Source organism: Microcoleus sp. T3_A4 (assembly GCF_036700465.1).
In the GTDB taxonomy this organism is placed as follows: domain Bacteria; phylum Cyanobacteriota; class Cyanobacteriia; order Cyanobacteriales; family Microcoleaceae; genus Microcoleus.
On sequence record NZ_JAUBOY010000042.1, the window covers coordinates 1 to 57,671 of the forward strand.

Consider the following 57,671-nt stretch of genomic DNA (forward strand, 5'->3'; position numbering starts at 1 on the left):
CACGGCAATCGTTTGGGAGTTTTGTGTCTCCGAATCTATCTTCCTTTCCTTCTGCTTGAATATCTGCGGAATGTGGGTGTCAAAATTTTGGGAGTCCGTTACGGAACTCCCAAGCTTTGCAGTGTCACAAAAGTCTTAACTAGAAAATTACATCACGCCCCAAAAGTGAAGCAGACCTTGACCGGAAACCAATTCGATGATGACAGCGGCAGAGAAACCAATCATCGCCAAACGACCGTTCCAATTTTCGGCTCCTTCGCTGAAGCCCCAGTTCCAAGCGTTGCGTTTTTGTTCTTGCATAGTGCGAACTCCTTTCGTTAACTTGTGTAAGGCTTATGTAAATAAATATAACATTCCTTGATAAAAATGCAAGCTTGTGATTAGTGACATCGGTCACAACGGTCGATCGACCTTGATGATTTTGCCTAACGAGGAAAAATAGCCAACTCGGTATCAGGGTCGAACAAGTGAATTTTGTCATGGGCGATGGCCAACCAAAGCTCCTCGCCAACTCGGATCGATCGCTCAGGAGGAACCCGCACTTGCATCCGCACGGCCGGGGCATCCGTCAAACAAACCCCCAAATAAGTTTCATGTCCCAAAGCCTCTACAATTTCCACTTGTACTGAAATATTTTTCGTAGCCGGAGGGTTAATGCTCAGATGTTCCGGCCGAATGCCCAAAATTAGGCCTCGCCCGTCATATTGTTGTAGACTTTTAGCCCAAATATCGGGTAAAGTAAAGCGAAATTGCGGGTGAGAAATCAACAGCGGAGCACTAAATTCCACCGCCAAAAAATTCATCGGCGGAGAACCGATAAACTCAGCAACAAACAGATTAGCCGGCTTGTTGTAAAGCTCTAGAGGTCGAGCTACTTGCTGAATCTGGCCGACCTTCATAATAGCAATCCGATCGCCCATAGTCATCGCCTCAGTTTGGTCGTGAGTCACATAAATAGTTGTAGTTCCCAACTGTCGCTGCAACTGCACAATTTGCGATCGAGTTTCCGCCCTCAATTTCGCATCCAGATTCGATAACGGTTCGTCCATCAAAAACACTTCAGGATTCCTAGCCATCGCCCTACCCAAAGCTACGCGCTGCTTTTGCCCTCCCGAAAGTTGTTTTGGTAAGCGATTTAAAAGAGATTCTATTTGCAATAATTCAGCTACCTCTCGCACTCGTTTTCCTACAGCCTTTTCCCGTTCCGACAAATAGCGCAAACCCGGAGGCAACTTGCGAGTCGCTCCTCCTAAAAAGTCCTCAAACAAAAGATAAATAAGAGGATTTCTTAAATAATTAGAAGCTAAATAATTAATAACCTCTTCTAGCTTATTCCTAATTTTTTCTATCTTCTGGCTGCTTCCTTCTTCTCCTTGTATCTTCCCCCTTATCCCTTCTTCCTTCTTCCCTCTTCCTTCTTCCTTCTTCCTTCTTCCTTCTTCCTTCTTCCTTCTTTCGTCTTTCTCCCTTTCCGAGCGACGCAATCCAAAGGCGATATTATCGTAAACTGTTAGGTGAGGATAGAGAGCATAATTTTGAAATACCATAGCGATATCTCGGTCTTTAGGAGGCAAATCGTTAAGGAGCCGATCGCCAACCCAAATATTGCCGGCAGTCAAAACTTCCAAACCGGCGATCGAGCGCAGCAAAGTGCTTTTTCCGCAGCCAGAAGGCCCCACCAACACCATGAATTCCCCGTCTTCGACCGTCAGGTTAATGCGCCGCAAAACGCTGTTAGACGCAGGGCGATCGGCTATAGGCGAGACATTTTCTGCGAGGGTGTTTGCTTCTTTTTCCTGTTCTCCTTGGCGGAGCGGAAAACTTTTGTAGATATTTTCTAATACAACTTGCGCCATTAAACAATTTGAGATTTGAGATTTGAGATTTGAGATTTTAGATTGGGCATGGGGCTTGCTCAATGCCCGATGCCCAAGGCCCAATGCCCAATGACTATTGACTGCTGATAACTTTGATGATTCTTTCACCCGGATTGAGGTCAAAAACTCGATCGCCCGCAGCATCTTTCCCCCAAAAAGCTATACCATCAATAGTCGATCGCAACAGGCGGCCAGAATTAGTAAAAAGTTTGACATCCGTACCCGGAACAGCCTGCAGCAAGCCAACTAAAGCATCTTTAGGCTCTGAGAAGCGAAAAGCTTGAGTGCCAATTTCGCCCCGGTTAGTAAGTCTGACAGAACCTGCAGGCATTCGTTTTGCCCAACCCAACTCGGAAAATAGCACCAGACTGTCGTTCGGGTCGAGAGTGATGCAGCCCACCAACTGTTCCTGCTTCCGCAACCTGGTTACTTGAGATCCCTGGGCCGCGCGGCCCATTGGTGGCAGTTGTTCATCATCGATCTCAAACCGGAGGACTCGGCCTCCTGAAGTTGCGATCGCCACTTGCTCGCCGATTTTAGCCAGACTCGCACAGCGCAGCCGATCGTCCTCCTTGAGTTTAACAACAGTAACGCCGCGATTAGTCAAATCAGCAAATTCCTGCATCGCCAAGCGCTTAATTTTCCCTTGCTGAGTCAGAGTTACTAAATCCGCCGCCTCCGAATTTTCCGGCAAAATAAAGTGTGCAACTGTGATTTCCGACAAAGCGCGATCGGCACTGTCTTTAGTAGCACTCGGCGACAACAAACTAACGATCGGCGTTCCCCGGTCTTTGGCGCTACTACTAGGAATATCGGCCACTTTCAGCGGGTAAGCTTTGCCGTTAGGAGTTAAGACGACCAAAGTGCGATCGGTTTTCGTCAGATTTGCCGTCACAATAAAATCTTCATTTTTTTCTAAAGCTGAAACCGATTTTTCGCGACTTTTCGAGCGTGGCTTTTCCCCAGTCGGCAAGCGTCGCACGTACTGCTTGTGGGAAAATTCAACTATAGTTTCCTCTGGCTCTAGAACGGGCAATAAGTTCGGCTGAATCGTTGCCGGCGACAACTGCTTGACCCCAGAATTTTTCTTACCAGAAAATTGTGATTCGGCGTTTGCTGCGCGTGCAGTTCCATTGGCGAATTTAGTGCGGCGAGGGTCAGCATACTTGCGTTTGAGCGATCGAAATTCCTTCTTTAAAGCCTTCAAAAGTTCGCGTCTGTCGCTCAACAACCGCTGCAATTCTTGAATATTAGCCATCAACTCATCAAACTCAGACTGCAAATTTTGCCTTTCCAAACCAGTCAGCCTACGCATAGGCATCGCCAAAATCGCATCAGCTTGACTTTCGCTCAAATTGAGGCGAACTTGGAAAGTTTGCTTAGCAGTAGAGCCGTCAGGAGAATTTCTGAGAATGTCGATCGCGGTATCGAGATTTGTCAAAGCCAACATTAAGCCTTGGACAATATGACAGCGGCGTTCTGCAGCTTGCAACTCGTAATTGTAGCGACGGGTAAGAGTTACTTCCCGGAAATCCAGAAATTCCTGCAACAATTGTCTGAGCGTCAACTGTCGCGGTTGACCGTTGACAATTGCCAGCAAAATCGCCCCAAAATTTGTTTGCAGGTCAGTTTGTTGGTAAAGGCGAGCGAGAACCGCTTCAGGGGTAAATTCCCGCTTGAGTTCAATCACCACTCGAATGCCTTCGCGATCGCTCTCGTCACGCAAATCAGAAATACCGTCGAGGCGGCCAGCATTGACCAACTCCGCCACCTTTTCAATCCAAGCCGCCTTATTTACCTGAAACGGAAACTCCGTCACCACGATCGCCGTTTTAGTACGCACCTTGCGATTACCTGGCACTTCTTCCACCCCGGCCACACCCCTGACCGCAATGCTGCCTCGACCCTTAGTGTAGGCGTCAACAATGCCCTCTGTAGCGACGATTTCCCCTCCGGTTGGAAAATCCGGGCCTGGAATCAGTTCTATCAACTTCTCGTCGGATAGTTCCGGGTTTTCAATCAAAGCAATTAAACCGTCTACCACCTCCCCCAAATTGTGCGGCGGGATATTAGTTGCCATCCCCACAGCAATGCCTGTACAGCCGTTGAGTAACAGAAACGGCAACTGAGCAGGCAGCGCCGTCGGTTCCTGCTGGGAACTGTCAAAGTTAGCAGTAAAATCAACTGTTGCATCGCCGACTTGGGTTAGCATAGCTTCGTGGGCGATCGGTGCTAGCCTCGTTTCCGTATAGCGCATAGCAGCCGCCGGATCATTGTCCACCGAACCGAAATTGCCGTGACCCGCCAGTAAAGGATAGCGGCTCGAAAACTCCTGAACCATGCGTACCAGAGCGTCGTAAACCGATTGGTCGCCGTGGGGGTGATATTTTCCCAAAACATCTCCAACTACCCGGGCGCACTTACGGTAAGGTCGGTCTGGCGTCAGACCGAGTTCGTGCATCGCATATAAAATTCGACGGTGAACTGGTTTTAAACCGTCGCGGACATCAGGCAAAGCTCGCCCGACGATCACACTCATGGCATATTCGAGGTACGATTGCTGCATCTCGGCGTGCAGAGGCGTAGAAATTACTTGCCCGGAAAGTAGGTTGAGTTGTTTAGCCATGAGTCCTTGTGTCCGTTAATTCCTGAGTGAAAACAGCCTCTGTCAATAATGCCGAGGTTGCCTGTCTCGATTGAAAAGCGTTTGCCGCAGGCGAACCGAAAGTTCGACCCAACCGCCCTGTTGAAGAATAAAAATAAACTTAACTTGTGAAAGCAGAATCAGAGTCCCGAAGACGGGCAGCACTTGCCTCTTACTCTCCACTCTTACCCTAACCTCTATGTTGCCTTCATTTGCGCCTACCTGTCTATTTACCTTCTCACGGCAGAAGGTAAATAGACAGGAAAACACGGAATGCCAGAAACTCAGAACGTAGTGAGGCTGTAGCTCTTCCTAGGAAAGCGTCACGAGGGGCTGGAGTCCCCGTCAATCTATGATAGAATTTAATTGCAATTAGGAATAACCATCTACACGAAGAAATATTTTATTCAGGAGAAACCCCGGATTGAGCTCGTCTCGGTACAGCCGTAGCGTGGATCAAGCAGCAATGGTTGACGATCGAGCTTATCGTATTTTGGCAAGCGTGATGGACTCCGAAAGTATTAAAAAAGAAAAGTAAGTGGAATTGGAATATCTCTGGTACTGGTACTTGTTCTGATCGTGTAGAGGCGACTGGACTATGAGTGAACTCCCATTTTTGGGCTTATTCAACCATAGAGCGTGGTCGTGACTCGCTGAGAGTGTCAAAAATGCCATATTGATATAATTCATCAGTCAAAAGCTCTCCTGGCAATATCTCCTAGTCTGACATCCACTAGATGAACGGAAGCGTCGATATTTTAAGCCGTTTTGAGGGGTTAAAACTGAGAATTAAAAATCTCCAACAATCCCCGCTAGATTCGCTACTTTGAATGCGGTGGCGACGGGAGTATGTGAATAAACATGGCTTGATTCTAATCAGGAAGAAAGAAAATAATTATCACACATTCCCGAATCTAATACCAGTTCAAAAAATAGTGCAACTGTAGATCCGTGATCCAAACTGATATCCAGTCAATCAGTTCCCATCTAAAATCTAAAATCTAAAATCTAAAATCTAAAATCTAAAATCTAAAATCTAAAATCTAAAATCTAAAATCTAAAATGGTAGAAGCTGGAGGCTTGACCGAAAGAGAGGGTACTATAAGTCCAGGACGCACGGGTAGTCAGAAACCGGGTATTTTCATAGCAATAGTTCATTATAGCCCGCCGAAACGAGCAAGAACCAGGTTTCGAGGCGTCGTCCATGCGTCCTGGATTGTACTAGAAACCTGCTACCTGAGAATCTTGAGACTCTCACCAGTGCCAGGTCTAGTTATAAAAAACAACTAAACTGTCTGTGTGTAGTAGTCTAAATGATGGTACTGGATGCTTCTAGGCATCTGTAAACCCTCTCACAGCTAGTGGCTCAAGGATATACATACGGGTTTTGCAGGGTTCCCGGCTGATGGCGCTAAAAACTCTGCATTTTTGACGGGGAATGTAGTCCCCGTCTCGTGTTCCTCTTTGGACTAAAGTCACAAAGTTTCTATAATTCCCATATTTATTTATGAAAACCGTTCTGATTGTAGAGGACGATTTGGTTAATGCTCGGGTTTTTTCCAAAATTCTGACTAAGCGGGGGGGCTTAGCCGTGAAGCATACGGAAAATGTTGAAGAGGTGATGCAGATTGCTGCCAACGGCGAAGCTGATTTGATTTTAATGGATGTGTCTCTTTCGCGCAGCGTGTACCAGGGCAAATCTGTTGACGGGATTAAGATTACTCAACTGCTCAAAGCTGACCCGCAAACGGCCTCGCTGCCGATTATTTTGGTGACTGCTCACGCGATGGCTGGTGATAAAGAAACATTTCTGGATCAAAGCGGTGCCGACGGTTACATCTCTAAACCTGTGGTAGACCATCAAGAGTTTGTTAATCAAATCAAGGCTTTGCTGCCTGATTGAGTGAACCATCCATGAAGAAGGAATAAGAAGGAAGAAGGAAAAAGGAAGCAGGAAGAAAGAATTGTTTGTTTGAACCAACAAACAATTAAAACTCTAGAATTACAAAGTTTGCTTAAACTCTGAATCTTCCTTCTTCCTTCTTCCTTTCGATGTCCCGACTACACAATGCTATGCGTTCGCACTTGTAATTTGTGAGGAAAAATTTGAGATTTTTATGACGAGTGAAATCGAAGTGTGCGTTGCGGCGAGGAAGCAAGTTATCCTCAGCGAGCGCAACGCTGTTCACTCATTCATGCAATCTCAAAACTATGATTAGTCTTCGTCCTCATCGAAGTCAAAACCGATATCATCATCATCATCGTCCACATCAGGTCCCAAGGCATCATCCTCAGTCTCAGCGACAAACTCGTCCTCATCAACCTCAACTTCCTCAAAATCCTCATCAGGCTCAAGATCAGACGGGCGCCCGATCTCATAACCGCTCTCGATCGTATAAGCACGACGCGCAGTTCGGTCATCAAGTACCACATCCTCCTGTAAATCGTGGATGTCGTCATCAAACACAGCACCATCAAAACCAGCATCCTGAACCCCAGCATCTTCATAGGCATTGAACCCAGTACCCGCAGGAATCAGGCGGCCGATAATCACATTTTCCTTCAGCCCCCGGAGCCAGTCAGACTTACCTTCGATCGCAGCCTCAGTCAACACCCGCGTAGTCTCCTGGAACGAAGCAGCGGAAATAAAGCTATCAGTATTCAGCGAAGCCTTAGTAATCCCCAGCAACACCGGAGTATAATCCGCCGGCGCTCCACCAGTAATTGACATCGCCTCATTCACCTGCTCAACCTGCCGCAATTCTACCAACTCGCCGGGGAGCATAGTAGTATCGCCCCCATCTTCCATCCTGACTTTGTTGGTCATCTGGCGGACAATCACCTCGATGTGCTTGTCAGAAATATCCACGCCCTGAGACTGATAAACCGACTGCACCTCATTCACCAAAAACGTCTGCACCTGTTGGAAACTCTCCAAGGCAGCCTCAAAAGTAGACTGTCGCTCCTTGAGCACGTGGAAGAACACCTCCAGAATTTCGTGAGGGTTAGCAGGCCCGTCGGTCAAAGCTTCGGCGACGCCTACGCGCTGTCCGTCAGAAACGATCGGATTTTGACCGGGCAACAAAGGATACTCCTCAATGCGGCCATCATCCTCAATCACCGCAAGTTCCACAACATCGTCATCCGTAACCACACGAGCCGTCCCTGGCCGCTTGGCTAAAATACAAGCTTCCTTCGGCTTCCGCCCTTCAAGAAGTTCCTCAATCCGTGGCAAACCCTGAATGATATCCCCAGTCTTTGCCCGCTCAAACACCAGAATCACCAAATTGTCACCCCGCTGCACCAAGTCGCCGTCGTCTACGTGCAGCACCGCACCCGCCGAAACCCGGTAAGGGCGAGCCACCCTGAGCAAGAGTTTCGCCGGTTCTGTCTCCGACGCAGGTACAACCTTCACAACTTGCCCGGACTCTTCGAGAACAACCCCCGGAGCTATTTCGGTACCAGCCACCAGCAGTTGACCCGGACTCACATCCGGCGTACCCGCCACAGAGATCGAAATAGAATCCGCATCTCGCATCACCAACAGTCGGCGCACTGGTTCGCCATGCCCCTCACGGATGCCTCGAACGATACCCGCTTCTTTGCAGAGAATCTCGGTGCGGGCGACTACTGCCCCGGGCGCGATCGACTGCCCATCTTCGACCAACAGCCGCGTGTGAGTGCTGCCTTGAGTCGGATCGGCAGACACGTCCCGCCGAATCACTAGCGATTCCAAAATCACTAGCTGCAAGCGGAAAGTCTTGGAAACTCGATCGCCCCCATCAGCCACAGCCATCGCCAACTCTTGCGACGCACTAGCGTCTTCAGGCGAACCCCAAGCCGGGCCCGAACCGTCCGCCCCAAAAGCCATAGCATCATCCTCATCCGGCAGCAGCTCGATATCCGCCGCCAGTTGCGGAGCTCCCGAACCTATTTCTAAAATAAGCTGAGTCCGCAGCAGTTCCAATCCCTCGACAGATTTGACGCGCTCCCCATCCTTATAAGGAAGTCGCTGCACCGCTTTCAAAGAGATTGACTCATTGAGCGCCGTTTGAGAAGGCACAGGTGGCTTATCCGGCACTGGAAACTCCACCACAGGCCGCAGCAGCAAAGCCGGGCCTTCGGGAGTTTCGATATACTCCGCATAGCCCAACTCTTCGGCAACCAAGCCAGGGAAAATTTCTTGACCGGCGTTGACGATTTGACCTTCACCAAATGTTAGCGGCGGGCGGTCTACTACATGGAGTGTGCCCGGTTTGATCACAATTTCCCGGAGGATGTCATTTTTCTGAGTGATTTCCACTGCCCCGCTGGTTTGGCAGAAAATATCCTTAACGACTTCTGTACCGGCCTCAACGTACTGGCCGTCTTCCACCAGCAGCAATGAAATATCTTTATTTACCTCATGGCACTCTTCCGGTATCCAGAGCAGAGTGCCGCCTTTAACGACTTCGTAGCCAAGTTTAGCTTTGCCGCGCTTGTGGACTTCCACGCCCCCGTACTTGACAATGCCCCCTGTAGCTGTGCGGTAGCTGTCGTCGAGCAGTTCGGCGACGACTTCCCCGTTAATCACTTTGCTCCCAGGAGCCGTCTTCAGGGAAAACCGCTGCTTAGAAGCGGTTTCGATCGTGTAGTGGTCGCGGCCACCTGCGCTTTCAGCCCGCACTACTGCTTGGTCGAGCAGGACTTGGGCGGTGATAATTTCAATTTCTCTGGGGTCAGCGATGCGGACTACGCCACCGTGTTCGGAGACGAGTTTAGTTTCGGCAATCACGCTTTCGGCCGGAATGCGATCGCCATTTTTCACTGCCGGTTCCGCGCCTGGGGGCAAGTTGTAGACCTCTCCTGAGAGAATCCAAATCAGCCCGCCTTTGCTGGCTGTGCGGGTGGTGTTCCCTTGGCGGTCGGTTTTTTCTTCTGGCACCAAATCAGCAAATTTGGCTTCTCCGGCTAAGTCGGAAGCCACGTCTGTAGTCACTTTTTCCGTAGTTTTGCGGGCGGCGCGACCGAGGATCGGCACTTCTGCTAAAACTTGACCGGGAATGGCGCGCTGTCCGTCTTTGACCATCAGAGTAGAACCCTGGACGATCGCCAATTCGATTTTCAGTTTTTGATTTTTAGCGCCGGATTTCCCTTCTTCAAATCCGTCGCCCTCAAATACAAGTTTGCCGTTGTTTTCTGCCACCAGTGCTTCTTCGCCGTGTCTGGTGCGGAACGAGCGAGTACGCAAGTTCTTGAATTTCACTACACCGGGGAAGGGGGCGCGTTCTTGTTTGGCGACTTCTCCGGTGAATACGCCGCCCGTGTGGAAGGTACGCATGGTGAGCTGGGTTCCGGGTTCCCCGATCGACTGAGCTGCAATAATCCCGATCGCTTCTCCCATGTCCACCATTTTCAAGTGGGCGAGACTCCAGCCGTAGCAGTGCTGACAAACCGATCGGGTAGATTCACAAGTCAGGGGCGATCGTAAATACACCTCTGCCACCCCAGCGTTACCAATTTCCGTCGCCAACTCCTCGGTAATTGGCTGATTTCGCACGGCTTTTTCGCTGCCGTAAGACACGATTTCCCCGGTTTTGGGGTGGACCACATCTTTGGCGAACACCCGCCCTAGCAGCCTGTCCTTGAGGGGTATCAGCACGGTTGCTCCGTCCGTCATCGGCCGTACTCGAATTCCGCGCTGGGTGCCGCAGTCTACTTCCCGCACAATTACGTCTTGGGATACATCCACCAAACGACGGGTAAGATAGCCAGAGTCTGCTGTCCGCAAGGCTGTATCTACCAAGCCTTTGCGCGCACCGTAGGAAGAGATGATGTATTCGGTGACGGTGAGTCCTTCGCGGAAATTGGTTTTAATTGGCAAGTCGATGATTTCTCCTTGGGGGTCAGCCATCAGTCCGCGCATTCCGACTAGCTGCCGCACTTGAGAAATGTTTCCCCGCGCCCCGGAGAAGGCCATCATGTAGACGGAGTTTAGGGGGTCTGTGGCTCGGAAGTTTTTGACTACTTCGTCTTTGAGGTCTTCTGAGGTGCTGTTCCAGGTGTCGATTACTTTTTGGAAGCGTTCGACTTCGGTGATTTCACCTCTGGTGTATTTTTGTTCGGTGATGCGGATTTCTTCTTCGGCGGCATCGAGGAGCGATCGTTTTGACGGGGGCACTTGCAGGTCGTCTACGCTAATCGAAACTCCCGCTCGTGTCGCAAAGCGGAAACCCAAGTCTTTGAGTTTATCTGCCATTTGCGCTGTACGGGCCGTTCCGTAGTGCATGAAAGACCAAGAGATTAATTTTTTGAGCTGACCTTTGTCAACAACTCGATTGCGAAAAACAATTTCCTTATTTTCTGTCATTTTTCTGAGTAGTGGTAATTGGTAACTTTTACTGCCGTTCGACATCGGTTCTCCTGAGCGAAGCCCAAGGTTTCAGAACGTAGCCGAAGTATTGGTAATTGGTAAGTGGTAAGTGGTAATTGATAAGTACAGCGACGGGAAAAAACAACGAGCCTTTTGTAGGGGCTGGTTTAGCGTATAAGGAACCGGAGCTTCGGCTAGGAGATGAATCGACTCACCTGCCCTTCCCATAATAAAGTTTATTTGCACCTACTTACTTAATTGGTAATTGGTAACTTTTACTGCCCTTAGACTTTGCTCAGTCACCGCGTCGCTGAAAGTATTTGTAAGTAGTAATGGGTGAATTTTCCGGTTGCAATCACTATTATTTGTTAGCGATTATTTCTCAGTTATTACCCATTACCTCTTATCAATTACCTCTTACCCCTTACCCCTTTCTAATTGTTAATTACCGATTCGATGGTTTGGTGATAGATAATCCGGCCCGGGGTAGTGCGAATGAACTGATTGAGAACCTTGCCCTCTCCGTCTTCCCGAACCCGGCGGAACTTGTATTCTTTCGTCACTATACCGTCGGTAGAGCGTTCCACTTTCAGCGGTTCTCCCTCTGGTTCTGCGTTTTCTATAGCGCCTTGAAACCTCACCCACACATAAGAGTGCAAGTCAACGATTCCTTGTTCGTAAGCTACAACCGCGTCGGTAAGGTTGGAAAAATAGTGACCGGCTCCTTTTTGAGCGTCAGGATTTTCGGCTGTCAAGTAATAGCAACCGAGCACCATATCTTGAGAAGGAGTAACGATCGGTCTTCCGGTTGCCGGCGACATAATGTTGTTAGAAGCCAGCATCAGCAAGCGCGCTTCCGCCTGAGATTCCAGAGACAAAGGCACGTGCACTGCCATTTGGTCGCCGTCAAAGTCAGCGTTAAAAGCCGGACAGACTAGCGGGTGAAGCTGAATAGCCCTCCCGTCCACCAAAATTGGCTCAAAGGCTTGAATCCCCAAACGGTGCAGCGTCGGCGCCCGGTTTAGCATTACCGGGTGTCCTTCAATCACCTCCTGAAGCACGTCCCAAACACTGGGATCGTTGCGCTGGATCAGTTTTTTGGCAGCTTTGATGTTGTTGACCAATCCTTGGCGGATCAAGCGGTGGATTACGAAAGGCTGGAAAAGTTCGATCGCCATTTCCCTCGGCAAACCGCACTGATGAATTTTCAGTTTCGGCCCCACCACAATCACCGAACGCCCGGAGTAGTCAACCCGTTTCCCCAGCAAGTTTTGCCGGAAGCGACCTTGTTTCCCTTCAATGATGTCCGACAGCGACTTCAGCGGGCGGTTGTTTGCCCCCACCACTGTCCGGCCCCGGCGACCGTTGTCAATCAGCGCATCCACAGCTTCTTGCAGCATCCGCTTTTCGTTGCGGATGATAATCTCTGGTGCCAGAATTTCTTGCAGTCTCGCCAAGCGGTTATTGCGGTTGATGACTCTCCGATAGAGGTCGTTGAGGTCGCTCGTTGCAAAACGCCCGCCGTCTAACTGCACCATCGGCCGCAAGTCCGGGGGAATCACCGGAATCACGTTGAGTACCATCCAATCGGGTTGAGATCCCGTAGCGATGAAGTTGTCAATTACCCGCAAGCGTTTAATTAACTTTGCCCGTTTTTGACCTTTAGCATTAGCAATATCTTCCCGCAACTTTTCCGCTTCACTTTCTAGCGGAATATTTTGCAGCAAAACTTGCAAAGCTTCAGCACCTATGCCTACTTCTACGCCCGTCAGCGTGGAATCTTCGCTGTAAAGTTCGTCTTCAATTTCCAACCAAGCATCTTCCGTGAGCAATTGCTTGTATTGCAGTTTTTCGGCATTACCTGCATTGAGGACAACGTAGGCATTGAAATAAACGATTTGTTCCACATCTCGGAGCGGCATATCTAACAGAATTGCCATGTAACTCGGGATGCCTTTGAGATACCAAACGTGAGCTACTGGAGCTGCTAATTTGATAAATCCCATCCGGTGACGGCGGACGCGAGATTCAGTGACTTCTACACCGCATCTTTCGCAAACAATGCCTCTATGGCGAACTCGTTTGTACTTCCCACAATGACATTCCCAATCTTTTGCAGGCCCAAAAATGCGCTCGCAAAACAAGCCATCCATTTCAGGTTTTAACGTGCGATAATTTATGGTCTCCGGTTTTGTCACCTCTCCAGTAATCTGACCGTTGGGTAAAGTTCTCTCTCCCCACTGTCGAATTCTTTCTGGTGAAGCTAACCCAATCTTGACGTAATCAAAGCGTTGTTCTATTTTAGCCATTCTTGACTCCAATTAATAATTTACAGTCGATTATTTGTGGTTGTTTATCTTTTTTGGTTGCTTGTTTCACGGCTTAAATCAATGTTATACTCCTCTATATGTGACGTGATTTTTAATATCAGAGATGACACTTGACGATACTCCAAAGTCATCAGCGATTTTAGAGATTGATTCTCTCGCTCTAATTCTTTTTCGTACCTCAAGAGCTTGCTCGAAAGTCAATTTGCGATCGAGATATCCACCCATGCGAGGAACTGGAACCTCTTCGCCTGCTTCCTTCCAAGTGACGTGATACTTAATATCGTGTATGGTTTTGCGACCAACACTGTATTCTTGAGCTACATCCTTCACTCTCTCTCCTGCTGCTAGTTTTTGCCTAATTTCTCGCACCTTTTCCCAGTCTAATTTGGCATTGGAAAGGGGATGACTTTTGCCTTGAGTGCGTCCTTTCTTAGAAGCATCTAATAAATTTTGAGTGCGAGTTCCACCCCAAAGGTGTTCTGGATTAATACAACTGGGATTATCGCAGGTATGACAAGCATCCATCGAAGTGGGAATTTCACATCCTAATTTCTCTGCTAAAACAGCACGAGTAACTGATTGGGATTTCCCATTTTTAAAGTACCTGCCATAACCACCTTGACCATCCTTTGCACCTTGAAAAATTATGCAGCCGCTGTCTTGAATTTCTCCTACAAAACCGGGGGGAACTGTAGTGAAGTTATGGGGGATTTTTGCCTGAAGTATCTTAGTAATAGTGTCATACTGTACGCCATACTCTTTTATTAGGTGGCTTTTGATGGTTCCAGCTAAATATTTACGCTGAATTTCCCGCAGTTGTTCGATCGATAGTTTACCAATACCGGGAATACTTTTGCGTCGGGGAGTTTTGCGAGCGAGCCCCATCATCTGCTGCGTATTCTCAGCCGCAGTTCCAGCTACGAGATGTGCTGGGTTGATGCAGCTTGGATTGTCGCAGATGTGGCAAGCAAAATAACCGGAATCTAGAAATCCTGGTATTTTTGATTCGAGCACTAATCGGTGGACTAATACCGTTTTGCCCTCGATCCACTTGCGCCCGTAACCATTTTTCAGCTTGCTCCCTTGCCAGTTAATACAGCCCGTCGCCCGGTCAACTTCTCCTTGAATTCCTGGGACAACTGTTACAATAGTCATGTCAGCGTCTCTCCTGTTTAGAGCGTTGATTCGCCTCAGCAGTGGTACGAACACTGCTGAGGCATTTTAATTTTAGATTGTCGATTAAAAATTAAAGAATTGAAGGCTGTCAAAAAATCTTTAATCTTTAATCTTTAATCTTTAATGCCTAATCCTCGTCAAGTTCGTCACGAGAAAGCGATTCGTAAGTAGGCCGGGAGGGCGATCGCTTGCCCCCAGCATCTGCCATCAAATCCACCTCAACGTGCTCGCTGCCCTCGTCGGACGTATTCACCTTGTGCACAGCAATATCCAAGCACAAAGACTGCAACTCCCGCATCAGCACCTTGAAAGATTCCGGCGTACCGGGGCGCGGAATAGCTTTGCCTTTGACGATCGCATTCAGCGCTTCATTCCGCCCCTGCATATCGTCCGACTTCACAGTCAGCAACTCTTGCAAAGTATAAGCTGCGCCGAACGCTTCCAGAGCCCAGACTTCCATTTCTCCGAACCGCTGACCCCCTTGCTGCGCTTTGCCGCCCAAAGGCTGCTGCGTTACCAGCGAGTAAGGGCCTGTGCTACGGGCGTGGATCTTATCGTCTACCAAGTGAACCAGCTTCAGCATATAAGCGATGCCGACTGTGATCGGGCGATCGAACGGTTCCCCAGTTCGGCCATCGTAGACAATAGTCTTGCCGGGGTGCTTTTCGTTAAACACCCAAGGCTTGCCAGTTTTTTCGCGTGCCTCCTGTAGCTTGCCGTGTACGGTTTCCCGCGACTTTTCAGCGCCGTGCATTTCATCAAAAGGCACCATCTTGAACCGCATCGACAGATTTTCGCCCGCCCATCCCAGCAAGCACTCAAAAATCTGACCTACGTTCATCCGCGACGGTACGCCCAAGGGATTGAGCACTATGTCAACCGGAGTCCCGTCGGGCAAATAAGGCATATCCTCCATCGGCAGAATCCGGGACACAATACCCTTATTTCCGTGGCGGCCGGCCATTTTGTCGCCGACTTGAATCTTCCGCTTTTGAGCTACGTAGACGCGGACGACCATGTTGGCGCCGGGGGGCAGTTCGTCGCCCTGTTCGCGGGTAAACACCCGCACATCCACCACGCGGCCTTTTTCGCCGTTAGGGACGCGGAGGGAATTGTCGCGCACGTCGCGGGCTTTTTCGCCGAAGATTGCCCTCAGCAGTTTTTCTTCCGGCGGTTGGTCGGATTCGCCTTTGGGGGTGACTTTGCCGACTAGGATGTCGCTGGCTTCTACCCAGGCACCTTTGCGGATAATTCCTTGTTCGTCTAGCTGGCGCAGCGCGTCTTCGCCGACGTTAGGAATTTCGCGGGTGATTTCTTCTGGGCCGAGTTTAGTTTGACGGGCTTCGATTTCGTATTTTTCAATGTGGATCGAAGTGTACACATCTTCGTACACTAAACGCTCGCTGATTAGCATCGCGTCTTCGTAGTTGTAGCCTTCCCAAGGCATATAAGCTACGAGGATGTTGTGACCCAGAGCGAGTTCTGCCCCTTCGGTGGAGGAACCGTCGGCGAGCACTTGACCTGCTACGACGCGATCGCCCTCATAAATCAGCGGACGCTGGTTTAAACAAGTATCTTGGTTAGAACGCTGATATTTTTGCAGTTCGTGTTCGATGCAGCCAGCATATTTTTGCTTCCAAACCGAGGGCTGTTTGACTTTGAGATCGTCGTATTCCTTAATCAGGAAATGTTCTTCGCTGGAATTCGATTCGGCATCTACAGCCAGGGGTTTGACAATAATCCGGGTAGCGTCGATGTAAATCACCTCGCCGTCGATCCGGGAAACCACAACCATCCCGGAATCTCGGGCGGCCTGAGCTTCCAAGCCCGTACCAACTAGGGGCCGTTCTGGTTTCAGTAGCGGCACAGCTTGCCGCTGCATATTCGATCCCATCAGAGCTCGGTTGGCGTCGTCGTGTTCCAAGAACGGAATCAGCGATGTCGCTACGGAGACGATTTGCACGGGCGAAATCGCCATGTAGTCCACCTGCATCGGAGTGGTGGTAGTAAACTCTTGGCGGTAGCGGACGGCTACGGTTTCGCCCAAGAGGTTGTTGTTTTCGTCGAGGCTGATGTCTCCGGGGGCGACGCGCAAATCGTCTTCTTCGTCGGCTGTCATGTAAACAGGGGCTTTGTCGCGCAGCACCCGTCCTTTTTCTACTGGATAAAAAGGAGTTTCGATGAAGCCGTAAGGGTTGACGCGGGCGTGGGTTGCCAAGGAACCGATCAGACCGGCGTTGGGACCTTCTGGTGTTTCGATCGGGCAAATCCGGCCGTAGTGGGACGGGTGAATGTCCCGTACTGCAAACCCGGCGCGTTCCCGAGTCAGACCTCCAGGGCCCAAGGCGGAAAGCCGACGTTTGTGAGTCAGTTCAGCCAGAGGGTTGGTTTGATCCATGAACTGCGATAGCTGGGAGGAACCGAAGAATTCCTTGATTGCTGCTACCAGCGGTTTGGGGTTGACCAGAGAAGCGGGGCTGAGGGAGTCGGCATCCGAGACGGTCATTCTTTCGCGGATGATCCGTTCTAAGCGGTTGAGTCCGACGCGCACTTGGTTTTGCAGCAGTTCTCCGACACTGCGGACGCGACGGTTGCCTAAGTGGTCGATGTCGTCGGTGGAGCCGATGTCGAATTCGAGGTTAATTAAGTAGTCGATCGCGGTCAAGATATCTTGCGATGTCAGCACCCGCGTTGTATCGGGGACTGTCAAGCGCAATTTTTTGTTGAGTTTGTACCGGCCGACTCGGCCCAAATCGTAGCGTTTGGGGTCGAAAAAGCGCGAGTTGAGGAGCTGTTCGCCGCCCGCCACGGTGGGGGGCTCGCCTGGACGGAGTTTGCGGTAGAGCTCCATCAAAGCTTCTTCTTCGCCGAATTGTCCTTCTTTCTCGATCGTCTTTTGGAAGTATTCCGGGTGGCGGAGTGAGTCGTAGATTTCGCCGTCTGTGAGTCCTAGGGCTTTGAGCAGCACCTGGGCTGAGAGTTTGCGGGTTTTGTCGATTCTGACCCAGACTAAATCGTTTTTGTCTGTCTCGAACTTGAGCCACGCGCCACGGTTAGGGATGAGCGAGGCGTTATAGGAACGGCGACCGTTTTTGTCGGTTTCCGATTTGTAGTACACGCCGGGGGAACGCACGATTTGGTTGACGATGACCCGTTCGGCGCCGTTGATAATGAAAGTGCCGCGCTCGGTCATCAACGGCAAGTCGCCGATGAAGACTTCTTGTTCTTTGATTTCCCCTGTTTCTTTGTTAATCAGGCGGGTGGGGACGTACATTTGCACCGAGTAGGTGCTGTCCCTGCGCTTGGCTTCGTCCACATCATATTTGGGGCGCTTGAGTTTGAAGTCTTTGCCCATGAAGTGGAGTTCCAGCTTGCCCGTGTAGTCTGTAATCGGGGAGAAGCTGTCGAGTTCTTCGATCAGCCCGGCTTCTAGAAACCAGCGAAAACTTGCCCGCTGGATTTCGATCAGGTCGGGCAAGGTGAAGGCGAATTCTGTGTAATCTTTAGTGGTCATGGGTGTCCTTTTTCCGCAGTGGCTCTAGCTTTTTACATGGCGCCAAGGCTGGGCTTTTTTACCTTGTTGCGTTTTTTTGATGGATTGTGTGAGAGAATTTATATGATGTTTTCGATCGCCTGCCAACTGCTGCAACGGTTATTATTGCTGGTAGGTCGCAGTATTTTTGTGCGGATTTTAGTTTCGATCGAGATGCTTTTAGCTCTGATCTCGTAGTATCCCGGGGTGAATTCCCTACACTTTTGACTCCTAAAATTGACTTGACAGCTATTGCCAAATTGCTGAGGTTCCAAGTTTCTTCTGATGTGTAAGTTTGAGTGTGTAAGTTTGAGGTATTGCGTGAAGTTTTGACCGATCCCGAAGGTTAGCGTACTCGCGTTGTGTTGGTAGTTCCTGGACGACATCGTAGTCGCGGATACTAAGCCAACGCCCGATCGGTTGGTTCTTTTTATTATAGGACGCAAATCCGATCGCAACAGGCAACGCCAAAAGAATCTCCAATAAAGGATGAATCCGGTTTTTCTGGCAGGATAGAAATGGGATTGTCCTGAGCGCTGGCTCCTAAATCGACCTGTTTTCCTCGTTTCTCTGTTCTGCTATAACTAAACTGAAAAGCCGAATAGCTGACAGGCATTTTCGGTTGTCTGCTGGGACAAAGTTAAGAGAGAAACTCCTCTCAATTTAGCAACTTGCTCGGCTACGTAGTAGACATAGGCTGGTTCGTTGCGTTTTCCCCGCTGGGGTACGGGGGCGAGAAAAGGGCAATCTGTCTCGACTAGGATGCGATCGCTATTTACCATACAAGCTGATTCTTGTATTTGCAAGGCTTTTTTAAAGGTGACTGTTCCGCTAAAACTAATGTAGAAACCTAGGTCTAAGAACCACTGGGTTTCTTCGGGTGTGCCTCCCCAGCAATGCATAACCCCGCGCACTGGCCCCCGTGTTTGCCAAAAGTTCCTCAGCATTTCGGCCATTGGGGCGGCGGCGTCGCGACAGTGGATAATGACTGGTTTGTCAAGTTCCTGGGCGATTTCAAGCTGTGCCTCAAACACTTTAAACTGGTGTTCTCGATCGTCAGCTTTATAAAAGTCCAGTCCGGTTTCGCCGATCGCCACTACCCTAGAGTCCGAACTTGCTAATTCCCTAATCTGGCTTGCAGTCTCGTCTTTCCACTTCTCGGCATCTAGGGGGTGGAGTCCCACCGCAAAGGACACTTCTGCAAACTGGTTGGCGATTGCTTGAATGCCGGCAAACTCTTCTGGCTCTACACAAGAATGAACCAGCCGAACTACACCAGCTTCGCGCCAGCGTTCTCGAATGGCTTCTAACTCAGATTTGTAGATTTCAAAGTTGATATGAACGTGAGTGTCGATGAGCTGCATGGGGGAAGCAGATTAGAGGTGATACGGGAGAGTCCTGGTGGGATAGTGCGAGGGGGGAGTGAGAGAGTCTGGGAGTGGGAGTGGGAGAGAGTGTGTGGGAAAAATCTTCCGTTTTCTTTCTTCCTTCTTCCTGCTTCACGCTGGACTTCTTCACGCTTGACTTCTTCCCTCAACATCCATCCCTTCAATCTTGTACACTGCTTCGTTGCCGAACTTTCTGCTTCCTTAAGATGCTACCGATACTTCGTGCGGCTTGAGGGTTCTTGCCAAGCGGGACTTTTTGCGAGCGCCGTTGTTGCGGTGGAGTACACCTTTTTTGACAGCTTTGTCAATTTTGCTGTAGGCCTCGGACATTCGCTGCTGAACTTCTTGCATTAATTCCGGGCTCGGAGCTGCGGCGTACTTGTCTACGGCAGCGAAATATTTCTTCATCAAAGTTTTGACCGCTGACTTGTAAGATTTGTTGTACAAGCGGTTACGTTCGGCGATTTTGACTCGTTTGACGGCGGACTTAATATTTGCCATAGTTCAGTTGCTGGAAGTAGGTATTCATTGATACACCCTAGTCTCAAGACAGTCTCAAGACACGGGGATTTTGAAGGACAACCTTTTCGGGAGCAATCCGCAAAAAGCTTGATTTTTAAGGGCGGAGTGAGACAGCCACTCTCCATTTGCTCAGATTGAGCTGAGTCTGTGGCTACTTTTTGGCGACGCCCGCGCAATAATTTTTTATTGACTCATTTAACTGCCTGTTATTTACCCCTGACAATACCCAAAGGTATGACACGGATGTTAAGGAGGCGTTTTGCGGTGTTTCCACCGTCACGAGTTAAAGTCACGGTTTCTTGCGCGCAATTTTCAAGTATACAATAATTTGGCGTTTTTTTATAAAAAAATTATCAGGTGTTGGAAAAACTAATATAGCACCTATTTTGCTTAAAATCCAATTCTCTGAAAAATCCAAGTTAAGCTATAACAAAGAATACGGGTTATTTGGGCTTCGGCAAGAAGCACTTACCGAAGGTAGAAGGTAAAAAGCTGAAGGTAGAAGGTAGAAGGTAGAAGACAGCCGGATCAGAAGGTAGAAGCTAGAAGGCAGAACCAAAATTCTCCCGCTCGAACACTCTCCCTCTCGGATATTATCGGGGTCGGACACTCTCCCCCTCTGCGTTCCCACCCTCTCCCTCCGCACCCGGTTCTCTGGCGGGCAATTCCTAGAGAAGGTCGTGACTTGTCCTCAGTGTTGCAAAATCCTCGACAGAGATTTAAACGCTGCACTGAAGCCTTGGAAAAGGCCGCGACTCTCGCGGTTTAAGCTTGTGGACTGGTGGTGGCCTACTTCTCTAGGAGATCCCCACAAAAATCCCCAATTGTCAAGCAAATGTTAGTGAAGTTATAGACGGCATTCCTAATCTCCATGCTGCGAATCATTACTCAGTGGGTTGAGGCACAAGCTGAACTGCGACGGATCTGCGATCGCACCCATGACGAACTTGTCGTTCACAAAGAAGCCACCGTGCGGGAGGTGCTGCAAGCTGTAAGGCGCAGAGGCGATCAGGCTGTGCTGCACTACACTGCTGAATTTGACCGCATGACCCTAAATGTGGAAGATTTACGGGTGAGTGGCGCCGAATTGGATGCTGCTTATCAGCAGGTGTCGAAAGAATTATTAAATGCCATCCGGCTGGCTTGCAAACAGGTAGAAGCGTTTCACCGACAGCGCGTACCCAAGTCTTGGGTGCAGTTTGGCGATGACGAGATTGTTTTGGGCAAGCGCTACACCCCGGTCGATCGAGCGGGAATCTACATTCCTGGCGGTCAGGCGTCCTATCCAAGCTCGGTGATCATGAATGCGGTTCCTGCGAAGGTCGCCAAGGTGCCGAGACTGGTGATGTGTACTCCCCCCGGACAGGAAAAGAAAATGAATCCTGCGGTGCTGGTAGCGGCTCAGGAAGCGGGAGTTGATGAGATTTATCGGGTAGGCGGGGCGCAGGCGATCGCGGCTTTGGCCTACGGTACGGAAACTATTCCGAAGGTGGATTTAATTACTGGGCCGGGGAATATTTACGTCACCCTGGCTAAAAAACTGGTTTACGGGACTGTGGGGATCGATTCTCTGGCTGGCCCGTCGGAAGTGCTGATTATTGCTGATGGTTCGGCGAATCCTGTGCACGTGGCTGCGGATATGTTGGCTCAAGCTGAACACGATTCGATGGCGTCGGCAATTTTGCTGACGGCGGATTCGGTGCTGGCTAGGAAGGTGGTGGCTGAGGTAGACAGACAGTTGGCAAATCACCCGCGCCGAACTTTAACAGAAAAGGCGATCGTCAACTATGGTTTAGTCGTGGTAGTTGACTCGCTCAAAGCGGCGGCGGAACTCTCTAACGAGTTTGCGCCCGAACACTTGGAATTGCAAGTTGCAGATCCTTGGGCTTTGCTCGACCAAATTCGCCACGCTGGGGCGATTTTCTTGGGCTGCTCGACGCCGGAAGCTGTAGGTGATTATTTGGCTGGCCCGAATCACACTTTGCCGACTTCTGGGGCTCCGCGCTATGCGTCGCCGCTTGGTGTCGAAACTTTTATGAAGCATTCGAGTTTGATTCAATATTCGCCTGCTGCACTTAAGAAGGTGAGTAGGGCGATTAATGTGTTAGCCGAAGCAGAGGGGCTTCCTTCTCACGCTGATTCGGTGCGGCTGCGGACTGAAAATGAGGGAAAGGGTGAGTTTTAGATGGTAGATTTGAGATTGGCGATCGAGATTTAAGTAGATGAGTGGGAAAATACATAATTAGTCCAAAGCCAGTGAAACGAAGCAATTCGCTGGCGATTATGCTAACTTTACATTCTGTGACAAGTGGCCCAGTTTATTTGCACCTACCTACTGACGCACTCCGGGCTTAAGAAACCCGGTTTCTTCAAGTATCTTGCTTAAATGACGCAATTATGTTAAGAAACCGGGTTTCTGGGTAGATAATAATAATGTTGGTGGGAGCGCGAAATTGTGGACAGTAGGCGACAATCAACGAAAATTTAAAGTCTAAATATCTGAAATTTAAAGGTGAATGGTATTGAATACTGTTTTGGTAGCGATCGACAATTCAGAGTTAGCGACTCAGGTACTGCAAGTTGTAGGACAATTTCAGCTAGAACCAACGGCAAAGGTGATTCTAGTTCATGTTGTCAGTTCTGGTACGGCGGATTTTGACGCGGTTGTCGATCGACCTCACGCTCAGGGAGATGAGATTGCTTACCGAGAGGTAGAGAAGTTGCTGCAATCTTATCAGGAAAAGTTGCCTTGCCAGAGCGAATTGGAGATTGTTTCGGGACAACCTGCAGAAGAAATTGTCCGTTTGGCTCATATCTATAAGGCGGATTTAATTGCGATCGGCTGTCGGGGTTTGACTGGTTTAAAGCGGATTTTGGAGGGTTCGGTGAGTGCGGAAGTTGTCGCTGAAGCTCCTTGTTCGGTGTTGGTGGTGCGCGCCAGATGAGGGGGAAAACCCCATAACCGCTGCAAGCGGTAGAGTAAATATTAACCCAATTGCTGCAATCCCTTAGTGTGCAAGTTCTGCTCAATTTGCTGCATTTCCTCCATATCCTCACCAGCAACTATCCCGTAAATTTCTGTGTAGATTTTTCCGTATTTAACCTTCTCTAAAGCCGACAGGATTATCAAGTCCTTGCGATCGAGTTCTGGTTTCAGAGTGACAAGAATCGATTCCAAAGTCCCATCCATTCGGCAGTCACTGGAATATTTAGCCACCTCCTTTCCCCGCCCCAGTAAGGTATGGCGCTGTAAGCAAAGCGGAGTCGAGCCATTAACTCGGAAATTGGCATCAATAGCATACAACTGTCCCTCTGAGTCTTCCAGCACGTCGAAGCCAATAACGCCGAAATAACCCTGTTGGTGAGCATATTTACCAATAGCGGCAATCATCTCAAAAAACCTAGTCATGTCGGTTTCGCGGTAGTGAATCAGTCCCCCTAAATAGTTGCCCTCTGGGGTGACAAGTTGGCTGGTAGTGCCGATAAGCGTGATATTTCCCGTTTTGCTTACATAAAACTGCACGCAATAGTTCTGCACTTCATTCTTGACGAATTCCGAGACAATAATCGTATCCAGCAACTTAATATCGAGATATTTCCTCACTTCCTGCAAGCAGTAGTTCAGATCGCTGGCGCTTTTGATAATATAAGTGCCTTCTCCAGAAAGTCCGTGGGATGTTTTAATCAAGTAGGGGAATTGCTCTGGTAACTGAATGCTTTCGAGATTGACTTCGTGCAGATTGTAGGTTTCGTATTTCGGGCATTGCACGCCTAATTCTGCTAGCGTTGCTTTGCTGAGTAAGTGGTAGTGGATGTCGGGATCAACGGCGTGTTTTTCGGGTTTGAGATTGTCGAAGGGAAATAGAGTCAGGAGTTTGTCAAAGCGATCGCTTACGCTGAGATCTTCGAGATAGGTTGAGCAGTCTATCATCTCCATACTGCTGTTGCTGAAGCCCAAATGCTCCCGCCAATAGTCAATCAGCGAGTTCGGCGGGGAATTAATCACAATTCCTGGGATGGCATCGCCTAACACAGCCAGATTTTTCCAAGGTTCCTTCTGACCAATCTTGTCGAAAGAAGTTTTGGTGGCTTCACTGCTGCCGTCTTGAATAAAGTATTTTTTCCTGTTGGGGTAAGCAGCCCAACTGGCAGTTGCAGGGTAATTTAGGATGAACGCATAACGTGAATCTGTGATGTCTGGAGCAAACAAATCGGAAAGAGAATTACCCTGAAAGTAAGGAAAATCGTATGTGGAGTTCATAAGAAACCTTCAAGTCGAGTTTGAATTGAACTGTTTTCTCGGCCACTAAGTAGCTCGACATAATTAAACGTAGGGTGGGCAATGCCCGCCCTACAAATTGAAAAAATGTTTATTGATGTCCTGCTACTTAATACCTAAGAAACAAGATATTAGTTGCGGAATTTTAACCCTCTCCAACTAGAGAGAATGCAGCCTCAATAATTTCAATGATGGACGAGTTGTTTTTTCTTAGTGAACACAGCCACCTTGTCCATTTCTTCGGTTCTATAAGCACAAGCCATGTCGGTTGAGTTATGCGCCCAGCCAACCCGCCCTTGAGGGTCTATGAGGATACACCCAGCTTCTCCGGCAACCTTAGATGCCAGAGTCTCAATAGCCATCTGCGCTGCATCGTCTGGGTGCTTGCCGGACGCTAGAATGTCGATCGCCGTCTTAGCCAGAACTACTGGTATAATCGACTCGCCATCGCCTGTGGTCGAGCAACCGCCCTGTTGACTGTCAGCAAACAAACCTGAGCCGATAATGGCGCTGTCGCCGACCCGACCGGCGGGCTTATTCATAGTGCCGCCTGTTGAGGTACCGGCAACTAAGGTGCCGCTGCTGTCCAAAGCTACACAACCAACGGTATTGGGGCGGTCAATAACTTCTTTTTCCTCCTCCCACTCTTCCTGTTGCTCATCCGCGATTAAGTCTTCTTTTGTACACATCTCGGCTCCAATTTCTGCCGCAAAATCTTCTGCGTGATCCGCTACTAAGAACATGGGTTTTTTATCCATAATCTTTCGCGCCACTGAGATGGGATGGCGCACGCCTTGAACATTTGCGAGGGCTCCCCAAGCTAATGAACCGCCTTCCATCATCGCTGCGTCTAGCTCTACCTGTCCCTGGTTGTTGAGAACCGATCCAAAGCCTGCGTTAAATGTCTGGTCAGCTTCCAGAATCCGGATAGCTGCCTCAACAGCTTCTGCTGCGGAACCCCCCCTTGCGAGCACTGCCCAACCAGCTTCTGCTGCTGCGGTACAGCCTGCATTGTTTGCTGCAACCTTGTCTTCGGTGATGGTTTTTGCTCCACCGTGAACAATAATACTCAGTACCATAAATTTCCTTTTTTTTATCTTAAGCTCTACTTAAAAATTCCTTATATTAATCAATTTTTAAGTAGTTTTTTAGCCCTCATAGTTTTATAGGTTAGCGGTGTTTAATTTGGGGTTCTTCTATCTTCAGAGATAATTATTTTTGTCGAGCTTTGTGTTCCTTCAGACCTAGCAATTTACGAATTATTAATAGACATCTGACCAAAGTTATGTCAATAGTGTGAGGCAATTTGGCTTCTAGTTAGTTAGGGAAATTGAAAGATTTAGGGAGTAAAGAAGCGGTAAAATTTAAGGCGATGCACTACAAATTAACAGGCAAAATTGGTAAACGTGAAGAATGAGACTTTGAAAATGATCTCCCCTCCAACAATTTAGCGATCGAGCTTTGGACTTTTATGATTAATCTAAATTGTGTTGCCGGTCTTTGATTTTTGTGCGATTTCTTAAAGTAGACTGACAGCGTTCCCAATAAATTTTAGCGACGCGATCGCCCTGATTCTGATGCCAACACTCTGCAAACAGCCGCGCTGCTTCAGCCAACTTGCCTTCCGAGTAAATCGCCAAAGCTTCTGCAAACAATTCCAGCGTAGCTAACTTGCCCTCTTTAATTTCAGGCGGGTCAGCATCAAACACCTCATAAACTGTTACTAATTCAGATTTTCCCTTGACTTTTACCGTATCGAGGGTGCGGATTGCGTACTGGGAGGGATTTTGTAAACGCGAGTAAGTTTCCTGGGTGATTAATAGCGACACCCCATAATTTTTCGTCAAACTTTCCACGCGAGAAGCTAAATTCACCGCATCGCTGATTACCGTCCCGTCCATGCGATTTGGTCCGCCCACCGTTCCCAGCATCAAAGTTCCAGTATTGATGCCAATCCCAATCTGAATTGGCCCATACCCAGAATTAGCGCGATTTTGATTGTATTCAACGAGGCAGTGTAGCATGGCAATTGCCGCTTTCACAGCATTATCAGCTTCCCCACTAAACAGCGCCATAATCGCATCGCCAATATATTTATCAATAAACCCCTTATTTTCATTAATAACAGGTTCCATACGAGAAAGATAGGAATTGATAAATTTGAAATTATCCTCCGGCGTCATACTTTCCGAAAGCGTAGTAAAGTCGCGAATATCGGAAAATAGCACCGACATTTCTAACTGCACTTGGTCGCCCAATTCCACATCAATTATGCTTGATTTCTCTAGAAAATGGAGGAATTGATTGGGGACAAAACGCTCGTAAGCTTTGTTGAGTTGGAACAGTTCATTGGTAAATCTGATTCGCTCTGTTTCGGCTTTTTTACGCTCCGTGATATCTTGAAAGGCTACAATTGCATAAGAAATATTGTCCTTTTCATCATAGATTGGCGTACCCCAAGCCTCTATAGGAATAATCTTGTTGCCTTGGTGAATTTCCATATCATCTACAGTGGCACTTTCGCCACTCAACGCCCGCGTAGTGGGCAATTGTGCAGAGAGATATTCCTGCTCTGTTCCCGCTTGATAGATTTGATAAACCTCGGGTATTTGCTCGCTGGTGACTTCAGGAATAACTCCTTTACCTAATAATTGGATAGCAGCGCTATTACTATAGTAAGGTTTGCCCGAAGCATCCAGCACTGTCAGCCCTACTGGAATTGCTTCTAAAAATTGAGTGAGCCTGCTCTCACTTTCGCGGACTTCTGTATAAAGTTTAGAATTTTGAATCGAGATCGCCGCTTGTCCCGATAACACTTTTAATAGTTCCACTCTTTCTGGGGTAAAAGCTCCGGCTGTCAGATTGTTTTCTAGGTAAACAATACTGACGATTTGAGCTTGGTTAATTAGCGGCACGCAGAGAATTGATTTGGGCTGATTTTTTTGGATGTACGAGTCCTTGGTAAATTTTCCCTCTCGAACAGCGTCATCCAGTACCACGCTTTCTTGAGTGCGGGCCACATAATTGACAATCGCTTTGGAAAGTTCTTGACAGCTTTCAACGGGGATTGACTGCAACACGGTAACGCGAGCGTCATCAATTTTCCCTTCAGCTTCAATTAATAGCTTTTCGCAGCTTGACAAAATCAGATAACCTTTTTGTGCCCCCGCATTTTCCATCAAAATTTTCATCAAGCTAGACATTAGCTTATCTAGCTGAATTTCGCCCGAAATTGCCTGAGACGCCTTCATTACTGTGGCAATATCTAAATTTGAGCCTGAGCCAGTTGTTGTAGTTTGGGTATCTTTAATAATTGATTGACTGGGCGTGAATAGGTGGGGATAGCGCTTTTCTAAATCTTTGACCTTTGCCGCCGCACCCCAGAGTTGATAGCAGTAACGTGATTCTTGCATATAGGCTCTGGCTGTCAGTTCTTTGCCTTTGGATAAATAAAACTTGGCTGCTAGTTCGTAGGCGAGGGCAGATTCATGGATGTATTCGTTGTCTTTGGCAAGGGCAATTGCTTTGTCATAATAATCCATTGCTCGTGGATCTTTGCCACAAACCCGATAAAGTTCTGCCTCGACCAGATAAAACTTATGCAAATTATTTGCTGGTGCATGACGCGCCCATTTCCGCATCTTTCTCTGGTTGGCTTGCACTTTGCGGAGGTGGCGTTTTTGCTGGAAATAAGCAGTATTTTTTGCTATAGCAAGACGTACTAAAGAATCATAAAAATAGAAATAACTAATTACCAGAGACCCTGTAACACTCTCGATATATTGTTCTGCTGCTTTGGCAGCAATTACGGCTTTTTTTTCTTCACTAAATAAGTAACAAAGTATCAATTTGTTTAAATAGTGATTGCAAATAGCATACCGATCGCTTCGCTTTATTAAGAGCGGCAGCATTACCTGTTCATCATAAAATTTTCCCTTTAGAGAAGTAGTATTTTCTGCTAGATCGCGCAAGTTCAGAACTGCTTGATGATATAGATTCTGCCCCTCAATGATTCTTTCTTGCCCCATTCTACGGATGAGATCAGTATAATTTGCTATCTTTGAATCCAGTTCCCTTAATTCTACGCCACTCAGAAAAGCATAGTGGCAGTGCATTTGAACTGAATAGGCAGCAAATTCCAAGTCTCCCGTTTCCATCCCAACTTGATAATTTTCAAGCTGTAATTTTAAAATTTTCTTGACCGGTTCTCTCCAATGCTTAATAAAATTATTAACTACAAACTCCGTCTTTGCTTTTGCTTCTATAATATTCAATTTGGACAGTAAATCAAGCGCCAGTTGACCAAATTGAAAGCCCTTTTCAATATTTCCAATGACGCCACAAAGCACTATCCCATAATTACTATAAGCAAAAGCCGATTCAGTAGAATTCCCCCCTTTCAAAGATAGGTTAACCATTTGGAAAACAATCAGGAGAAACAACATAGGTTTAGCGGAGTAAGCGGCAGGTGCAATTTTAGCCAAGATACGCATTGCAGCAATATGGTAAGGATCGGTCATAACTGGCCGCTTAACTAAGCTAGCAATCTCTTTGTTACCTATTCTCATCTGGGTTCGCATTAGCTGCCATACAATATGGAATGAGTTAGGTTGTTTTGGCAACTCCACCCCCAACATTTTCAGCACTTCCCTCGAAAGCAGGATCGCCTCATGCAAATTGCCCTGAACATTAGATGCCAGAATTTTTATCTCATACACTTTCACTTGATCTAGCACTGTTTTGGCTTGTGAGAGTAATGTTTGAGCAAATTTATTCATCAAAACAAAATCGGCAAGCAAATAGGCAACTTCGGCTGCTTCTTCATACAGTGAGAGGATGAGAGAATACTGCTGTTTCCAGCTATTGGCTGCTAACAGATCTATCCCTACTTGCAAATAATTCAACGCAGATTGGTATGCAATGGATGCTTTTGCTTTCTGAGCAGCCATAAGATTTAACTGAGCTAGTTCATCTCTTTCTTCTTGAGAAGTCAGTAGGGGCAATCCTTCTGTGGTTGCCCCTACCCCTAAATTCAGTTGATTGACAATGTCAAATATTTTCTCTTCTCGCTTGTCGGCAGAAGTATTTTGCAGCAAAAATTTTCCAATTTGCTGGTGAATATTTGCTTTGTCGGCTTCGGAAATTAGAGAATAAGCAGCTTGGTGTATTCTGTCGTGAACAAATTTGTACTCTAGGGACTGGGAATTGGATAATTTCCCATTCACAGCTAATACCAAATCGCCCATACTACCAAAATGAACAACAAAGTTTTCAGCAACCGCAGCTTGCAAATCATTAATTGTATCTGTAAGGCTTTTTTCACTGGTAATAGATAAGGTAGATAGGTCAAAGTGATTGCCGATACAGGCTGCTACCTTTAACCTCAGTTGCGTATTTTTTGGCAGCTTTTGAATTTTGGTTGCCATCAGTTCGACTACGTTATCAGTAAAATCCCTTGCTTGAATTTGAGCTACTACCCACTGCCACTCTAAGGTCTGAAAGTTAAACTCTAAGAGCCCTTCTGTATAAAGTGATTTCAAAAACTCATTCATAAAAAAGGGATTTCCTCCGGTTTTTAAATGCACTAACTCGGCAATAGAGTTGGCTTTTTCTTGAGAACATTTGAGAGTTTCTGAAATAATTTGAGTGACTGTAGATAATGCCAAAGGCGAGAGGAAAACGCGATTAATAATTGCTCGAGTTTTGGCAATCTCATCTAGTGTTAACATTGACAAATGCCCGGAGGTTACCTCGTTATCCCGATACGCACCAATTAAAAACAGTCCGGGTGATGAAAAACTCATAAGTAATTTAATTAGTTTCAGAGAGGCGCCATCTGCCCACTGTAAATCATCAATAAATATTGCTAAAGGATGTTCTGGTTTAGTAAAGACTTTGATGAAGTTCTGAAATACTAAATAAAAGCGATTCTGGGACTCATTGGAACCGAGTTCAGGCACGGCAGGCTGTTTGCCAATTATCAACTCTACTTCAGGAATTACCTCGAAAATCACTTGACCATTGCTTCCCAAAGCAGATTGAAGTTTCTTCCGCCACTGGTTCAGTTGCGCTTCAGGTTCGCTTAAAAGTTGCTTCACTAATTCTCGAAAAGCCGTAATGATGGCGCTGTAGGGAATGTTGCGCTGGTACTGGTCAAATTTACCCGAAATAAAATAGCCGCGCTTTTGGGTGATGGGTTTGTAGAGTTCTTGCACTAATGCTGACTTCCCGATTCCCGAATAACCTGCCACCAGCATTAATTCGCTTTTATCCGCACTCGCACGCTCGAAGGCTCTGAGTAAAGTTTCAATTTCTCGCTCTCTGCCGTAAAGTTTCTGCGGCAGTTGAAATTTATCGGAAATATCCTGATTGGCTAATGGGAAAGGCTCGATGCTGCCGATGTGTTGCAATTGCTTCAAGCAAGCTTCTAAGTCCGCTTGAATTCCCCTGCCGCTTTGGTATCGCTCCTCCGCCGTTTTTGCTAAGAGTTTCATCACAATATCTGAGACGGCTTTAGGGATTTCTGAATTGACTTCGCAGGGGGGCACTGGCACCTTTGCAATATGGCAGTGAACTAACTCTAAAGCGTCCGATGTCTCGAATGGCAGTTTTGCCGTCAGCAGTTCGTAAAAAGTGACGCCGAGCGAATAAAAATCAGTGCGATAGTCGAGAGCGCGATTCATCCTACCCGTTTGTTCAGGCGAAATATAGGCCAGCGTACCTTCCAGAACTCCAGGCGTTTTCAGTACCGGATTTTCGCGCGTTAGCTGCGTGGAAATACCAAAATCAATAATTTTTAACTGTTCTGTCTCCGGGTTGTAGACAATATTGGAAGGGTTGATATCTTTGTGAATGACGTTAGCCGCGTGAATCTGGCCTAAACTTTCAGCGGTTTTGATCGCAATTTGCAGAAACTCGTTGAGGCTAAACTTTCGCTGCTGCATCCATATTTTCAAGGATTCGCCACCAAAGTCCTCCACAAACATCACGAGGCTGTTTTGGTATTTTTGCAAGTCATAAACTTGTATGACTCCCGCCTCCTTCAACTCTTGGGTGATGCGGTATTCGGTGCGGTAGCGCACCAATTCTTGAGGTGTGGGGTAGCTTTCTTTGAGCAGTTTGAGGATAATTGGCTGGTGATCTGCTTCCCGAATCGCCCGGTAAACCAGAGAGTTGACACTTTCGTAAAGAACCGCCACAACCGCAACGCCTGGAATAGAGAGCATATTGATTTTTATGGTAAAAATTAACGCTAAGTCAAAACGCACCAGCTTTGTGTATAGAATAGCACGTTAGAAAGGAAATTTTGTGTTTTTGTAACAAATGTTGAGTTTTTAATGTAGCGATCGAGTTTGGGACTTTTATGATTAATGTAAATTGTGTAGCCTGTCTTTGATTTTTGTGCGAGTCACCAATGCAGACTCACAGCGTTCCCAGTAAATTTTAGCCACGCGATCGCCCGGATTCTGACGCCAACACTCGGAAAACAGTCGCGCCGCTTCAAATAACTTCCCTTCCGAGTAAAGTGCCCTAGCTTCTGCAAACAATTCCAGCGTAGCTAACTTGGTCTGTTTAATTTCTGGCGGATCTGCATCAAACACCTCATAAATCGTCACAGCTTCGGATTTTCCCTTGACTTTTACCGTGTCTAGAGTGCGGATTGTGTACTGAGATGGATTTTTCAGGCGCGTATAAGTTGGCTGGGTAATTAACAGCGAAACCCCATAATTTTTTGTCAAACTTTCCACGCGAGAAGCTAAATTAACGGCATCACTAATTACCGTCCCGTCCATGCGATTTGGTCCGCCCACAGTTCCCAGCATCAAAGAACCCGTATTAATCCCAATCCCAATCTGAATCGGTGCACAGCCAGCGTTAGCGCAGTATTCATTGTATTCAGCGAGACGGTGCAGCATAGCAATTCCCGCTTTCACCGCATTATCCGCCTCGCCGCTAAATAGCGCCATAATCGCATCGCCAATATATTTGTCGATAAACCCCTTATTTTCATTAATGACAGGTTCCATGCGACTGAGATAAGAATTGATAAATTTGAAATTATCCTCCGGCGTCATAGTTTCCGAAAGCGTGGTGAAGTCGCGAATGTCGGAAAACAACACCGACATTTCTAACTGCACTTGGTCGCCCAATTCGACATCAATGATGCTTGATTTCTCTAAAAACTGGAGGAATTGATGGGGAATAAATCGCTCGTAAGCTTTGTTGAGTTGAACCAGCCTGCTTTCATTTTCGCGTAATTCTGTATAAAGCTTAGAATTTTGAATTGAGATAGCCGCTTGTCCAGATAACACTTTTAATAGTTCCACTCTTTCAGGGGTAAAAGCCCCCGCTGTCAGATTATTTTCTAAGTAAACAATACTAATGACTTGAGATTGGTTAATCAGCGGTACACATAAAATTGATTTGGGCTGATGCTTTCGGATGTGGGCGTCCTTAGTAAATTGTCCCGATCGCGCAGCATCATCTAGTACCACGCTTTCTTGAGTGCGACTCACATAATTGACAATTGCGGAAGCAAGTTCTGGACAGGTTTCAACGGGGATTGACTGCAACACGGTGACGAGTTCGTCATCGATTTTCCCTTCTGCTTCAATGAACAGTTGTCCCTGGTTTAACAAAATTAGATAGCCTCGTTGCGCCCCTGCATTTTCCATCAAAATTTTCATCAAGCTAGACAGTAGCTTATCTAGCATAATTTCTCCAGAAATCGCCTGAGAAGCCTTCATGACGGCGGTTATATCTAGGTGATTACCCGAACCAGTCGTTGTCATTGCTACAGTAGTTTGAGTGTTTTTTCTTCCCGGTTGAGTTACCGCGAATAAGTGGGGATATCGCGTTTCTAAATCAGTTACCTTAGCAGGAGCTCCCCATTCAACATAACAATAATACGCCTCAAATATGTAGGCTTGAGCAACTTTTGTTTTGCCCCATTCCCCGTAAAATTTGGCTGCTAGTTCGTTTGCCAAGGCTTCGTCATTAACATATTTGTTTTCTTTGGCTCCAGAAATTGCGCGATCGTACATTTCAATCGCCTCGGCTTTATTACCCAACACCCGTTGCCGTTCTGCTTCCACTAAATACCATTTATGCAGATAATTCATGGGAGCATTTTGCGCCCACTGTTGCAGCGTGGTTTGATGGGTTTCCACTAAGGCAAGAATTTCAGTTTGCTCAATTGCTGGCTGTGCGAGAAAAAGTGCCAGGTGCGTCAGGGCGGCATAAAAATGAAAAATGGGAACAAAAGCTGATCCAGATACTCCCATCAAATACTGTATGACTTGGGAAATGTGGTCTAAGGCAGCCGTGTAATTCCCATAGCAGTAAGCAAGCAGCAGTTTGAAGATGTAGGCACAGGCGATCGCCGTGAATTCATTATCCTGATAGTGCTTGGGAATCATCACCGTTTCATCGTAGGCAGAGCCTATTAACAAATCCGGCCGAATATGGGTTTCCCTCAAGTTTTGCACCGTCTGCTGAATCATATCCAAATAAACCCGAGCAGAATATTGTTTCAACTGCGCCATGACAGCCCTATAACTTGCTATTTCTGGTTCCCAAGTGTCTAGTTCTACACCAGCGAATAAATGAGTATAAAAGCAAATATATATGTTATAGCCAGCGTCTACAAAGTCGCCTGTTTCCATACCAAACCTATAGCCCTCTTTCAGCGTCGGTATCGTTGCCAAAAGAGATTCTTGGCGATGCTGAATCCAGCCACCAAACAAAAGTAGAACTGTGGACTTGAATTCGGGCACATTCAACCGATCGAGCAATGAAAGTGCCAATTTCCCAAAGCCATAGCCAGTTTCCACCTCTTGTAAAAAGGCACAGAACACCATCCCGTGCATCGCATAACCCACCGTCGATGCGGGCGCATTCCCAAAGGAGAGCGATAAACTCACCATCGTGGAGCTCAGTAGGGGCAGCAAACCGGGCATTCCCTGGAAAATGGGTGGAAACAACATACCAGACAGTTGCATAGCTGCCTGAGTCTGTGGATTTGTCATCACAGGTAGGTCAACCAATTCCTCAATCTTTCTGCCGGTTAATTGGGGCGCAAGGGCTTGTAACGCTTTGCCAATCTTGGCTTCATCAGGTTCGGCAGGGAGTTCAATTCCCAATTGTAAGAGTGCCTCTCTTGCTACGGCGATCGTTTCTAACACCTTGCTCTGGGCGGTCTGAGCGGCAATTTTAATTTCGTAAATTTTAACTCGATCTAAAATTGTTTGGGCTTCTTGCAAAACCAGTCCTGCCATCTGTTCCATACCATCAAAGTCACCATTTAAATAGGCAATTTCAGCAGCAGCAACATAAAGATTTAGCGCCAATTCATATTGAGTTTGCCAGCATTGAGGTGTCAGTAGCTCAATGCCCGTTTGTAGATAGATATTTGCGGCAGCGTAGGCGGTAGAATTTCTAGCCTTACGTCCAGCTTCTAAGTTGAGTTGGGCTAAGGCTGAGCGTTCACTTAATTGATGGATTAACTCAATTCCTTGATTTAAATGCCCGACAATATCAAATATTTTTTCTTCTATTTCTATCTCGGAAGAACTTTGTAGCAGTAACTGTCCTATTTTCAGATGAGTGGCTTGTTTTTGGTCGTCTGGGATTAGGGAATAAGCCGCTTGCTGGACGCGATCGTGCAGGAACTTATAAGTTGGATTAGCAACAGACCCAGGAGGGTATTGAGCATCTGCTTGAATGAAGTTATAGCCTTCTGACATCACTAAAATCAGTCCTTCTTGCAAGGCTTTCCACAGTGCTGATGCCGTTTCTTCTGGTAATTCTTCGCTGACTATTGCCAATGTCTCTAAATCAAACTGCGCCCCAATGCACGCGGCAAGTTTGAGAACATCCTGAGTTTCGGCAGGCAACTTCTGCAATTGCACCGCCATAAACTCCACCACATCCGAGGCGTCGGCAAATTTAACTTGATTAATATCGCACTGCCACCCCCCTTTACTGCCCCCCTTACTAATAGGGGATTGAGGGGGGTTAAAAATAATTTGACCATCTTCATACAAGGCCTTGAGGAATTGAGTCGAGAAAAAAGGATTACCTTGGGTTTTTTGGTAAACCAATTCTGTCAAAGGTGTAGCTAAAGATAAATCGCAAATCAGCGTATCTGCTACCAACTGATTGAGATCTGCTAAACTCAACGGTTGCAGGGTAATCGTATTCACCACTGCCCCAGACTTCACAATCTCATCCACAGTCAACATAAACGGATGAGCCGGTGATACCTCATTATCCCGATAAGCACCCAATACTAACAGATGCCCCGTATCCTCCATCAATAGTTGTAGCAATTTCAGCGATGCCGAATCTGCCCACTGCAAATCGTCCAGAAACATCACTAAGGGATGTTCTGCTTGGGTAAATACTTGCACAAATTTCTGCATTAGCAGATTGAAGCGATTTTGGGCGGCACTCCCCGACAATTCTAGTGCAGGATTTTGAGCGCCAATGATGTGTTCTAATTCAGGAATTACGTCAATCAAGACTTGCCCACTCTCGCCTACTGCGGTGAGAATCTGGGTTTGCCATCTGTGTAACTGAGCGTCACTTTCTGATAATAATTGTCCCATCAATTCCCGAAATGCTTGCACAAATGCACTGAAGGGAATATTTCGTTGAAATTGGTCGTATTTGCCTTTGATAAAATATCCACGCTGTCGGGCGATCGGCTTATGCACTTCATTCACTACTGCGGTTTTCCCAATCCCAGAAAAGCCACCTACAAGCATCATTTCTGCACTAGAATTACGAACTCTTTCAAAGGCATTTAATAGATGAAAAACTTCGGTTTCTCTGCCGTATAACTTTTCGGGAATCAGGAAATGGTCTGTAAGATCCAGCGTTCCCAAGTCAAATTCTTCTATCCTATCGGTTTCTTGTAATTGAACCAGACACATTTCTAAGTCCTGCTTAAGACCCAATGCAGTTTGATAGCGATTTTCCGCATTTTTTGCCATCAGCTTGCTGACAATTTGCGAGACAATTAAGGGAATTTCCGGCGTGATTTCGTGCGGGGGAACTGGCTGTCTGGCAATGTGGCAGTGAACTAGCTCTAAAGCGTCTTCTGTCTCAAAAGGTAGTTTTCCTGTCAGTAATTCGTAAAAGGTGACGCCGAGGGAGTAAAAGTCAGTGCGGTAATCGATAGAGCGATTCATCCTACCAGTTTGTTCGGGTGAAATATAGGCTAAGGTTCCTTCTAAAATGTTGGGGTTTTTCAGGGTTGGCATTTCTCGCGTTAGCTGAGTGGAAATGCCAAAGTCGATAATTTTGAGCTGCCCGGTCGCTGGATTAAATACTATATTAGAAGGGTTAATATCTTTGTGGATAATATTGGCGCTATGAATTTTCCCTAAAGTTTCAGTGGCAGCGCTCGCAATTTGCAGAAATTCCTTGAGGCTAAACTTTCGCTGCTGCATCCATATTTTCAACGATTCCCCGCCAAAGTCCTCCACAAAAATCACGAGGCTGTTTTGGTATTTTTGCAAGTCATAAACTTGCACGACTCCCGCCTCTTTCAGCTCTCGGGTGATGCGGTATTCGGTACGGTAGCGTAGCAATTCTTGAGGTGTCGGGTAGCTCTCTTTGAGCAGTTTGAGGATGAGCGGTTGGTGATCCGCTTCCCGAATCGCCCGGTACACCAGAGAGTTAGCACTTTCGTAAAGCAGCTTCTGGACGGCAATGCCTGGAATGGACAGCATATTTATTTTTCTGGTAAAAATTAACGCGCCGTCAGAACACACCCGGTTCGTTGTGTAAAGAATAGCGCTTTAGAAAGGAACAAATTATGTTTTTATAACACACTCTTAGTTTTTCGGCAGCGAAGTGGCTTTCAGGTGGTCTGGCAGAGTAAGGATAAGGAGTTATCATGCGACGTACCTAAGCCTTGTTAATTCTCAACTCCATGAATTGTCCCCGTTTCGGTTCTCCAAACATGGTTAAAAATTGTGCCACCTCCAGCGCTAAGCAAAACTTTAAATGTATATATTGTCACAGGCAGTTTGTTTAAAACCCCAGACATCAAAGGATTTCAGAAGAAATAAAAAAATTGAGCGATCGGCTTTTATTAGAAAAAATATCTTGAGTCGCGATTGTCAAAGTCACGAGGGTGTCCCCCCGCTGGTTCCAATACTATGTGTTTTTCAACAATTAGTATCAGTCCTCCGGAAAGTTCAAGTAAAGTCAAAAAACCAAGGCAAGCTAACGATCCAAAGTGATGAAATGTGGTCGTTTGTAGGCAATAAGGGTAACAAGCAGTGGAAATAGCTGGCGATTGATGCCTTGACCAAAGAAATTCTAGGGGTTTATAGCAATCCTACATGAGTCGTAAGTTTTTCACCCCACCCCAACCCTCCCCTTAGTAAGGGGAGGGAGTAAGAAATTCACAAATGATGCGAGGATGGCTATATATAGGAAGTCTAGTTGAAATGGGTGCTAAAGGTTTTTGGGATTCCCTCCCAGGAGTTTACAGACAATGTGCCGTCTATTATACAGATTTTTTGGTCGCATATAAAAAAGTTTTGCCTCGCCAGCGACACAAATCTGTCGGGAAAGATACGGGCAAAACTTCTGATCTCTAAAGATGCAAGAACTCCCTGATGTACAGGATATCTCGCTATTGTTGTAAGAAAGAGTCTTTCCTAATCTAAAAAGCTCTCCAATCGTGTGGGAGCTTTGTGGTATTTTATTCATCATTACAACGCTTCTTTATCCCTAAAAGGATTAAGAATTTTTCGTTGCTATGGAGGACTACCAGGCTTTGTTCTGATGATTTTGGAGAGTGATTTATCTACTTCCTCTTACCCTTCCCCGCTACAAACTCCCGCAGCCGGAGTAAACTAGCCGTTTGCCCCAAATTCAGCGGCAGCAGCGACACTCCCTCCAACCGAGACTGCACCCAACCATCGCCCCAATACCACTCGTGAAATCCGTCAATTCCCTGACTCAATAACAGCCGCAGACAATTGTGCTCAACAATATCAACGTGATGCTGAACTGCCACGGGGCCTAGCCAACTTGTAAAGGTCAAACCTTGAGCAAATTCTTCCGGCAAACCGCTAGACAACTGCTGTGGCCACAGCCACTGCTGCAATTGACTTGGACGCAACAAGCTGTCTCTAATCGCTGTTTCGGAAGCTTCAAGCTCAATCCGCAGGTTGCTTTGTTGAAAATTACCGAGCATAAGAATTTTAGATATAACTGCAAGTAACTTTAATGTAACTTATTGGACTGGTTCCCACCTGTTCCGGGCGGGCAAGATGCCCAACCCCTACTCCCCACAAGCAGAAAATTCACTCTTTGTGGAACAGGCCGGAAAGCCTGTTCAGGGCGGGCGGGCTAGAAGCCCAACCCCTACTCCCCACAAGCAGAAAATTCACTCTTTGTGGAACAGGCTAGGGAAGCTTGTTCATGTCCGGGCGGGCTAGAAGCCCAACCCCTACTCCCCACAAGCAGAAAATTCATTCTTTGTGGAACAGGCATCTTGCCTGTTCTTAGAAAATAGTGCAAAATGTTCGATCGCACATCAACGTCCATAACTGTTCCAAAGCACTGAAAAATTTAAGATCTTCGATCGCACCTACTGCCCCAGACCCGATTTTCGTATCGAACTGTTAAGCTCTGTTTCATTTCATTGAAATCTCCCCTGCTTCACGCCACCGCATCCAAAGTCCGTGATACCATCACACCTGAGTAATGCCTATAGAAAAAAACTGGAGAGAAAAGCTTTGACACTAAGGGTTGCAGTAGTAGGTTCAGGCCCTGCGGGTTCTTCCGCCGCCGAAACATTGGTAAAAGCAGGCATCGAAACATACCTATTCGAGCGTAAATTAGACAACGCCAAACCCTGCGGTGGGGCGATTCCCCTGTGCATGGTCAGCGAATTCGACTTGCCGCAAAGTATTATTGACCGCCAAGTCAGAAAAATGAAAATGATCTCCCCCTCCAACGTCGAGGTGGACATCAATATTGAAAACGCACACGAATACATCGGTATGTGCCGCCGCGAAGTGCTCGACGGCTTCATGCGCGATCGCGCCGCTTCCTTGGGTGCAAAACTGATTAACGGCACCGTTCACAAATTAGAAATTCCCGGCAACAATACAGACCCCTATACTCTCCACTATGCCGACCACTCCGACGGCAGCGCAATGGGAATTCAGAAAACTCTGAAAGTGGATTTGGTAATCGGGGCTGACGGCGCTAACTCCCGCGTAGCAAAGGCGATCGACGCTGGCGACTACAATTATGCGATCGCCTTCCAAGAGCGCATCCGCCTGCCAGAAGATAAAATGGCTTACTACGAAGACTTAGCCGAAATGTACGTCGGCGACGACGTATCTACCGACTTCTACGCTTGGGTGTTCCCCAAATACGACCACGTAGCCGTCGGTACCGGCACGATGAAAGTCAATCAAGCCAGCATCAAAAAGCTGCAAGCAGGCGTCCGCGCCCGCGCTGCCAAAAAACTGATGGGCGGTGAGATTATTAAAGTGGAAGCTCACCCCATCCCGGAACACCCGCGTCCCCGCCGGGTTGTCGGCCGAGTTGCTCTCGTAGGCGATGCCGCAGGTTACGTTACCAAGTCTTCCGGCGAAGGTATCTATTTTGCTGCCAAGTCTGGCCGGATGTGTGCCGAAACTATTGTGGAGATTTCCAATAAAGGCGCGCGCATTCCGACTGAAGAGGAAATTAAGATTTACTTGAAGCGGTGGGATAAAGCCTACGGCATTACTTACAAAGTTCTCGACATTTTGCAGCGCGTGTTCTACCGTTCCGACGCTACTCGCGAAGCTTTTGTGGAAATGTGTGCCGATCGCGATGTGCAGAAACTCACATTCGATAGCTATTTGTATAAGACAGTAGTACCGGCTAATCCCTTCATTCAGATGAAGATTACCGCCAAAACCATTGGTAGCTTGTTGCGAGGCAATGCTTTAGCGCCTTAATCCCCAGCAGATAAAACGCACTTTGTATAAAAAAAGCGGGCAGTCACAAAACTGCTCGCTTTTTTTTTGATCTAAGATAACGAACCGCGAAGGCGCTAAGGGCGCGAAGGAAGAGGAAGAAGAAGAATTGTTAGTTCAAGTTCAACTGCACTAAGGTATCGGGGGCGAGGAAGTGGGAAATGTGATAAGCCCGCTCTTCTGTTTTTAGCAGGATTTTTTCGTAGAGGTAGCGGGTAGCTCGATCGCCCAAACTTTCTGCTTGTCCTGCTTGACGCCGCAGCAAACCGAGGATAGCTTGCTCTGCTGCCAAATCGTGTTCCAGCATTTGGCGGCAGGAATATACGCCGTCGGCTTCCGGATCAAAACAGCACAGCTCGGCTAACTTGCTAAAGCTAGCTGCCGGTATGCCGCCCAACCCGTTTAACCGTTCGCCCAACTCGTGGACGCTATCTTGAGCTTCTCCGTAGCTTTCTTCAAAGAATTTGTGCAAGGAGTAAAATTCTGCCCCTTCCACCACAAAATGATGTTTTTGATATTGCAGGTATAGAGCCTGAAAACTGGCCAGCAGCGCGTTCATCCCTTCACAAATCGGTGCTGTGACTGAATGTTCCAGTAGAACTGGGTTTTCGGCTATGTGGCCAAACGGTCTCAATGCACTCTGAGTCTCAGCCATGTGTGTTCTCCTCTCAATAGGCAGTTTTGTTGCCAATAGAGTCAGTCTAGCACCCTAGATTTACCCGTCAAGCAGCGTCTGCCTCGATAGTAGAAGATTTTGTAGAGTAGGAATTTTTTTTTCTAAACCTATTGAGAATTATTAGCAGTTGGGTTATGCTGGAACAAGATCCTCGTTCTGAACGCTTCCTGAAAGTGGGGCGAACCTTCTGAAGGCAGAAGGCAGAGGGCAAAAGGCAGAATTTTTCAGGAAGGGCTTTTGATCATCTTTGATGTTCTGCTGAAATCTGGCTTTTAACTTCTACCCGCTACCATTGAGGGTAAAAATTAATGCAAATTATTACTGTTGTTACAAAATGAATCCAGCAGATCCAGAATTAGAAGTTTGTGACATTGTGCAAGTTAGTTGGCTAGATAGGTGGCAAGTTTACAAACGCTTGCAAGAACTAGAAATTCCCTGCTGGTGTGGGGTTGACCAACCTTTGCGGGCAAAAGTCAATACTGTTAAACAAGCGGCTCAGTTAATGAGCGTGTTGAGGCAAGTCAGTGCCCCTCGATGCGAACTCGTGCAGTGGCTGGAATACTGCTGGCAAAGGGGCTAAAGGAAGCAGGAAGTTAGGGAAAGAGCAGCGTACAAGATGTAACGGATGTAACTGATTTAAAGGAGTTATAACAATGTATAAATCTGGCAAGCACGTTTCCGAATTCAACTTAGAGGGAGAAATCCTCGGCCTGATTATTGAAGATGGCTGTAAACTTAAATATTTGCGAATTAGTAGCGATCGGGGAGTAGAATATCTTGTTAAACTTGGCAAGGAATTGCGGGCATTTCTGTCGCCTATTTTGACACCGGGGTTGAGAGTTCAAGTTGTAGGTGAGAAAGAACTCAATTTGAAAAACGGTAAAATAAAACTTAAAGCTCGCAGCCTCAAGCTGGCTCAGGGTAACAACGATCAATCGCCAGAACTGCTCGACTCCACCAATGGGCCTGTTGCGGTATTGACATCCGACGATCGCGCGATCGGCAAAAGCGAATTCACCTCTCCCACAGCAGCTCAAACTGTAAAAGCTCCGGCAAAAACCCAAACCAAAATATTAGTATGTCAAAAATCCGACTGCCTGAAGCGGGGCGCTGGAGGAGTCTGTAAAGCTTTAGAAAATGCTTTGAATGCGCGCGGTTTAGAAGACAAAGTGACAGTACAGGGAACCGGATGTCTCAAACAGTGTAAAGCGGGCCCAAATATAGTTGTGATGCCGGACAAAACTCGCTACAGCCGCATTGCACCGGCAGAAGTTCCAGCAATCATTGACAAACATTGTGCAGTGGTTAAAGCTTAGGCGATCGCACGCATACCGAAACAGTGCGTTAGACATCAGGAAAAATTATTTTGATAGGACTCTGGACCAAAAACTCACTTAGGGGCTTCCTTCGGGAGAATATCTAAGGATAGACTGTATCTGAGACCCTGTGAGTATTGGGATAAAAAGCCATGTCAGAAGCTGATCTTCGAGCCCATCAGCACCAACCGTACCCTGCTGTTCCATCCGATACCGAACCATTTCAGTCAGATTTTGCTGCTGCTGGGGGTTTTGAGCCGATCGCCCCCGATGCGACAGACACTCCCGCAACGGTTCCCCAACAGCCAGAAGAAGACTGGCAAACAGTAGATTTTCCCAACGCCATCAGCGTAGATGCAATTCCCACAACACCTGAAACAAAAAATTTGCCATCTCTGACACAGCCGACTGAGGCGGGCTCGCCCCCGATTTCAGAGAATCTAAAAAATATGCTTGGGAATGCCGAACAGGCCAAGGGCAAAGGATCAACCCCAGTCACCCTCATGCAAGCGCTGCACGAATGCAACCGCGACCTTTTGCAGCGCATCGCCCAGCTAGAAACAGCTCTCGAAGACTCCCAAAAAACCTTGCAGAATCGCGAAGCTTTGCTAGAACAGCGGACTGCAGAACTCGAAAATACTCAAGAACAATTGACGCGGCTGTTTGGCAAAGTGGAAGTTTCCCATCAAACCCTCCAAAGTCAAGAAATTTTAGTCGAAAGTTTAAGAAGTCAGTTGGCAACCAGCCAAGTCAGGCTAGCGACTGTTGAGCGAGAATGTGCGTCTACTGTGCAGCGCTACAACGAACAGTTACAGCAGTTAGTAGCCACAGAAAATATTTGCAGGGAATTGCGAGCCCGCTTGCACCGCCAGCAGCGCCACACTCTGCAATTCAAAGCTGCCTTGGAAAGAAGTTTGGACAGGCCGCAGGTAAAGTCGCCGAGGATCGAGCCGCCTGACAATAATCTGGACACCGCCAGCGCACAATTAGAATCTTTGCTCGCGGCGGTCAAAAGCTCTCAGATGCCGGTGCCACCAGCCTTCAACGCTTCCCCTGTCCAACCTTGGTCGGAACCAGAAGAGGTTCCAGAGGTAGCGGCTGCTGTTGAGGCGATCGAGCCTGAATCCCCAGCCAATGTGGAACTCAACAAATTAGCCGAAGTATCCGCCATTCTATTGCAGGAGAACGAAACCTACCAGCCTCATGAGCCGGCAACTGACTCGGCCGAACCGGTTGCGGAACCTGAACTGCCGATGGCTGAGTCTGAACCCGAAACTGCTACCAAAGTGGACGCCCAAGAATTGGCCAGGGCTTTTCAAATTTTGAACTCTGTTGAAACCTTTGGCATTCAAGAAGTGCGATCGAGTGTGGCAAAACCTACAGCAGTCCCCCAACCAGACTGGCTCAGCTTGATTGCCAGTCCGCTGCGGGCTTCTAAAAAACGCCGATCGCTAGCTGAAATTGAATTGCCGAGTTTTCGATAGCGAACTGAAGTTGCTAGTTTTGAGTCCACACTCAAAACTCAACACTCTTTTCTCCCCTTTCCCATGCCATAGGTGAGAGCATAGCTGGTAGCCAACAGCCACAGCCAAACAGCCGGATACCGGGGCTCCAACCAAGGCTGTACCCTGCGGGCGAAGCTGGGAAGCCATCCGAACAGCAAACTGGCCAAAGCCAGCAGAGTAAAATTCACGTAACTTCCCAGCCAGCGCCAAATATCCCCCAACGTGACAAAATCTAAAATCCACAAGAGGAGAGAAGGGTTTTTTCCGGCTGCTTCGATCGCCAGTCGATTGAAAGTTAGCCAGTCGGTTCTGTCTTTAATAAAAGTTTCAGCTACAGCGAGTTTTTGTGCTGCCAAAATACCGAAAAAGGTATTGAGAATTGAATTAATTCTTTGGGGTGGCAAACTGCTCCCGGTAGGAACCATCATGCCTTTAGAAAATAGCCATGTTACTGAAACATTGCTCTGGTAGGCGCGAATTTGGTTTAAGTGATTTGCCGTCAGCAAATTGTGCTTTAAAGCAGTATCCAAAAGGTCTGTTAAGCGGAAAAGATTGCGGACAAGGGAGCCGAAGCCTGTGAAAACGAGGGGAGATTGCAGAGATGCTGCGTCGCCGATCGAGACTAGGCGATCGATCGCCACGGAGCGATCGCCGCTGTTGCTGCTAAAATGCCCCGGAATATAACCAAAGGTCGGTTTTTTCCACACCAATTTATCGACATCGCAGCGACGGTATTCCGGCAAAATTGCGAAAAAATCCTCGTACATTTCCAGCAAAGAACCGGGGTTCTCTGGATGTACTTGGTGGTAGTGAAATAGATAAACTGTCAGTTCTGTGCCGGCGCCAGGAAACAACTCCCAAATGAGCTGGCGTCCGCGGGAAACGTCCCCGTGAGTGTGGAGTACATCCCCGTACTCGGAATCCCATACTCCCGGCTCAAATCCTCCGTCGATGACTGCTCCCACTGTCGGACAAACGCTGTCAAAAGTCCGCCCTTCGTTCAATTGCCAAGCGATGGGAGAAGCCGAACCCATTGCATCCACCAGCAGCCTTCCTAATGCAGTGCGATCGGCTTTTGTCGGCAAGTGGTGGCCTTGAACTACTACTTTTTCCGCTGCAACATCGGCTCTAACAAAGTCAGTTTCGTCCCAGATTTCTCCACCAGCTTCTGTTAGCTTAACTCCCGCTAAATTCAGCAATTTCTCCCCGTCCACAGCTACATTGAGTACCTTTGGTGTGTGCAGAACTGGCGCTTGAGCCACGGGCGGATTGTTAGCATCAAAAAACTTGTTGTAGCCATCTTTATATTCTCTGGCAATCAAAGTTTCTATTTCTGCCGCAGTAAATAAACCCAAATCAATTAAGCTTTGAATTTCGTCCCGTGAAATATTCCACTCGCGATTCATTCGCCCGAAAGGCATTCGTTCAACTAGCAGCACCCGGTAGCCCAATCTCGCCATGACTGCGGCGTGAATCACTCCCAAGGCCCCGCCAATATAAATTAAGTCATAAAAAGTATCGCCAGAATCAGACACCGAAATCGTGTCTTCTGCCTTCTCCCCTCTTCCCTCTTCCCTGTTCCCTCTTCCTTCTTCCTTCTTCCCTGTTCCTTCTTCCTTCTTCCCTGTTCCCTCTTCCTTCAAAAACACTACTTGTTTTGGCGTTTGAGGATTGCGAGTGCCTTCGCGCCAACGCTGTTCCCACCAGTAGACGCGCTTGAGGTCGTATTCGCCTTGAGGCATTTTTTGGAAGTATTTGACGGTGAGGGGGTAATAGGGGGCAAGAGCCTCAAAAATTGACTGTTTGGAGAGGTCTATGACAGGGGGTTCCCGGTAGCGATCTGGAAACTTGTTTCTTACAGCAAGATTCAGAGCTTCCAGGAACTTTTTTTCTCCCGCAGGCGCCTCTTCTAGACGAAAGACTTTTAAATAAGTGGTGCGCTGCAGTGACCAGACAAAAGTGGAAAGTTCTGTCGCTCGCCAATTTGGGTTTCCTGAATTGGTGTCAGCCAAGGCGGGTTTTGGATTGGCATTTTGAGTTCCAGACTTGAGAACCTCGGCTGTTGTGGCTGGTGAAAGCAGGCGAAAGCCGTCAGCAGTAATAATTTTTTCTCCGATTCCGGGATCGAATTCGTGCTGCAACCAAGTGCAGACGGCTGCTGTATCCGGTGTCGGGACTTCTAGATAAAGAATTTCTTGCATGATTAGGCTCTCAATTCTGAATAAATTAATAAAGATGGGGGAGTTGACAAGGGAGCAAAGTAGGCTATACTCCCGAATACTTATTTAGTTTTAAATAAGTTTACAATGTTCTCAGATTTTTAGGTTTTCGATCGCTCTTGCTCTCGGTTGGCCCGCAGTGGCTGAATATCTACTCCTTTCGGTATGCACTTCTATGAATTATCCCATTCCTACGAATCCTCAAGAAATGATTGCTTTGCGACAGCAGCCGCTGAATGAAGAATTGGTGGCGTCGGCGATCGCGGGTGTGATTCAAATAGCTCGATCGCGATCTCAGTCTTTGGATGAATTGAAGGCTGAAGTACTCGCGGACGACAATTTGCTCGATTTTGCTCAGAGGCTATGGCTGAGCGACATTGTGGCTCAAGCTTGGAACAATTTGCCCTAAATTGTCAACATCCAAACCACCCTCCCGAACGATCGCGTTCGACGGGGAAGGAGGAGCGATCGAGCCGGCGACAACAAGCTGATGAAAGCTAGATTGTCCCGGAGAATTTGTGATATTGTAAAAATTATGGTTAAGTCATTGTTCAATTTATCTCTATTGAGCAACTTTCATAAATTGGCTCCCAGTTTCATAGGTTAGCTGCATCGACCAAATATTTTAATATGCCAATAATTTTACTAATATTATCAATGAAATAATCATTTAAATCAACTTCCATAATTTGATTCCTAAGCCGTAAAAATTTCCAATTGGTTCCTGTTGTGACCACCCCATATATTTCGGAAATGTTATTGTTTCTTCTTTCATTAAAGATTTGAGCGGCAATCATTTCTGCCATACATTGTGGAAGCCCAGCTTGGATATTATCATTTTTAGCTTCTACTAAGGCGACAACAGGGGCTTTGATTAGCAGTTGTTCGGGAGAACGACTAATCATAAAATCACAGAAACCCGTCAATCCTTTTTCTAAATCTACATTAAACTCTTTTCCGGAAAAAAAGCTAATTTGATACTTAAACTGCTTTCTAAGTTCTACTAAAATAGGTGTGACAATTAATTCTGAGCGAGCTTTTTCGGTATTAATTGCTAAAGCTAAAGAAATGTTGTCTTGCAGAGTTTGGCTGAGAAGCTCGCTATACTCGGCTTCGGGTAAATGGGCAAAAATACCAACTTTGTCAGCAATGGTTATGCCAAAGTTGGTTTCAATCATTTCTAGGTTTGTGAATTGGCTGTATGACATTTTTATTATGAGACCAGGAAAAATTGACCATCAAAAATGAAAAAAGATTGTTGTTATTTTAACATATTTGATGCTCGTTTTCAAAGTAATTTGGTATGAGTAACTTGGCGACTAACGCAACTCAACTTCTCGCTTGACTTCTGCCAAAACTCGATCGCCCCGCGTCAACCGGTATTCGGCCCGCCAAACTCCGGGAGTCAGAGGAGAATTTGTACTGTTTCTTTTGCCGACATAACCCAACCAAGTACGGCTGGGGGCTTTAATTTCATTGGTCTGCTCGGCAATGGTTGTGCCGTTGGGTGCAAATAATTTGTATTGTTCGCGATCGCCCTTGAGCACTCCGTAACTTTGCACCCAAAACAACAAAGCGGGACTGTTTGCAGGGAGTTTAGTCTCGGAAAATTGTCCTTCCCAGACAGCGTTCTCGTCCGGCGGCTTATTGGCAAAATCGGCCCGAATTAAACCTGTGGAAACATAGTCTAGAGGCTTGTCCCAAATTGGATTGCGGGCGATGTTGCAGCCTACCTTCGCGTCGGGGCCGACAAACGGATCTACGGGCTTGCCTTGATAGCGAAAAGTTACGTGTACGTGGGGGAAAGATGCCATCCCAGAGTTTCCCACCATGCCCAAAACTGTGCCTTTTTGTACCTGCGTACCCGGTTTGACGGCAACGCTGCCTTGACGGAGGTGGCAGTATTGGGCTTCCCAACCACCGCCGTGGTCGATTACCATGCCGTTGCCGCATTCTGTGCCTGCGATGTTGGCTTTTTCTGTTTCATTTTGTAAACGCCGATCGACCACACCATCTCGCGATCGCAAAACTTTACCTGCTGCGGAGGCAATAACTGGCACTCCTTTTGCCATTGCTTTGGCGTCGGGAATGGCAAAATCTGTGCCGTCGTGCCCGTCGTAGGTTTGGCGCCCGCAGCCAAAATCGACGGCGGTGGGGCCGGGTTCTCGATCGAAATACAGCAATACAAAACAGTCTTTGCCTAGGGTACAGTCGATCGGCTTACCGAATTGCGGGTTGTTCGGCTTTTGGGCGACTGCGGTAGAGACGAGACGCTGGGCGATCGTGTGGGCTTCGGCGATCGGGGCATTTACTCCGCTTTTATTAGCACAACTAGAAAGATTTGTCAACCCCACGACCAACAAAATTGCAGAAATGTGTTTTTTTGATAGTATAGTCATTCGCAGGTTGGAGGTAAAAGCTGAGGTGGGTAGTGAAAAGCCAATTAATCATTCAGAATATAGTTGCTCAAGCATCTAGACGATTGGTAAGGCTTTTTCGTTTCCTATATTTGTTGTATTATTTTGAGTTGGAAATTTAAAATTTTTAATTAATTCAAGAATGCGTTCTAAAATTCGATCGCTCATTTCAATAATTCGGCTGGCCGGGCTTGCTGTTGCGGCTTTGGGGATGTGGGGATTTGCCACCCTTGCCGAAGACGTGTTGGAAAAAGAAAGTTACGTTTTCGATACCTCTATTTTACTAGCTCTGAGGCAATTGCACACTCCGTTGCGCGATCAAATAATGCTGGGCTTTACTTTTTTGGGCGAGCCGAAGCTGCTGCTAGTGATTTGTCTGACGTTGGGTATTGTTTTGCTAGCGCGCAATCACCGCTCGGAAGCTGCAACTATTGCGCTCGCGGGTGGGGGAGCGATCGGTTTAAATTTACTGTTAAAAAAACTTTTTGCCCGCGATCGACCTCAACTTTGGGAGCGCGTTGTTAATGTAACATTTTACAGTTTTCCTAGCGGACACGCGATGATTTCAATGGTTATTTACGGTTTGCTAGGATATTTTTTGGGTGTACGCTTTCCCAAGCAGCGCTGGTCGATTTACGGCTTGACAGTTGTATTAATTGCTGCTATTGGTTTTAGCCGGCTTTACCTAGGAGTTCACTGGCCTACCGATGTTATTGCTGGTTATACGGCTGGTTTGGTGTGGCTGATTACCTGTATTATTACTTTGGAAATATGGAAGGAATTGCGTTCTTTGACTACGGCTTCTAAAGAGGAGTTTTTGTCACCGGAAAATTCTCAACAATAATTTTTAATCTTCTACTCAAGACTGACTATTTGCTTTTGGGTAAAACACATGGCAATTCCTTTTTCGTAGTAAGCTGCCTCGTTAATAAAAATTGGATATACGGTTGATTTACCTTCATACAATACCGACTCACCATCTAAGGTCAAAAACATCGGATCGCCGGGATTTAGGGCTTCATAATCTCTGAATTGCAGATGAGGATGAATCATTGCCTGAATTTCTCGGTTCTCGTTTCTGGGATAGTCGAGCGCCCGAATGCTTTGATAAATAGTCAGGGGATTCTTTGCAGCAGGCATTTTGCCTTGATTGTAGGCTTCTACACAGTCTAAGATTGTGCCGACAACTTGCTCAGTTTGCTGAAATAAAGACGCATCCAAGACGCCTTGTGGCACTGCACCAACTTCCAGCGTACCGCCTAATTCGGAAAGCGATCGCAGCAAAGGACTATCATGATTCTTGGTTGCCGAAGCCAGTAGCTTGAGGTGGGGATACACAGAGGTTAAATAAGCTGCTAGTTGCAGGTTAAATGGATGCTGGCTGGCGAGAATAAATGTTAGCCCCATGTTGGATGTGGTGCTGTGCAAATCGATAATTAAGTTGGGCAGATGAGTGTTTTTTGAGCTAAAAAGGCGGGAGATTTCTTTCGCCCGCTGCGCTTCATAGCTGGAGAGATGGGGATTTTCTAAATCTTGCTTTCTAAAGCAGCGGTTGAGGTCGATATCGATGTAGCGTGTCCCGATTTCGCAAGCTTTGGGATTGGCTAGCAGGGTGATAGTTTCAAAAGTCGATCGCCCAATTAACTCTGGCGCGCGATCGAATTTTTTCACGAGGTAAATTCCTGTGAGTTCGTTTCCGTGGGTTCCTCCCACTATGGCAACACGTTTAATTTGGTTCATAAACAAATAACTTCCTATCCCCAGCTTATCACCCTTTGTCATCTGTTGGTAAAAAACATCACATTGAGGTTGATTGTGTGTTTATATTTAGATTAGCTAAAGTTTAAGTAAGTAGGTAGCACACGCAGAACTGAGAAACCCAGTTTATCTGGGTATTTCTCGTCAATAAACAAAAAAAATACGCTCGCCACCGGGAAGAAATCGATCGCATTATAGTTTCTCATCAAACCGATGATTAAATAGATTAAGTTTAAGAAAACCAGTTTTCGATTGCCAAGTCTTGAAAGTTTGCATAATCAGCAACATTTCGTGTCACCAGAATCAGATTATTGACTTTAACGATCGCTGCAATTTGCCCATCAGCATAAGACGGTGTAAGCCCGATCGGGATGAGTCTTGCTCGTTCTTTAGCAAACCACTCAGCCGCTTCTTGAGTGTAGGGCAAAATCGGTAATTTTACTTTCACTTCTTCCTGAAGATAAGCTTCGATCGCACTGCGACGCTTAGAATCAGGCATTCGATAACAGCCCAGCAGAACTTCATGCCAAACGATCGAGGCGATCGCAACTGTGGATTTTGCCTCAATTAGTTTAGTCATCACATTCGCATTCGGAACAGGACGAACAGGTTCGGAGATAATGTTGGTATCGAGTAAATAACGCAACGTCATTCAAAGATGACCTCGCGTCCTGCAAAAGTTCGATCGCGAACTTCTCCCCAAATTTCATCAGGATTTAAACCCAGTTCGTGCAGTTGATATTTTTCACGAAATGCACTGAGAGATTCTCCAAAGCTAAGTTCGAGATTCTGTGGCTGTTTGCGGCGTTGAATGTATTCGCGCAAGGCAATTTCAACTAGAGTCTCGAACTCAATTTCTCCCTCAAGTTCGATCGCCTCTTGCAGCAGTGCCGTATCCACATTCAGGCTCGTCACCATTAGCTTTCCTCTTTTAACGGTTTATTTTATTATAGTTGTGATGCCTCGCTCAGAAACCGGGTTTTTGCCCAGAAGACGCATGACAGTGTAGAAACAAAAAAAAACCCGGTTTCTTTGATTGTGACGCGCGGGCAACTCCCCATCAAGCGAAAAATCCTGTCACAATAAAATGAATCCTACCGAGAGACAAAGGGCATGACGCGAGAGGAAGCAGTGCGGCGAATTCACCGGGCAGCCGAGGAAAAATTGACGGAACTGGATTTGTCGGGGCTCGACTTGGAGGAATTGCCGCCGGAGATTGGCAAGTGCACGCAGCTTGAGATGCTGGTGTTGGGGAAGTTCGATAAAGAGAAAAGAAGATGGGTTGGGAATAAGTTAACTGAGTTTCCTGATGCTGTTCTTCAATTAACTAACTTAAAAACACTTTCGCTTGTTGAAAATCAGATTACCTCCATCCCAGAAGCGATCGGGCAACTGTCCAATCTGAGAGACCTGAACCTCAGTATCAATCAGATTACCTCCATCCCAGAGGATCTCGCCCAACTGTCGAATCTGACAAAGCTTTACCTGCATACCAATCAGATTACCTCCATCCCAGAGGATCTCGCCCAACTGTCGAATCTGACAAAGCTTTACCTCGGGAAGAATCAGATTACCTCCATCCCAGAGGATCTCGCCCAACTGTCGAATCTGACAGAACTTGTCCTCTGGAACAATCAGATTACCTCCATCCCAGAGGCGATCGGGCAACTGTCGAATCTGACAGCGCTTTTCCTCGATAACAATCAGATTACCTCCATCCCAGAGGCGATCGGGCAACTGTCGAATCTGACAGCGCTTCTCCTCGATAACAATCAGATTACCTCCATCCCAGATGCGCTAGGCAAACTGTCGAATCTGACAGAGCTTTACCTCGGTGACAATCAGATTACCTCTATCTCAGAGGCGATCGCCCAACTGTCCAATCTGACATGGCTTAACCTCAGTAACAATCAAATTACCCAAATCCCAGAAGCGATCGCCCAACTGTCGAATCTGACACGGCTTTCCCTCAGTAACAATCAGATTGAAAAGATTCCTGAAGGCTTAGAAACACTGCCAAAACTTGAAAAACTCGACCTTCGCTGCAATCCCCTGCCCATTTCTCCAGAAGTTCTAGGGCCCGCCAACCTGAACGAAGCCCCCGGCACTCCCGCTGACATCTTTAACTACCTCCGCAAACTCCGCAGCGGCGAAGTTCTCCCCCTCAACGAAGCCAAAGTCCTTCTCGTCGGGCAAGGCAGCGTCGGCAAAACCTGCCTGATCAACCGCCTCATCCACAACAAATACAACCCCAACGAGCCCCAAACCGACGGACTCAACATCACAGACTGGAAAATTACAGTCAACACCAAACCCGTCAAACTCAACGTCTGGGACTTCGGCGGACAAGAAATCTACCACGCCACCCACCAATTTTTCCTTACCAAACGCAGCCTTTACCTGCTGGTGTGCAACTGCCGCACCAGCGAAGACGAAAACCGCCTCGAATACTGGCTGAAACTGATCGAAAGCTTCGGCGACGCATCCCCCGTCATCCTCGTCGGCAACAAGTGCGACGAACAACCCCTGGATCTCAACCGCAAAGCCTTGCGCGACAAATATCCCAACATCAAAGCGATTCTCGAAACCTCCTGCCAAAGCGGAACCGGCATCGACGAACTCCGCAGCGCCATCCACACCGAAATCTCCGAACTCAAAGAAGTCTACGATCTTTTGCCGCTAAGCTGGTTCCAAGTCAAGCAGCGCCTGGAAAACCTCGACAAAGACATCATCAGCATCAGCGAATACGCCACCATCTGCGCCAAAGAAAACATCCTTGAAGAAACCGATCAAACCCAACTCATCGGACTGCTGCACAACCTGGGCATTGTCCTCAACTTCCGCGAACACCCCATCCTGCAATCCACCAACATCCTCAATCCCCACTGGGTGACTGAAGGCATCTATGCCCTCCTCAGCGACGAGGAACTCAAAGTCAAAACCAAAGGCATTCTCACCTACGCCGACCTCAGCCGCATCCTCGACTCAAATAAATATCCCAGCCACCGCTACCACTGCCTCACCGGGTTGATGGGCGAATTTGAACTCTGCTTCCCCGTCAGCAATTACCCGCCGACTTTCCTCATCCCCGGCATCTTGCCCAAAGAGGAACCGCAAAACACCAAACTCCAAGGCGAAACCCTGGAATTTCAATATCACTACCGCATCCTCCCCGACAGCATCCTCTCGCGCTTCATCGTCCTCATGCACGAGAAAATCCACAACTGCACCCACTGGCGCACGGGGGTTATGCTGGAGTACACCGAAGGCGCTGAGGTGTACAACATCGCCCGAATTAAATCTGACCCGGAAGATAAGAAAATCTTTATTGCTGTTAGCGGGCGGGAATCGACGCGGCGTTCTTTCCTCAGCATGATTCGCGATACGTTTACCAAAATCCACAATTCTTTTGCCAATCTGGAAATCAGTCAATGGGTGCCGGTTCCGGGTTATCCCGATGCCGATCCGCTGGATTACGAGGAATTGCTAGGATTGGAGGAGATGGGCGAAAATACGGTGCGCGTTGGGAAACTTAAACTTAAACTGGATTTGCGGCCGTTGTTGGATGGGTATGAGTCGATCGAACTTCGGCGCAGAAACCAAATGGGCGATCGAGAAATGGAAAAATACGGAAGAGAATATGACGACATTGTAGATATCGCTAAACTAGCTGTTAGTAGACCAATTATTAATAAAGCCGAAGCAAAAATGACTCAAAATTCTTCTGACACCAACAACTTTCAAGGTGCTTTTCAAGGTGCTAACTTTTCCGGCAATATCGGCGGTTCGTCGAATAGTGCCGAAGTTGCTGGCAATCAATCCCTGCAAAACAATAACACCAATACCGCCGAACTTTTAAAACTGATTTCCTCGATGCGTGAAACCGCCGATCAGTTTCCCGAAGACATCCGCGAGGGGATAATTATTGATATCGAAGATGTCGAAACCGAAATCAAGAAACCGGAAAACCAATGGAATAAAACTCGATTAAAGAAAAGCTTAACAGCTCTTGTAGCGGCGGGTACTGCGATCGGAGTTGGCATCGCTGGCGTCACTGATTTTGCTGATAAGGCGATCGATGTCGGTCAAAAGCTGGGTATCGAACTCAAGCTACCCTCAGGACGCTAAATCATTTAAAATTAAAATGATTCGGGCGATGATCACCCCAATCAGTCCAAAAACCTCGGTGTTGCCATGCGTAAAATTGTACTATTCATTGCATCTAGTTTGGACGGTTATATCGCGCGATCGAATGGCGATATTGACTGGCTGTTTACAGACCAAAATTACGGTTATAATAAATTCTTAGATAGCATCGATACGGTTCTCATGGGTCGAAAGACTTACGAACAAGTTCTAACTTTTGGCGAGTATCCGTACCAGGAAAAAAAGAGTTATGTTTTTACGAAAAATCTAGATTTTCAAGCCACTTCTGATGTCGAAGTGGTAACAGATTTAGAGAATTTTGTCAATGATTTACGCTTGCTTGACGGCAAAAATATTTGGTTGGTGGGAGGTGCTCTGCTGATTCGCGATTTCCTGAATCAAAACTTTGTCAACGAAGTGATTCTCTCGGTTCATCCGCTTATTTTAGGCGAGGGAATCCCTTTATTTGTTAATCCCATAAATACTACAGCTTTGCAGTTAACTGGATGTCAGACATATAATTCTGGTATGGTTCAGCTATCTTACGATGTCGCGACTTGAGGGCGCGCCCAATTGCTAAATGGCTGGCAAAAATAGAGCCAGTTGGTTATCAAAAAAGGTAAGATAGGACTTAGTAAGTTAGTGATCGATATATTATGTCTGCCAGAGATGTTTTTCATGAAGTTGTCAAAACAGCTTTACAAAAAGAAGGCTGGCATATTACCCACGATCCGTTTCCGATTAGTGTGGGCGGTGTAGATATGTCGATCGATCTGGGAGCAGAAAGGCTGATTGGGGCAGAAAGGCAAGGCGAAAAAATTGCCGTTGAGGTCAAAAGTTTTTTGGCAAAATCGTCGCCAGTCTCGGAATTTCACAGAGCCTTGGGGCAGTTCATTAATTATCGAGCCGCACTCAAAGAAAAAGCACCTGATCGCATTTTGTACTTGGCTGTGCCGTTAATAATTTATGAAGAATTCTTTCAACTAGATTTCCCGAAAGCAAGGATCGAGGAAAACCAGGTAAAAATGATTGTTTATGATACAGCAGCGGAGGTTATTGTAGAATGGAAAAATTAAGCAAATATCGGCAAATTGTGCAGCAAATGTTACTGGAGTACGGCAAGCGCAAACCTGCTCATGGAGACATTGAAGTCGAGACAATTCTTGATACAGAACGAGATCACTACCAAATTTTTTATGTTGGCTGGGACAAGCAGACTAGGGTGCATCACTGTAGCATTCACATAGATATCAAGGGCGGGAAAATTTGGCTTCAATGGAATGCCACTGAAGATGATATTGCTGAAGATTTAGTAATAGCCGGAGTTCCCAAAGAGGATATTGTTTGGGGATTTCAGCCGCCGTTTATGCGGAAGTATACGGGTTATGCAGTGGAATAGATAGCGAATGATGAAATGTGTTTGCTGCTTGTTGCTATTAATATCTTTTTTCGGGATCGCCCTTCCTGCTGAGGCATCTGTATGCCGCAACGATCGAGGCCGCGAGATTTGCATTGTCGATATCAAACGCAGTGCGAAAAACTATTGGGAATACAGGGTAATTCTGAGTGTTGATGGAGTTAAACAGCCTCTAGAAGTCTACAATTGCCGCGATCGCACTACAGTGAAGAAAGATGGAACTGTTTTGGCGTTTGGACAAAACAACCCTGGTGAAATCGTCTGCGGTTTTTTTAATCAGAAATAAGCAAATGAAGTTATTGTAAGGTGCGCTTCGGGCTGAATGTGGCTACCACAAACTCAAAAATTTTTCCCGAAGCGCAGCCTACGTTAGAATTTGCCGTCTACTGCTGATACGCAGCGTTCGCAAATTAGCGGATGTTCGATCGACTCGCTGACGTGAGTCGAGTAATTCCAGCAACGATCGCACTTTTCCCCGTCTGCTTTGACCACACCAATCGCCAACTCTGGAGACTGATAACTGTACGGCAATTCTTGCAGGATTGCATTCGATTCTACCAGTTCCACTTCCGAAGTAATGAACAAATACCGCAATTCGTCTACACCCTTGCCGATCATTGTAGAATCGTGCCCTGCAGCTATGGAAGCAGGAATTTCTGGTTTGGGATCGATCGCAACTAATTCTGCTTTCTGGATTTGGGGTGTTTCTGCAAACACTTGTTCGGCTGGGGCTGCGAGTGCGATCGCCTCTGTTTCTACAAGCACAAGCGCTGTATCTAATGCCGGTGCGAGGACGATCGCCTTTGTTTCTGCAAGCACAAGCGCTGTACTCCTGCCCACCACATCTGCTGTCAGGAAATCAATTTGTTCTGCAATTTTTTGACGGTTGGCGGCAAACAGCAAGTGACGGAAAGCAAACCAGATTGTAAATAAGATGCCGATGACTTCAAAGAGGCCTCCCAACATCGGAATCTGATTCATCGTATCCAAAATCGCCAGCGTTACTCTGCCCGTTACTAACACAGAGGCTAACAGCCCAAGTGTTACCAAAACTTGTTGGTATTCTGTAAAAAAGTTGCCCGCGTATTCAGGCAAATTAGCTACAAACTCGGCGGCTTGATCTAAGATTGGCTGCGAATCTGAAGCCGACAGTTCAGGGACAGAATACTCTACTATCTGAGAAGGTCGATCGCCCTTTTCTCTCGTTTCCTCCTCAACATAAACTGTGTTTTCTGTCAAGACTTTGGCAACTTTTGCTGCTTGTTCTTCCTGTCGATCTTGTGCTGCTTTTGCCTTCTCCTCTGCTGCTAACTCGATGACTGAATTTTGCGATCGCACATAATCCACCAATTCTTCGCTGCTGGGATTCAAAGCTTGCAATTGCTCTCTTTTCTCAACATCGGGAACGTACACCAAAACCTTAGCTTCCAAAGAAGAGCCGATCGCCTTTTCCATCCGGGCTTTTTCCAAAACCTTGTTAACTTCGCCGCGCACTTGTCGCAAATACTGCCAGCGAGTAGCCAATTCTGGATTATGCCATGAAGCATCAACTTGCACCCAGCCGGCTTCAAACACTGACTTGTAAGGAGTCGGATAGGGAAGGTACTGCCAAATATCCTCAGCCATGTGACACAAAACAGGTGCGATCGCCCTTGCTAAATTCTCCACAGCAATTGCAATCACCGTCTGACAACTGCGGCGGCGAAGGGTATCTGTCGCACTGATGTAAAGTCTGTCTTTGGCAATATCCAAGTAAAAATTCGACAAATCCACCGTGCAGAAATTCTGCACAGTTTGGAAAAAGCGGGAAAATTGGAAGCTTTCAAAAGCATCTTGAACTTCCGCAAAAACTTCCCCCATTCTGTGCAGCATATAGCGGTCGAGTTCCGGCAATTCCTCGTAAGCAACGGCATCTTTTGCCGGGTCGAAGTCGTGCAAATTACCCAGCAAAAACTTAGCTGTATTGCGAATTTTGCGGTAAACATCCGATTGCTGTTTGAGAATGTTTTTGCCCAACGGCACATCGGCTGAGTAGTCTACCGAAGACACCCACAACCGCAAAACATCGGCTCCATATTCCTTAATTACGACTGCCGGATCGACGACATTGCCTTCA

General features: G+C 47.1%; 36 protein-coding genes and 1 pseudogene (1 of these 37 running past the window's edge). 15 read left to right on the forward strand and 22 right to left on the reverse strand.

Annotated elements, in window-relative coordinates; translation table 11 throughout:
• Positions 1-147: 147 nt before the first annotated feature.
• The 3 genes from QUA07_RS22000 to QUA07_RS22010 form a co-directional block, all read right to left on the reverse strand.
• Positions 148-300, reverse strand: a complete 153-nt coding sequence (locus QUA07_RS22000) for a high light inducible protein (protein WP_015179166.1) — start codon at positions 298-300, stop codon at positions 148-150.
• Positions 301-425: 125 nt separating this feature from the next.
• The gene (locus QUA07_RS22005) at positions 426-1,856 is read right to left on the reverse strand and encodes an ABC transporter ATP-binding protein (protein ID WP_333329215.1); all 1,431 of its coding nucleotides are present in this window, start codon (positions 1,854-1,856) and stop codon (positions 426-428) included.
• Between the two features lie 94 nt (positions 1,857-1,950).
• Positions 1,951-4,503, reverse strand: coding sequence for a DNA topoisomerase (ATP-hydrolyzing) (locus QUA07_RS22010; RefSeq protein ID WP_333329219.1), 2,553 nt, complete (start codon positions 4,501-4,503; stop codon positions 1,951-1,953).
• 1,525 nt (positions 4,504-6,028) lie between these two features.
• Between QUA07_RS22010 and QUA07_RS22015 the strand changes: the two genes are divergently transcribed.
• Entirely contained in the window at positions 6,029-6,424 is a 396-nt protein-coding gene (locus QUA07_RS22015) for a response regulator (RefSeq protein WP_006632892.1), read from the forward strand.
• A 312-nt stretch (positions 6,425-6,736) separates the two neighbouring features.
• Here the strand turns inward: QUA07_RS22015 and QUA07_RS22020 are convergent, their stop codons facing one another.
• The 6 genes from QUA07_RS22020 to rpsT all read right to left on the reverse strand — a co-directional run bounded on the left by QUA07_RS22020 (position 6,737) and on the right by rpsT (position 19,800).
• Positions 6,737-10,870: a DNA-directed RNA polymerase subunit beta'' gene (locus tag QUA07_RS22020; RefSeq protein WP_333329222.1), complete on the reverse strand. Its 4,134-nt coding sequence runs from the start codon at positions 10,868-10,870 to the stop codon at positions 6,737-6,739.
• 437 nt (positions 10,871-11,307) lie between these two features.
• Positions 11,308-13,182, reverse strand: coding sequence for a DNA-directed RNA polymerase subunit gamma (locus QUA07_RS22025; protein WP_333255258.1), 1,875 nt, complete (start codon positions 13,180-13,182; stop codon positions 11,308-11,310).
• An 84-nt stretch (positions 13,183-13,266) separates the two neighbouring features.
• Positions 13,267-14,358 carry an HNH endonuclease gene (locus QUA07_RS22030; protein ID WP_333329225.1) on the reverse strand — a complete coding sequence of 364 codons (1,092 nt, stop codon included), beginning with the start codon at positions 14,356-14,358 and terminating at the stop codon, positions 13,267-13,269.
• A gap of 148 nt (positions 14,359-14,506) precedes the next feature.
• Entirely contained in the window at positions 14,507-17,893 is a 3,387-nt protein-coding gene (gene rpoB, locus QUA07_RS22035; RefSeq protein WP_333054817.1) for a DNA-directed RNA polymerase subunit beta, read from the reverse strand.
• 602 nt (positions 17,894-18,495) lie between these two features.
• Positions 18,496-19,275: a TatD family hydrolase gene (locus tag QUA07_RS22040; RefSeq protein ID WP_333329228.1), complete on the reverse strand. Its 780-nt coding sequence runs from the start codon at positions 19,273-19,275 to the stop codon at positions 18,496-18,498.
• 225 nt (positions 19,276-19,500) lie between these two features.
• Positions 19,501-19,800, reverse strand: a complete 300-nt coding sequence (gene rpsT, locus QUA07_RS22045; protein ID WP_006632886.1) for a 30S ribosomal protein S20 — start codon at positions 19,798-19,800, stop codon at positions 19,501-19,503.
• Positions 19,801-20,692: 892 nt separating this feature from the next.
• Here rpsT and hisD point away from each other — a divergent pair.
• Positions 20,693-22,006: a histidinol dehydrogenase gene (gene hisD, locus QUA07_RS22050; protein ID WP_333329231.1), complete on the forward strand. Its 1,314-nt coding sequence runs from the start codon at positions 20,693-20,695 to the stop codon at positions 22,004-22,006.
• Between the two features lie 331 nt (positions 22,007-22,337).
• Complete coding sequence (locus QUA07_RS22055; protein ID WP_333329234.1) at positions 22,338-22,766, forward strand: universal stress protein; 429 nt, start codon at positions 22,338-22,340, stop codon at positions 22,764-22,766.
• Between the two features lie 41 nt (positions 22,767-22,807).
• Here QUA07_RS22055 and QUA07_RS22060 read toward each other — a convergent pair whose 3' ends face one another.
• The 4 genes from QUA07_RS22060 to QUA07_RS22075 all read right to left on the reverse strand — a co-directional run bounded on the left by QUA07_RS22060 (position 22,808) and on the right by QUA07_RS22075 (position 36,837).
• Positions 22,808-24,082, reverse strand: a complete 1,275-nt coding sequence (locus QUA07_RS22060) for a carbamoylphosphate synthase large subunit (RefSeq protein WP_333329237.1) — start codon at positions 24,080-24,082, stop codon at positions 22,808-22,810.
• Positions 24,083-24,285: 203 nt separating this feature from the next.
• Complete coding sequence (locus QUA07_RS22065; protein WP_333329240.1) at positions 24,286-25,179, reverse strand: isoaspartyl peptidase/L-asparaginase family protein; 894 nt, start codon at positions 25,177-25,179, stop codon at positions 24,286-24,288.
• A gap of 396 nt (positions 25,180-25,575) precedes the next feature.
• On the reverse strand, positions 25,576-31,326 hold the full coding sequence (locus QUA07_RS22070; protein WP_333329243.1) for an AAA family ATPase: 5,751 nt from the start codon (positions 31,324-31,326) through the stop codon (positions 25,576-25,578).
• A gap of 141 nt (positions 31,327-31,467) precedes the next feature.
• Positions 31,468-36,837 carry an AAA family ATPase gene (locus tag QUA07_RS22075; RefSeq protein WP_333329246.1) on the reverse strand — a complete coding sequence of 1,790 codons (5,370 nt, stop codon included), beginning with the start codon at positions 36,835-36,837 and terminating at the stop codon, positions 31,468-31,470.
• A gap of 203 nt (positions 36,838-37,040) precedes the next feature.
• On the opposite strand from QUA07_RS22075, the pseudogene QUA07_RS22080 reads away from it, so the two are divergent.
• Positions 37,041-37,846: pseudogene (locus QUA07_RS22080) on the forward strand (hypothetical protein); the annotation flags it as partial.
• Positions 37,847-37,925: 79 nt separating this feature from the next.
• Here QUA07_RS22080 and QUA07_RS22085 read toward each other — a convergent pair.
• Positions 37,926-38,318, reverse strand: a complete 393-nt coding sequence (locus QUA07_RS22085) for a hypothetical protein (RefSeq protein ID WP_333057711.1) — start codon at positions 38,316-38,318, stop codon at positions 37,926-37,928.
• A 544-nt stretch (positions 38,319-38,862) separates the two neighbouring features.
• Here QUA07_RS22085 and chlP point away from each other — a divergent pair.
• Positions 38,863-40,083 carry a geranylgeranyl reductase gene (gene chlP / locus QUA07_RS22090; RefSeq protein WP_242723505.1) on the forward strand — a complete coding sequence of 407 codons (1,221 nt, stop codon included), beginning with the start codon at positions 38,863-38,865 and terminating at the stop codon, positions 40,081-40,083.
• 130 nt (positions 40,084-40,213) lie between these two features.
• Here the strand turns inward: chlP and QUA07_RS22095 are convergent, their stop codons facing one another.
• On the reverse strand, positions 40,214-40,756 hold the full coding sequence (locus QUA07_RS22095; protein ID WP_333085490.1) for a Dps family protein: 543 nt from the start codon (positions 40,754-40,756) through the stop codon (positions 40,214-40,216).
• A gap of 355 nt (positions 40,757-41,111) precedes the next feature.
• Here QUA07_RS22095 and QUA07_RS22100 point away from each other — a divergent pair, with 355 nt between their 5' ends.
• The 3 genes from QUA07_RS22100 (at position 41,112) to QUA07_RS22110 (ending at position 43,577) form a co-directional block, all read left to right on the forward strand.
• Positions 41,112-41,357 carry an Asr1405/Asl0597 family protein gene (locus QUA07_RS22100; protein ID WP_333329250.1) on the forward strand — a complete coding sequence of 82 codons (246 nt, stop codon included), beginning with the start codon at positions 41,112-41,114 and terminating at the stop codon, positions 41,355-41,357.
• Between the two features lie 73 nt (positions 41,358-41,430).
• Positions 41,431-42,093 (forward strand): (2Fe-2S) ferredoxin domain-containing protein, encoded by a 663-nt coding sequence (locus tag QUA07_RS22105; protein WP_333329253.1) that lies wholly within the window; start codon positions 41,431-41,433, stop codon positions 42,091-42,093.
• 152 nt (positions 42,094-42,245) lie between these two features.
• Positions 42,246-43,577, forward strand: a complete 1,332-nt coding sequence (locus QUA07_RS22110; RefSeq protein WP_333329255.1) for a hypothetical protein — start codon at positions 42,246-42,248, stop codon at positions 43,575-43,577.
• A 38-nt stretch (positions 43,578-43,615) separates the two neighbouring features.
• On the opposite strand, the gene QUA07_RS22115 is transcribed toward QUA07_RS22110, so the two are convergent.
• Positions 43,616-45,799 (reverse strand): flavin-dependent dehydrogenase, encoded by a 2,184-nt coding sequence (locus QUA07_RS22115; protein WP_333329257.1) that lies wholly within the window; start codon positions 45,797-45,799, stop codon positions 43,616-43,618.
• A gap of 193 nt (positions 45,800-45,992) precedes the next feature.
• Here QUA07_RS22115 and QUA07_RS22120 point away from each other — a divergent pair, with 193 nt between their 5' ends.
• Positions 45,993-46,226 carry a hypothetical protein gene (locus QUA07_RS22120; protein WP_190662685.1) on the forward strand — a complete coding sequence of 78 codons (234 nt, stop codon included), beginning with the start codon at positions 45,993-45,995 and terminating at the stop codon, positions 46,224-46,226.
• Positions 46,227-46,413: 187 nt separating this feature from the next.
• Here the strand turns inward: QUA07_RS22120 and QUA07_RS22125 are convergent, their stop codons facing one another.
• On the reverse strand, positions 46,414-46,995 hold the full coding sequence (locus QUA07_RS22125; protein WP_333329259.1) for a hypothetical protein: 582 nt from the start codon (positions 46,993-46,995) through the stop codon (positions 46,414-46,416).
• Between the two features lie 141 nt (positions 46,996-47,136).
• A complete protein-coding gene (locus QUA07_RS22130) occupies positions 47,137-48,216 on the reverse strand; it encodes a M23 family metallopeptidase (RefSeq protein WP_333329262.1) in 1,080 nt (359 codons plus the stop codon).
• Between the two features lie 160 nt (positions 48,217-48,376).
• Between QUA07_RS22130 and QUA07_RS22135 the strand changes: the two genes are divergently transcribed.
• The gene (locus tag QUA07_RS22135; protein ID WP_333329265.1) at positions 48,377-49,078 is read left to right on the forward strand and encodes a phosphatase PAP2 family protein; all 702 of its coding nucleotides are present in this window, start codon (positions 48,377-48,379) and stop codon (positions 49,076-49,078) included.
• An 11-nt stretch (positions 49,079-49,089) separates the two neighbouring features.
• Here the strand turns inward: QUA07_RS22135 and QUA07_RS22140 are convergent, their stop codons facing one another.
• The 3 genes from QUA07_RS22140 to QUA07_RS22150 all read right to left on the reverse strand — a co-directional run bounded on the left by QUA07_RS22140 (position 49,090) and on the right by QUA07_RS22150 (position 50,910).
• Entirely contained in the window at positions 49,090-49,974 is an 885-nt protein-coding gene (locus QUA07_RS22140; protein WP_333329268.1) for an aspartoacylase, read from the reverse strand.
• Between the two features lie 250 nt (positions 49,975-50,224).
• Positions 50,225-50,644, reverse strand: a complete 420-nt coding sequence (locus tag QUA07_RS22145) for a type II toxin-antitoxin system VapC family toxin (RefSeq protein ID WP_333329271.1) — start codon at positions 50,642-50,644, stop codon at positions 50,225-50,227.
• The gene (locus tag QUA07_RS22150) at positions 50,641-50,910 is read right to left on the reverse strand and encodes a type II toxin-antitoxin system VapB family antitoxin (protein WP_242723481.1); all 270 of its coding nucleotides are present in this window, start codon (positions 50,908-50,910) and stop codon (positions 50,641-50,643) included. Before QUA07_RS22150 ends, QUA07_RS22145 begins: the two co-directional genes overlap by 4 nt.
• Positions 50,911-51,105: 195 nt before the next feature.
• Here QUA07_RS22150 and QUA07_RS22155 point away from each other — a divergent pair, with 195 nt between their 5' ends.
• From QUA07_RS22155 to QUA07_RS22175, 5 genes are all read left to right on the forward strand, one after another.
• Positions 51,106-54,120, forward strand: coding sequence for a leucine-rich repeat domain-containing protein (locus QUA07_RS22155; protein ID WP_333329275.1), 3,015 nt, complete (start codon positions 51,106-51,108; stop codon positions 54,118-54,120).
• 66 nt (positions 54,121-54,186) lie between these two features.
• Positions 54,187-54,699 (forward strand): dihydrofolate reductase family protein, encoded by a 513-nt coding sequence (locus tag QUA07_RS22160; RefSeq protein WP_333329278.1) that lies wholly within the window; start codon positions 54,187-54,189, stop codon positions 54,697-54,699.
• Between the two features lie 95 nt (positions 54,700-54,794).
• Complete coding sequence (locus tag QUA07_RS22165) at positions 54,795-55,214, forward strand: XisH family protein (RefSeq protein ID WP_333329281.1); 420 nt, start codon at positions 54,795-54,797, stop codon at positions 55,212-55,214.
• On the forward strand, positions 55,202-55,537 hold the full coding sequence (locus QUA07_RS22170) for a XisI protein (protein ID WP_190732840.1): 336 nt from the start codon (positions 55,202-55,204) through the stop codon (positions 55,535-55,537). Before QUA07_RS22165 ends, QUA07_RS22170 begins: the two co-directional genes overlap by 13 nt.
• 7 nt (positions 55,538-55,544) lie before the next feature.
• A complete protein-coding gene (locus QUA07_RS22175; RefSeq protein WP_333329285.1) occupies positions 55,545-55,841 on the forward strand; it encodes a hypothetical protein in 297 nt (98 codons plus the stop codon).
• Positions 55,842-55,924: 83 nt separating this feature from the next.
• Here the strand turns inward: QUA07_RS22175 and ileS are convergent, their stop codons facing one another.
• Positions 55,925-57,671 carry the end of an isoleucine--tRNA ligase gene (gene ileS / locus QUA07_RS22180; protein ID WP_333329288.1) on the reverse strand. It continues 1,859 nt past the right edge of the window, so the window shows 1,747 of its 3,606 coding nt (coding positions 1,860-3,606); its start codon lies beyond the right edge, outside the window; the stop codon is at positions 55,925-55,927.

Bases quoted from the DNA above. Each gene is read 5' to 3' on its own strand.
- QUA07_RS22130 (WP_333329262.1), bottom strand. From the start codon at position 48,216: ATGACTATACTATCAAAAAAACACATTTCTGCAATTTTGTTGGTCGTG.
- rpoB (WP_333054817.1), bottom strand. From the start codon at position 17,893: ATGACCACTAAAGATTACACAGAATTCGCCTTCACCTTGCCCGACCTG.
- QUA07_RS22020 (WP_333329222.1), bottom strand. From the start codon at position 10,870: ATGACAGAAAATAAGGAAATTGTTTTTCGCAATCGAGTTGTTGACAAA.
- QUA07_RS22165 (WP_333329281.1), top strand. From the start codon at position 54,795: ATGTCTGCCAGAGATGTTTTTCATGAAGTTGTCAAAACAGCTTTACAA.
- QUA07_RS22095 (WP_333085490.1), bottom strand. From the start codon at position 40,756: ATGGCTGAGACTCAGAGTGCATTGAGACCGTTTGGCCACATAGCCGAA.
- QUA07_RS22060 (WP_333329237.1), bottom strand. From the start codon at position 24,082: ATGAACTCCACATACGATTTTCCTTACTTTCAGGGTAATTCTCTTTCC.
- QUA07_RS22105 (WP_333329253.1), top strand. From the start codon at position 41,431: ATGTATAAATCTGGCAAGCACGTTTCCGAATTCAACTTAGAGGGAGAA.
- QUA07_RS22115 (WP_333329257.1), bottom strand. From the start codon at position 45,799: ATGCAAGAAATTCTTTATCTAGAAGTCCCGACACCGGATACAGCAGCC.
- QUA07_RS22065 (WP_333329240.1), bottom strand. From the start codon at position 25,179: ATGGTACTGAGTATTATTGTTCACGGTGGAGCAAAAACCATCACCGAA.
- QUA07_RS22015 (WP_006632892.1), top strand. From the start codon at position 6,029: ATGAAAACCGTTCTGATTGTAGAGGACGATTTGGTTAATGCTCGGGTT.
- QUA07_RS22110 (WP_333329255.1), top strand. From the start codon at position 42,246: ATGTCAGAAGCTGATCTTCGAGCCCATCAGCACCAACCGTACCCTGCT.
- QUA07_RS22160 (WP_333329278.1), top strand. From the start codon at position 54,187: ATGCGTAAAATTGTACTATTCATTGCATCTAGTTTGGACGGTTATATC.
- QUA07_RS22030 (WP_333329225.1), bottom strand. From the start codon at position 14,358: ATGACTATTGTAACAGTTGTCCCAGGAATTCAAGGAGAAGTTGACCGG.
- QUA07_RS22055 (WP_333329234.1), top strand. From the start codon at position 22,338: ATGGTATTGAATACTGTTTTGGTAGCGATCGACAATTCAGAGTTAGCG.
- QUA07_RS22150 (WP_242723481.1), bottom strand. From the start codon at position 50,910: ATGGTGACGAGCCTGAATGTGGATACGGCACTGCTGCAAGAGGCGATC.
- QUA07_RS22170 (WP_190732840.1), top strand. From the start codon at position 55,202: ATGGAAAAATTAAGCAAATATCGGCAAATTGTGCAGCAAATGTTACTG.
- QUA07_RS22125 (WP_333329259.1), bottom strand. From the start codon at position 46,995: ATGATTGAAACCAACTTTGGCATAACCATTGCTGACAAAGTTGGTATT.
- rpsT (WP_006632886.1), bottom strand. From the start codon at position 19,800: ATGGCAAATATTAAGTCCGCCGTCAAACGAGTCAAAATCGCCGAACGT.
- QUA07_RS22175 (WP_333329285.1), top strand. From the start codon at position 55,545: ATGATGAAATGTGTTTGCTGCTTGTTGCTATTAATATCTTTTTTCGGG.
- QUA07_RS22070 (WP_333329243.1), bottom strand. From the start codon at position 31,326: ATGCTCTCTATTCCAGGCGTTGCGGTTGTGGCGGTTCTTTACGAAAGT.
- hisD (WP_333329231.1), top strand. From the start codon at position 20,693: ATGCTGCGAATCATTACTCAGTGGGTTGAGGCACAAGCTGAACTGCGA.
- QUA07_RS22025 (WP_333255258.1), bottom strand. From the start codon at position 13,182: ATGGCTAAAATAGAACAACGCTTTGATTACGTCAAGATTGGGTTAGCT.
- QUA07_RS22100 (WP_333329250.1), top strand. From the start codon at position 41,112: ATGAATCCAGCAGATCCAGAATTAGAAGTTTGTGACATTGTGCAAGTT.
- QUA07_RS22075 (WP_333329246.1), bottom strand. From the start codon at position 36,837: ATGCTGTCCATTCCAGGCATTGCCGTCCAGAAGCTGCTTTACGAAAGT.
- QUA07_RS22120 (WP_190662685.1), top strand. From the start codon at position 45,993: ATGAATTATCCCATTCCTACGAATCCTCAAGAAATGATTGCTTTGCGA.
- QUA07_RS22040 (WP_333329228.1), bottom strand. From the start codon at position 19,275: ATGCAGCTCATCGACACTCACGTTCATATCAACTTTGAAATCTACAAA.
- QUA07_RS22085 (WP_333057711.1), bottom strand. From the start codon at position 38,318: ATGCTCGGTAATTTTCAACAAAGCAACCTGCGGATTGAGCTTGAAGCT.
- QUA07_RS22145 (WP_333329271.1), bottom strand. From the start codon at position 50,644: ATGACGTTGCGTTATTTACTCGATACCAACATTATCTCCGAACCTGTT.
- QUA07_RS22155 (WP_333329275.1), top strand. From the start codon at position 51,106: ATGACGCGAGAGGAAGCAGTGCGGCGAATTCACCGGGCAGCCGAGGAA.
- QUA07_RS22010 (WP_333329219.1), bottom strand. From the start codon at position 4,503: ATGGCTAAACAACTCAACCTACTTTCCGGGCAAGTAATTTCTACGCCT.
- QUA07_RS22005 (WP_333329215.1), bottom strand. From the start codon at position 1,856: ATGGCGCAAGTTGTATTAGAAAATATCTACAAAAGTTTTCCGCTCCGC.
- QUA07_RS22140 (WP_333329268.1), bottom strand. From the start codon at position 49,974: ATGAACCAAATTAAACGTGTTGCCATAGTGGGAGGAACCCACGGAAAC.
- QUA07_RS22135 (WP_333329265.1), top strand. From the start codon at position 48,377: ATGCGTTCTAAAATTCGATCGCTCATTTCAATAATTCGGCTGGCCGGG.
- QUA07_RS22000 (WP_015179166.1), bottom strand. From the start codon at position 300: ATGCAAGAACAAAAACGCAACGCTTGGAACTGGGGCTTCAGCGAAGGA.